Genomic DNA, 57,671 nt, shown 5'->3' on the forward strand with positions numbered 1-57,671 from the left:
TCGACAACGTCCGCGCCCAGAAGCTCTACGAGCGCTTCGGCTTCGCCCCCATCGGCTTCCGGCGCGGCTACTACCAGCCGGGGAACGTGGACGCCCTGGTGATGCGCCTGACCACAGCGCCCGACGGCGGCTTCGCCGCGGGCGCCCCATCCGGACAAGGAACCGAGATCAATGGCTGACGAACCCCTCGTCCTCGGCATCGAGACTTCCTGTGACGAGACCGGCGTCGGCATCGTCCGCGGCACCACCCTGCTGGCGGACGCCGTCGCCTCCAGCGTGGACGAGCACGCCCGCTTCGGCGGTGTCGTGCCGGAGGTGGCGTCCCGGGCGCACCTGGAGGCGATGGTCCCGACCATCGACCGCGCGCTGAAGGAGGCCGGGGTCAGCGCCAGGGACCTGGACGGCATCGCCGTCACCGCCGGTCCCGGTCTGGCCGGCGCCCTGCTCGTCGGCGTCTCGGCGGCCAAGGCGTACGCCTACGCCCTGGGCAAGCCGCTGTACGGCGTCAACCACCTCGCCTCGCACATCTGCGTCGACCAGCTGGAGCACGGCCCGCTGCCCGAGCCGACGATGGCCCTGCTGGTCTCCGGCGGCCACTCCTCGCTGCTGCTGTCCGCGGACATCACCTCCGACGTCCGGCCGATGGGCTCCACCATCGACGACGCCGCGGGCGAGGCCTTCGACAAGATCGCCCGCGTGCTGGACCTGGGCTTCCCCGGCGGTCCGGTCATCGACCGGTACGCGAAGGAGGGCGACCCGGAGGCGATCGCCTTCCCGCGCGGCCTCACCGGTCCGCGCGACCCGGCGTACGACTTCTCCTTCTCCGGCCTGAAGACCGCCGTGGCCCGCTGGGTCGAGGCCAGGCGCGCGGCCGGCGAGGAGGTCCCGGTCCGCGATGTGGCCGCCTCCTTCCAGGAGGCCGTCGTCGACGTGCTGACCCGCAAGGCCGTCCGCGCCTGCAAGGACGAGGGCGTCGACCACCTGATGATCGGCGGCGGCGTCGCCGCCAACTCCCGTCTGCGCGCGCTCGCCCAGGAGCGCTGCGACGCGGCCGGGATCCGTCTGCGCGTCCCGCGGCCCAAGCTGTGCACGGACAACGGCGCGATGGTCGCCGCGCTCGGCGCCGAGATGGTCGCCCGCGGCCGGGCCGCCTCCGACTGGGACCTGTCGGCCGACTCCTCCCTCCCGGTGACCGATCCGCACGTGCCCGGCCGGGACCACGGCCACGACCACGTGCACGAGGCCGGCGAGGAGAACCTCTACTCGTGACCGTCGCCCTGATGTGGGAGGCCCGGGCCGTCGAGGGCCGGGGCGGGGAGCTGCTGGACTGGGTGCGCGGGCAGCGGCTCGCCGCCGATCCGCTGCGCCGGGAGACGTTCCGCGCGCCCCAGGACCGGGTGCTGGTCATCACGTGGTGGGACGCGCCGTACGACGCCGAACTGCCCGAACTGCCCGAGCCGGACGACGGTCTGGTGACGCGTGCCGTGCACCGGTGGCGGTTCGAGGCGGTGGCGGACCGCTGAGGTTGCGCGGGCACCCCCGGTCTGGGCTATGATCATCACACAGCGAACGGCCGGAACACCGGCCCGGACGCAGTGCGTTGGTGGTCCAAGGAAAGACGCCCCGCTTCCTGCGGGGAGATGCAGGTGCAAGGCCTGCCCGGCGCTCCGTCGAACACCCCGCCCCCGGGACACCGGAGGCGGGGTGTTCTCGTTGAGCCGCCGGTGAGCCGCCGTTCGGCGCCGCCCCCGCTCCTCCCCGGCACGCCGCACGGCCCCCCGTGCCCTGTGCGGACCCGCCGCCCCGGACACCCGTCCCGGGCATGGTCCGGCGAATGTTTCGCCACGTGCCTCGAATGTTCCGGACATCTCTGCCGTACGAGCACCTGCGTCGAGGCGCTCCGCACGGATACGATCCGGGCCATGAGACCTCCGAAGTCCGCAGGAACGCAGACGGCGACCCTCGCCGAGATCGCCCGTGAGGCCGGGGTGTCCGCTCCGACTGTTTCGAAGGTGCTCAACGGCCGCGCCGACGTGGCCCCCGCGACCCGCACCCGCGTCGAGGAACTGCTGCGCGCCTACGGCTACCGGCGCCGGCGCGCGGAGGCGTCCCGCTCGCCCCTGATCGACCTGGTCTTCCACGAGCTGGAGAGCGCCTGGGCGATGGAGGTCATCAGAGGCGTGGAGAACGTCGCCCGGGACGCCGGGCTGAGCGTGGTCCTGTCCGAGTCGGCCGGGCGGCTCACCCCGGGCCGGACCTGGGCCGACCAGGTCGCCGCCCGCCGCCCGCACGGCGTGGTGCTGGTGCTGTCCGGGCTCGACGAGTCCCAGCGGGCGCTGCTGACCAGCCGCTCCATCCCGTTCGTGGTGATGGACCCGGCCGGCGACCCGGGCCCGGACGTGCCCTCGATCGGCGCGACCAACTGGCAGGGCGGGCTGGCCGCCACCCGTCACCTGGTCGACCTCGGTCACACCCGGATCGGCGCGATCAGCGGCCCGTCCCGCATGATGTGCAGCCGGGCCCGGGTCGACGGCTACCGGGCCGCGCTGGAGACGGCCGGTCTCCCCGTCGATCCCTCGCTCGTCGTGACCGGCGACTTCCACCACGACGCCGGCTACCGCCTGGGTTTGGAGCTGCTGCGCCGACCGGACCGGCCGACCGCCGTGTTCACGGGCAACGACCTGCAGGCCCTCGGCCTGTACGAGGCCGCACGCGAACTCGGGCTGCGCATCCCGGAGGATGTCAGCGTGGTCGGCTTCGACGACCTGCCGGTGGCCCGCTGGGTGGGGCCCCCGCTGACGACCGTCCGGCAGCCGCTGACCGAGATGGCCGAGGCCGCGGCCCGGCTGGTGCTGGAACTGGGGCGCGCGGCGGAGGAGCGGGCCGCGACCCGGGTGGAGCTGGCCACGAGCCTGGTGGTGCGGTCGAGCACGGCGGCGCCCGCCGGGAGCCGGGAGGACCGGCCGTCCTGACGGGCCCCCGGGAGAGGGCTGCACCCGGACGGGGACGGCCGTGCCGTGCGCCGACGCCCTGTTGCGACCACGAACGGGCCGGTGCCGGCCGGTGGTTCGGCCACCTCGGGTTCCGACGCCTCCCGGCGCGGCGGCGACCCGGCGCCGACGGCGCCGGCGGGAGGAACGCCTGCCCCGCACTCCGCGGCGGCCGCCGCTCCTCACGGGTTCTTCATGTCGCGGACCTATGGTCCTGTCGTGACGCGAGACACGGAGCAGGACGACGCGGGGAGACCGGCGGGCCGGCGGCGGGCGGCGCTGCGGGCCGCCGGCCTGATCACGGCGGGCGCCCTGCTGCTGGGCGTGGCGGCAGGCTGGGCGTACCGGCACCTGGACCGCAACATCACCGGCGTGGACATCGACAACGCGCTCGGCGACGACCGCCCCGCCCGGGCGGCGGCCGCCCCGTCCGCGCCCGGCTCCCCGCCGCCCGCCGGCCCCCTCACCCTCCTGCTCCTCGGCTCGGACTCGCGCGACAGCGCGGCCGACCGGGAACTGGGCGGCGGCCACAGCGGCGGAGCCCGGTCCGACACCGCGATGGTCGTCCACCTCGACGCGGGCCGGACGAGCGCCACCGTCGTCAGCATCCCGCGCGACACGCTCGTCACCCGCCCGTCCTGCCCCCTGCCCTCCGGCGGTTCCACCGCGGTGGCGCACGGGGTCATGTTCAACACCGCGTACGAGGCGGGCGGTCCGGTGTGCGCGGTGAAGACCGCCGAGTCGCTCACGGGCGTCCGCATGGACCACTACCTCGAGATCGACTTCTCCGGGTTCGCCGCACTGGTCGACGCGCTCGGCGGAGTCGACGTCACCACCGGCGAGGACATCGACGACGACAAGAGCCGGCTGCACCTGCGGGCCGGCGCCCACCACCTCGACGGCAGGCAGGCCCTCGCCCTGGCCCGCACCCGGCACGGCATAGGCGACGGCAGCGACCTGGGCCGCACAGGGCTGCAGCAGACGCTGGTGAAGGCGCTGCTGGAGCGGATGTCCGGGGCCGGGCTGCTCACCGACCCGGCCAGGCTGTACCGGGTCGCCGACGCCGCCACCGCCGGCCTCACCACCGACACCGGCCTGGACTCCCTGAGCGAGTTGACCGACCTCGCCCGCAGCCTGCGGGGCCTGACCGCCGACCGGGTGAAGACGGTGACCATGCCGGTGGTCACGGCGCCCTCCGACCCCAACCGGGTCGTCGCCGCGGAACCGGCGGCGAGCCGGCTGTGGGCGTCCCTGCGCTGAGCCGGACCCCGCCCGCCGACGGCCGCCCGCACCGCCGCGGGCGGGCACGGGACCGGTACGGGCGGCCGGCCCTGCCCGCAGCGGGCAGGGACGTGCCCCGCTGCCCGCCAGGGGGCACAGCTCAGGCGGGCTTCTTCACCGGCGCGCCCAGCAGCATCGTCGGCGCCCCCGCGACCCGCGTGAGGAACACGGTGGCCGCGTTCGGCCCCTGCGGCCTCACCTTCCGGCGCAGTTCCTCCGGCTCGACCGCCGACCCGCGCTTCTTCACGGTCAGCGTGCCCACCTCCCGCTCGCGCAGCAGCGCCTTGAGCCTCTTCACGTTGAAGGGCAGCCGGTCGGTGATCTCGTAGGCCGAGGCGTAGGGCGTGGGGCGCAGTTCGTCCGCGGTGACGTACGCGATGGTCGGGTCCAGCAGGCCCCCGCCGACCTCCTCGGCCACCTCCGCGACCAGGTGCGCGCGGATCACGGCGCCGTCCGGCTCGTACAGGTACCGCCCCACCGGCCGCACCTCCGGATCCGGCAGCCCGCGGCCGGCCAGCGTGCGCGGGCCCGGCAGCAGCGTGGCCCGCACCGCGCCCGGCGCCCCGGTCCCGAACCACAGCACCGCCTCCTTCACGTCGCCGCCGTCGGAGATCCACTCGGCCTCGGCCGCGTCCGGGACGGTCTCGTGCGGGATGCCCGGGGCGATCTTCAGGGCGGCGACCCGGGCGGCCGTGGCCGCGCGCACGGCCCAGGACAGGGGCGGCGAGTACGCCTCGGGGTCGAAGATCCGGCCGCGGCCGCCCCGCCGGGCGGGATCCACGAACACGGCGTCGAAGGACGAGGTGTCCACCTGCGTGACGTCGGCCTCCCGCACCTCGATCAGCCCGGCCAGCCCCAGCGCCTCCGCGTTCGCGCGGGCGGCCGCCGCGGTCGGCGCGTCCCGGTCGACGGCCAGCACCCGGATACCGGCCCGCGCGAGCGCGATCGCGTCGCCGCCGATCCCGCAGCACAGGTCGGCGACGGAGGTGACGCCCAGCTCCCGGAACCGGCGCGCCCGGTACGCCGCCACGGCGGCCCGAGTCGACTGCTCGACCCCGTTCGGCGTGAAGAACATGCGCCCGGCGTCCTCGTCGCCGAACTTGGCCGCCGCCCGCCGGCGCAGCCGCGCCTGGCCGAGCGCGGCCGACACCAGCTCGGCGGGGTGGTCGCGGCGCAGCCGGGTGGCGACGGCGAGTTCGTCCGCCGGGGCCGTGCCGCGCACCTCGTCGAGGAGGGCCCGGCCTTCGGGGGTGAGGAGCAGAGCGAGGTCGTTCACCGGGTCATTGTGGGCCAGTCGGTGGACGGTGCGCTTCCGGCCGCGGTGTCGGCCCGCCCGGCGGGCCGGGGCCTGGGAGGATCCGGCACCATGCGAGCAGTAGTACAAAATGACAAAAAGCGGGCGTCGGTCGCGTGGGCGGCCGTGAGCTCGACAGCCCTCGCGCTGGCTGCCGCCGCCCTCCTGGCCGGCTGCGCCGGCGACGCCGACCGGGCCGTGGGCCGCAGCGGCCCCACCCGTGCCCCGGGCCCGCAGGCCCGCAAGGCCGCCGAACACGCCCGGCTGGCCGCGGCCGCCCGCCGCTGGGGCCTGGCCCGGGTGCCCCTCGCCCCTCCGGCGCCGCCCGCGCGCAAGCCGAGGATCACCGCCCGGGACGGCTTCGAGGTGGACGGCCAGGAGGAGGAAGGCCTCCCGCCGGTCTTCACCACCGTCCCGACCCATCGGAAGATCGTGTTCCTCACCATCGACGACGGCGCCGAGAAGGACCCGGCGTTCCTGCGCATGATGAGCGAGCTGAAGATCCCGTACACGGCCTTCCTCAGCGACTACCTGGTCAAGGAGGACTACGGCTACTTCCGGCGGATGCAGGCGATGGGGGTGACGCTGAACAACCACACCCTGACCCACCCCTACCTTCCCGGCCTGTCCTACGCCGAGCAGAAGGACGAGATCTGCGGCATGCAGGCCGTCATGAAGGAGCAGTTCGGCAAGGCGCCCACCGTCTTCCGGCCGCCCTACGGCAACTACAACGGCGACACCCTGCGCGCCGCCAAGTCCTGCGGGATCAGATACGCGCCGATCTGGGCCGAAGAGGTCTTCGTGGACCACTGGGAGTACCGCGAGTGGGACCGCAGCCTGCACCCCGGCGACATCGTCCTCACGCACTTCCGCGGCCGGGACGACTGGAACGGCACGATGGTGGACGACATGCGCCGCTTCCTGGACAAGGTCACGCGCGAGGGCTACGCGGTCGCCCGCCTGGAGGACTACCTGTGAGGCGCGTGCGGTGCGCGGCGGCGGCGCTCGCCTCGGCCCTGCTCCTCACGGGCTGCGCCCAGTCCGTCGACCCCATCGAACGGCTGGGCAAGAAGGCCGCCGAAGGGGTGCGCCCGCACGCCGTCCCCGACCGCAGCTACCGCCACTGGGGCCTGCCCCGGCCGCTCGCCCGCACCCCGCTGCACCCCGCCCGGCGGCTGACCCGGCAGCCGGGGGCCCACCCGCCCCCGGTCGTCGACCGCGTCCCCACCCCCGACCGGGTCGTCTTCCTCACCTACGACGACGGCGCCGAACAGGACCCCCGCTTCGTCGCCATGGTCCGCGAACTGCGGCTCCCGGTCAGCGTGTTCCTGACCGACAGCGTCGCCGGCCCCGGCTACGGCCACTTCGCCCGGCTGCGCGCGCTCGGCGCCGGCATCGGGAACCACACCGTCGACCACCGGGCGCCGGCCGGACTGCCGTACGCCGGGCAGCGCGCCGAGATCTGCGGCCAGCAGGACCGGCTCCACGCCCGCCTCGGCGTCCGCCCCCGTCTGTTCCGCCCGCCCTACGGCTCGTACGACGCCACGACCCTGCGGGCGGCGGCCGACTGCGGCATCTCCGCGGTCGTCCTGTGGCGGGCCGCCCTCACCCCGGCGGGCCTCGCCTACACCCACGGCCCCCGTCGCCTCCGCCCCGGTGACATCGTCCTGGTGGGCCCGGACGAGTCGGCGGGGCCCTCCCTGTGGAAGCGCACGGCACGGGTGCTGCGGCGGGTGCAGGAGCAGGGGCTCACCGTGGGACGCCTCGAGGACTACCTGTAGCGGGCCGCCCGGCCGCGTCCGGGGCGGGGGGACGGGGGCGTCGGCAGCGCGGCCGGGGGGCGGGCGGACGGCGCGCGGACCCGCCGGCACGCCCCCGTGATCCGACGACGCGCCGCACCGCATTGGCACTCCGCTTGACCGAGTGCTAATCGCGGTCATAGTCTCGGCTCTGGCACTCCCCCCGGGAGAGTGCCAGAAAAAGCGACGGGCAGGTCCGGCACCCGCGACGACGGATCGACCTGGTCGCCACCTCAGACAGTTAACCCCGTGAGATCTCCGAAGGGGGAGGTCGGATCGTGACGACCGCCAGCTCCAAGGTTGCCATCAAGCCGCTCGAGGACCGCATCGTGGTCCAGCCGCTGGACGCCGAGCAGACCACGGCCTCTGGCCTGGTCATCCCGGACACCGCGAAGGAGAAGCCCCAGGAGGGCGCCGTCCTCGCCGTGGGCCCGGGCCGGTTCGAGAACGGCGAGCGCCTTCCGCTCGACGTCAAGGTCGGCGACGTCGTCCTCTACAGCAAGTACGGCGGCACCGAGGTGAAGTACAACGGCGAGGAGTACCTCGTCCTCTCGGCTCGCGACGTGCTCGCGATCATCGAGAAGTAATCGCCTCGAGCGACCCTTTGCCTTGAGCTGCGCCCCTGGCCCCCGCGACCCATCAGAAGCCGGGCGCCCGGGGCGCAGCGTCTTTTCACCCACAGATTTCGAAAGAGGGCTCCCGCTGTCATGGCGAAGATCCTGAAGTTCGACGAGGACGCCCGTCGCGCCCTCGAGCGCGGCGTCAACAAGCTGGCCGACACGGTGAAGGTGACGATCGGCCCCAAGGGCCGCAACGTCGTCATCGACAAGAAGTTCGGCGCCCCGACCATCACCAACGACGGTGTCACGATCGCCCGCGAGGTCGAGATCGAGGACCCGTACGAGAACCTCGGCGCGCAGCTGGTGAAGGAGGTGGCGACCAAGACCAACGACATCGCGGGCGACGGCACCACCACCGCCACCGTCCTCGCCCAGGCGCTCGTCCGCGAGGGCCTGAAGAACGTCGCCGCCGGCGCCTCCCCGGCCGCCCTGAAGAAGGGCATCGACGCCGCGGTCAAGGCCGTCTCCGACGAGCTGCTCTCCTCGGCCCGCCCGATCGACGAGAAGTCCGACATCGCCGCCGTCGCCGCGCTGTCCGCCCAGGACCAGCAGGTCGGCGAGCTGATCGCCGAGGCGATGGACAAGGTCGGCAAGGACGGTGTCATCACCGTCGAGGAGTCCAACACCTTCGGCCTGGAGCTGGACTTCACCGAGGGCATGGCCTTCGACAAGGGCTACCTGTCGCCGTACTTCGTGACGGACCAGGAGCGCATGGAGGCCGTCCTGGAGGACCCGTACATCCTCATCCACCAGGGCAAGATCTCCGCCATCGCGGACCTGCTGCCGCTGCTGGAGAAGGTCGTCAACGCCGGCTCCTCCAAGCCGCTGCTGATCATCGCCGAGGACGTCGAGGGCGAGGCCCTGTCGACCCTGGTCGTCAACAAGATCCGCGGCACCTTCAACGCCGTCGCGGTGAAGGCCCCGGGCTTCGGCGACCGCCGCAAGGCGATGCTGCAGGACATGGCCGTCCTCACCGGCGCCACCGTCATCTCCGAGGAGGTCGGCCTCAAGCTCGACCAGGTCGGCATCGACGTGCTCGGCTCCGCCCGCCGCGTCACCGTCACCAAGGACGACACCACGATCGTCGACGGCGCCGGCAAGTCCGAGGACGTGCAGGGCCGCGTCGCGCAGATCAAGGCCGAGATCGAGAACACCGACTCCGACTGGGACCGCGAGAAGCTCCAGGAGCGCCTCGCCAAGCTGGCCGGCGGCGTGTGCGTGATCAAGGTCGGCGCCGCCACCGAGGTGGAGCTGAAGGAGAAGAAGCACCGCCTGGAGGACGCCATCTCCGCGACCCGCGCCGCGGTCGAGGAGGGCATCGTCTCCGGCGGCGGCTCCGCCCTGGTGCACGCCTCCAAGGTCCTGGACGGCAACCTCGACAAGACCGGCGACGAGGCCACCGGTGTCTCCGTGGTCCGCAACGCCGTGGTCGAGCCGCTGCGCTGGATCGGTGAGAACGCCGGCCAGGAGGGCTACGTCATCGTCTCCAAGGTCAAGGACCTGGACAAGGGCCAGGGCTACAACGCCGCCACCGGCGAGTACGGCGACCTGATCAAGGCCGGCGTCATCGACCCGGTCAAGGTCACCCGCTCCGCCCTGGAGAACGCCGCCTCCATCGCCTCCCTGCTGCTCACGACCGAGACCCTGGTCGTCGAGAAGAAGGAAGAGGAAGAGCCGGCCGCCGCGGGCCACGGCCACGGCCACGCCCACTGAGCGAACCGCGCCCGGCGAAGGCCCGGCGCCCCGCACGGGGCGCCGGGCCTTCGCCGTGTCTACTGCTCCAGCAGGTCCAGCGCGCCCAGTTGCCGCATCAGCCCCAGCTGGTCGTGCTGCCACCACAGCTCCGCGAACCTGCCGTCGTCCGCGAAGCGGAACAGCGTCGTCCCGGTCATCGACACCCGCCGGCCGGTGGGCGCGATCCCCAGGAACTCACCCCGGTGCGTGGCGTTCCACGTCCACCGCGCACAGGCCCGGTCGCCCTGCGCGAACACGTCCTCGACCGTGAAGGCGAAGTCGAAGGCGCTCCGCCACATCCCGAACTCGCCGCGCACGCCGGCCCGTCCGACCGTGTCCCCGGGGTTCACCGGGTCATGGCTGCGAACCTCCGCGTGCAGCAGGTCGTCCAGCGGCGGCAGCTCGCCCGGGGCCGCGAGCGCCGCGAAGAACCGCCGCACGGTGTGCTCGGACAGCCGCTCGTCCCGTACCACCTCCAGATCGGTGAACGTCGGCAGCTCGTCGCAGAGCGCGACCAGTTCGCGGAAGATCCGGTCGGTCTCCGGGAGGTTCGAGTTCCGCATCGCCTCCTCGTACGACGGGAACTCCACGACCTCGACGATGTGGGACGCGTCCGAGCGGTCCTTGCCGACCACTGCGTGCGTCGCCGTCCGCTTCCCCCTGGTCTGCGCGACCCAGTCGTCCAGGAGCCGGTTCATCTCGTCCAGCCGGCTCGTCCTGCACTCGATGAGCTGTACGAAGGTCATGACGCCGCCTCCGGCCCCCCTGGTCCGGTACCGTCCCGCCCATTTTCCCACCGGGACGGCGGCGTCACCCGTCCGCTACCGCGGTCCGTACTTGCGCCCGGTCCGCGCGCTGATCCCGCCCAGCAGCCCCCGCGGAGTCACCTTCACCAGCCCCATCAGCGCCTTGTACCGGGGGTCGGGGATGGACAGCGACTTCCCGCGGGCGAGGTCGGCGAGGGCCGTCGCGACCAGCTTGTCGGCGTCGAGCCACATCCAGCCCGGGATGTTGTCCGTGCCCATGCCGGCCCGCTGGTGGAACTCGGTGCGCACGAAGCCCGGGCACAGCGCCATCAGCCGGACGCCGCTGCCGGCCAGGTCCCTCGCCGCGCCCTGGGTGAACTGCACGACCCACGCCTTGGACGCGCCGTACGTGCCGCGCGGCACGAACGCGGCCACCGAGGCGACGTTCACCACCCCGCCCCGGCCCCGCTCCCGCATCGCCCGGGACGCCGCCGACGTCAGCCGGAGCACCGCCTCGCAGTGCACCTTCAGCATCCTCAGCTCGTCCGCCATCGGCACGTCGAGGTAGCGGCCCTTGTTGCCGAAGCCGGCGTTGTTGACCAGCAGGTCGACCGGGTTCTTGCGGTCGCCGAGCCGGTCGGCCACCGCCTCGATGCCCTTGTCCTCGGCGAGGTCGGCGGTCAGCACCTCCACCTCGATGCCGTGCCGGTCGTGCAGTTCCGTCGCCTGCTCGCGCAGCCGTCCGGTGTCCCGCGCCACCAGGACCAGGTCGTGCCCGTCAGCCGCGAGCCGCCGCGCGAACGCGGCACCGATCCCCGCGGTCGATCCCGTAATCAGAGCCGTTGTCATGGCCCAAGGGTAGTGACCCGGACCGGTGCGTCCGCTGCCGGTGACGGGCCCTCAGCGCGTCCGGGCGGCGACGTGGGCGCGGGCCGCCGCCCGTGTCTCCGCGTGCAGCGCCGCACCCGCCGCGAGCAGCCGCGGCAGCAGCTCCCGCTCGGTGGTGACCGCGCGGAACTGCATCGCCGCCGTCACCCCGTGGTCCGGCCGGTGCACGATCTCGATCGGGTCGCCCGCCCGTATCTCACCCGGTTCGATCACCCGGAGGTAGGCACCCGTTGCGCCCTTCCGCGTGAATCTCCTGACCCAGCCGCGCTCGCCCAGATGGCCCTGGAACGTACGGCACGGAATGCGGCCGGAGGTCACCTCCAGGACCAGATCGGCGCCGACCCGCCAGCGCTCGCCGATCAGCGCCCCCGACACGTCCAGGCCGTGCGTCGTCAGGTTCTCGCCGAAGCAGCCGTCGGCCAGCGGCCGGCCGAGCTCGCGCTCCCAGACGTCGAGGTCCTCACGCGCGTAGGCGTACACCGCCTGGTCGTCCCCGCCGTGATGGCGCAGGTCGCACACAGTGTCCCCGGCCAGACCGCTCGCGCCGGTCCCCTTGGGCCCCGGAGCCGCCACCCATACCGGCCCGGCCACCGGCTTCTTGTCGATGCCGGTCAGCCCCTGCGGCTGGTCGGTGTACGGCACCGGCTTCGGGCGGCCCAGGTTGAGGGAGAGAAGCTTCATGCCCGCACGCTACGGGAGCCCCCTCAAAGCGTCCAGTGGATTTTCGGAAACGCCCCCAAGTCTGGCTTATGCTTGAGGGGTGATCGAGGCCCGCCATCTCCGCGTCCTGCGCGCCGTCGCCGCCACCGGTTCCTTCTCGGCGGCGGCGCGCCAGCTGGGCTGCACCCAGCCCGCCGTCAGCCAGCAGATGAAGGCCCTGGAAGCCTCGGTCGGCACCCCGCTGCTGGTCCGCACCGGCCGCGAGATGCGCCTCACCCAGGCCGGCGAGGCCCTCGTGCGGCACGCCTCCGGCATCCTCGCCGGGCTCACCGCGGCCGAGGAGGAGGTCGCCGCCATCGCCGGCCTGCGCGCGGGGCGGGTCCGGCTGGTCTCCTTCCCCAGCGGCAGCTCCACCCTGGTGCCCACCGCCCTGGCCGCCCTGCGCGCCGCCCATCCCGGCACCCGGGTCTCCCTGGAGGAGGCCGAACCGCCGAGGTCCGTCGCGCTGCTGCGGGAGGGCGACTGCGACCTGGCCCTGGCCTTCCGCTACGAGAAGGTGCGGCACGGCACGGGCGGCGGGTCCAGGGAGGCGCCGGCGGCCGCCGAGGACTGGGACGACCTCGTGGTGCGGCCCCTGCTGACGGACCGTCTGGTCGCCCTGGTGCCCGAGCGGCACCGGCTCGCGCGGGCGGAGAGCGTCGCCATCGGGGAGCTGGCCCACGAGCCCTGGATCGCGGGCTGCCCGCGCTGCCGCGGCCAGCTGGTGGAGGTGTGCGAAGGGGCCGGATTCACACCGCGCATCGACTTCGCCACCGATGACTATCCGGCGGTGGTCGGCCTGGTCGGCGCGGGGCTGGGGGTCGCCGTGCTGCCTCAGCTGGCGGTGGAGTCGGTGCGGCCGCGGGGGGTGCGGACGGTACGGCTGGAGCCGGCGGTGCGGCGGGAGATCGTCGCCCTGACGCTGCCCGACCTGGCTCAGGTGCCCGCCGTGGCGGCGACGCTGGAGCAGCTGGCCCGGGCGGCGCACGCGGCCGGGCGCGGCTAGGGGTCGCCCGCGGCGGTCACGGGCACGCGCGCGTCCCGGGTGGGGGAGAAGGTGCGAGATGTGTGCAGAAACGTTCCTTCAGGTGTTGCTCGGCTTCCGTCAGTGATCCGGGGCGGTGTCCCCGCTGGTGCTCGACGCCGACACCAAGCGGTGGCGTGCCCGCCCCATCAGCTCTTCGCGCTCGTCCTCGGTCAGGCCGCCCCAGACGCCGTACGGCTCGCGCACCGCCAGCGCGTGCGCCGCGCACTCCGCGCGGACCGGGCACCTCATGCAGACCTCTTTGGCCGAGTTCTCGCGAGCACTCCGGGCCGCCCCGCGCTCGCCCTCCGGATGGAAGAAGAGCGAGCTGTCCACCCCGCGGCAGGCTGCCAGCAGCTGCCAGTCCCACAGGTCCGCGTTCGGTCCGGGAAGGCGGGAGAAATCTGCCATTACGTGACCCCTTGTAGCCGTTCTGGGCGGATACGGTGCCAACGACCGTACGTCTCCGGTCTAAGGAGATGAAAATATGACTCATTGCGAATCTAGCTCCGGACACCGCAAAACGGGAAGAAAAGGGGCCGAATGGGGCATGGGTTGTGATGAAAAGGGAGAGTCCGCCGGGCATGTCTGCCGCGTAGCCGGTCCCTCACGTAGAGTGCCGAAAACGGCATGCAGCCCGTAACTCTTTCGAGTGACCGTCGTTGAGAGTGCGGAGGCGGTTGAAACCACAAGCGCTCGGGCAGGCGTCCGAGACGGTCGACCGCACAGGTGACGATTCCGTACCAGCCTGGAGGCTCAAGGTGACGCGCATCAGCTGCGGAGGGCGGTCATGACTTCCGTCCTCGTCTGCGACGACTCCCCGCTTGCCCGAGAAGCGCTCCGCCGCGCGGTCGCGACCGTGCCCGGTGTCGAGCGTGTGACGACGGCGGCCAACGGCGAGGAAGTCCTCCGCCGCTGGGGCGCCGACCGCTCCGATCTCATCCTGATGGACGTACGCATGCCCGGCCTGGGCGGCGTCGAGACCGTGCGCCGGCTGCTGTCCGCCGACCCGGGCGCGCGCATCATCATGCTCACCGTCGCCGAGGACCTCGACGGCGTGGCCCTCGCGGTCGCCGCGGGCGCGCGGGGCTACCTCCACAAGGACGCCTCCCGCGCGGAGCTGCGCGCCACGGTGACCCAGGCGCTCGCCGACCCCACCTGGCGTCTGGCCCCGCGCCGGCTCCGCTCGGCCGAGATGGGCGCCGCGCCCACCCTCACCGCGCGTGAGATCCAGGTGCTGGAGGGCATGAGCCACGGCCGCTCCAACGCCGAGATCGGCCGCGAGCTGTTCCTCTCCGAGGACACCGTGAAGACCCACGCCCGGCGCCTGTTCAAGAAGCTCGGCGCCTCGGACCGCGCCCACGCGGTGGCCCTCGGCTTCCGCTGGGGACTGGTCCGCTGACCTAGGGTCCCCGCTCGCCCTGCTGTGTCGAGGAGCGCGGACGGCGGTCGCGTCACGGTCGCACGTTCCGGGGTGGGCGTGGGCGGGCCATGTGGGGTGTGGGATCCGTACCGGTCGCGGGTTCGCGGTGGCGCCGTGCGCTCCTCGCCGCGAACCGATACGCGCGGCCGGCCGCCTTGTCGGTCCTTCCGAGGGCGTGGCGGTCGGGGCTGACCGGCCACTAGGGAGCTGGAGCGGGGCGCGCGGTGCGGGCGTGAGGCCGCCCTGGGCGTGCCGCACCCGGCCGACCTGCCTGACCCCATCCCGGCCGAAGGCACCCCCGGGCACCAACTGCCTCCGGCGGCGCGCGTCCGCGGGCGGCTGCGGGGCGTGTCCGGTTTCTTGGGTGGTTCTCCGGTGTCTGCCGGGCACGCGTGTCCGCGGTTGGCTGCCGGTGCGCGCTGCCCGGTCGGCCGCTTTCGGCGGGGATCCGGGTGGTGTGCGTTCGCGGGTGGCCGCCAGGGCGTGTCCGGTTTCTTGGGCGGGAGGGTCCGGTGTCTGCCGGGCACGCGGGGTCCGCGGGTGGCCGCCGGAGCGTGTCCGGGGTCCTGGTCGCGGCGCTGTTTCGGGCGTCTGCCCGGCCACGCGTGTCCGCGGGTCTCCGTCGGCGGGCGGCGCCCGGTCGGCTGTCTTCGGCGGGTCCGAGTGGTGTGTGTCCGCGGGTGGTCGCCGGGGCGTGTCCGGTCCCTTGGCCGGGGGTGGTTTCCGGCGTCTGCCGTGCACACAAGTCCGCGGGTCTCCGCCGGCGCCCGGGCGGCTGTCTTTGGCGGGTCCGGGTGGGGGTGTGCGCTCGCGGGTGGCTGCGGGGCGTGTCCGGTGTCTTGGCTGGGGGCGGTTTTCGGTGTGTGCCGGGCATGGGGTCCGCGGGTGGCCGCTGGCGCGTGCCGCCCGGTCGGCCGCCTTCGGCGAGTCCGGGTGTGTGCGTTCAGGGTGGCTGCGGGGCGTGTCTGGTCCCTTGGTCGGGGAGCTGTTTTCGGTGTCTGCCCGGCCACGCGTGTCCGCGGGTCTCCGCCGGTGCCCGGGCGGCTGTCTTGGGCGGGTCCGGGTGGGGGTGTGCGCTCGCGGGTGGCTGCGGGGCGTGTCCGGTGTCTTGGCTGGGGGCGGTTTTCGGTGTGTGCCGGGCATGGGGTCCGCGGGTGGCCGCTGGCGCGTGCTGCCCGGTCGGCTGTCTTCTGCGGGTCGGGGTGGTGTGCGTTCGCGGGTGGCTGCGGGGCGTGTCCGGTGCCTTGGGCGGGGGTGGTTTTCGGTGTGTGCCGGGCGCGGGGTCCGCGGGTGGCCGCTGGCGCGTGCCGCCCGGGCGGCTGTCTTGGGCGGGTCCGGGTGGTGTGCGTTCGCGGGTGGGTCGCCGGGGCGTGCACGCTTCGGCTTCTCGGCCGGTGGACCGGCCCTGGTGGCGTCCCTTCGCAGGCTCCCGCCCGCCCCGGCGTGCGCTGCGGGAAGTGCGCGCCCCCGGTGCGCCCGTCCGCCTCCGCTCGACCCCCGGCAGGCGATGTGCAAGGCGGCCCGCCGGACGGGCGCTGCTTGTTTCGGCGCGGATGCCGCATCCTTGAGATTGTGGAGTCTCTCGGGGACGAGTCGGTCGAGCGGAAGGGGAGGGCGCAGGGGATGAGTGCCGGCGCACCTGCTCATAACGCTTCAGTGCACAACCAAGAGCACGATGCGACGGACCGGACGGCCGCAGGGCACCATGGGCCGATGCGCGACGAGGAAGCGGGCACGGCCCAGGGGGCGATCGGTGCGCTCGTGCACCGTGCCGTCGACGGCGACGAGCAGGCCACGCACGATCTGCTCGCGCACGTGCACCCGCTGGCGCTGCGCTACTGCCGGACCCGGCTGTCCCGGCTCCCCGGCGACGCCCGTCACTTCGTGGAGGACCTCGCCCAGGAGGTCTGCGTGGCCGTCCTCCTCGCCCTGCCCCGCTACCGCGACACCGGCCGCCCCTTCGAGGCGTTCGTCTTCGCCATCGCCTCCCACAAGGTCGCCGATCTGCAGCGGGCCGCGATGCGTCACCCGGGTTCGACCGCGGTGCCGTCCGACGAGATGCCCGAACGGCCCGACGACTCCCTCGGCCCCGAGGAGCGCGCCCTGCTCAGCAGCGACGCCGAGTGGGCCAAGAAGCTGCTGGCCAACCTGCCCGAGAACCAGCGGGAGCTGCTCCTGCTGCGCATCGCCGTCGGCTTGACCGCGGAGGAGACCGGACAGATGTTGGGAATGTCACCCGGAGCGGTCCGTGTGGCCCAGCACCGGGCCCTGAGCCGCCTGCGGGCGCTCGCCGAGCAGTAACGCCCTTGCGCGCAGCCCCCGTAGCGCCTCGCTGAACGGGAGCGCGACGATTTACGTACGAACATACGAAGCCCGGAGCGGGCCCGTACCGTGGAATCAGCTGGCGACGCTTCCCGTTAGCATGGACATCCGCACCGATCAAGGCCATTTGGGGAAGGTGTCATGACTGCAAACGTCGACGGAGTGCCCGGCAAATTCGCGGCGCTCGGGCTGACCTACGACGACGTGCTGCTGCTGCCGGGCCCGTCGGACATGGCACCCGACGAGATCGACACCGCCTCGTACGTCTCCAAGAACGTCCGGGTCAACATCCCGCTGCTGTCCGCCGCCATGGACAAGGTGACCGAGTCCCGCATGGCGATCGCGATGGCCCGCCAGGGCGGTGTCGGCGTCCTGCACCGCAACCTGTCCATCGAGGACCAGGCCAACCAGGTCGACCTGGTGAAGCGGTCCGAGTCCGGCATGGTCACCGACCCCATCACCATCCACCCGGACGCCACCCTCGCGGAGGCCGACGCGCTGTGCGCCAAGTTCCGCATCAGCGGCGTCCCGGTGACCGACGGGGACAAGCGGCTCCTCGGCATCGTCACCAACCGTGACATGGCTTTCGAGAGCGACCGCAGCCGCCGCGTGCACGAGGTCATGACCCCGATGCCGCTGGTCACCGGCAAGGTCGGCATCTCCGGCCCGGAGGCCGTGGAGCTGCTGCGCAAGCACAAGATCGAGAAGCTGCCGCTGGTCGACGACGAGGGCGTCCTCAAGGGCCTGATCACCGTCAAGGACTTCGTCAAGGCGGAGAAGTACCCGAACGCCGCCAAGGACGCCGAGGGCCGCCTGCTGGTCGGCGCCGCGGTCGGCGTGGCCGGCGACGCCTTCGAGCGCGCCCAGGCGCTGATCGAGGCGGGTGTCGACTTCATCGTCGTGGACACCGCGCACGGCCACTCCCGCCTGGTCGGCGACATGGTCGCCAAGATCAAGTCCAACTCGTCGGGCGTCGACGTCATCGGCGGCAACGTCGCCACCCGGGACGGCGCCCAGGCCCTGGTGGACGCGGGCGCGGACGGCATCAAGGTCGGTGTCGGCCCCGGCTCCATCTGCACCACCCGCGTGGTCGCGGGCGTCGGCGTCCCGCAGGTCACCGCGATCTACGAGGCCGCGCTGGCCGCCAAGGACGCGGGCGTCCCGGTGATCGGCGACGGCGGCCTGCAGTACTCCGGCGACATCGCCAAGGCCCTGGTCGCGGGCGCCGACACGGTGATGCTCGGCTCCCTGCTCGCGGGCTGCGAGGAGTCCCCGGGCGAGCTGCTGTTCATCAACGGCAAGCAGTTCAAGTCGTACCGCGGCATGGGCTCGCTGGGCGCCATGCAGTCCCGCGGCGACCGCAAGTCGTTCTCGAAGGACCGCTACTTCCAGGAGGGCGTCGCCTCCGACGAGCAGCTGGTCCCCGAGGGCATCGAGGGCCAGGTGCCCTACCGTGGCCCGCTGTCCTCCGTCGTCCACCAGCTGGTCGGCGGTCTGCGCCAGTCGATGTTCTACGTCGGCGGCAAGACCGTGCCCGAGCTGCAGGAGCGCGGCCGGTTCGTGCGGATCACCTCGGCGGGTCTGAAGGAGAGCCACCCGCACGACATCCAGATGACGGTCGAGGCGCCGAACTACAGCGGCCGGAAGTAGCCCCCGGCCACCGCGTCCGCGCCCCCCGCGCGCGCGACCACGCACGGCGACGGCGGCCCCGGAACGCTCCGGGGCCGCCGTCGCCGTGCCCGTCGGCGATACTGGACAACGCTGAAACGCATCAGGGAAAGGCCAAGACGTGACTGAGATCGAGATCGGGCGCGGCAAGCGCGGCCGCCGGGCGTACGCCTTCGACGACATCGCCGTCGTCCCCAGCCGCCGTACGCGGGACCCGAAGGAGGTCTCGATCGCCTGGCAGATCGACGCCTACCGCTTCGAGCTGCCGTTCCTGGCCGCCCCCATGGACTCCGTGGTCTCCCCGGCCACCGCGATCCGCATCGGCGAGCTGGGCGGTCTCGGGGTGCTGAACCTCGAGGGCCTGTGGACGCGGTACGAGGACCCGCAGCCGCTGCTGGACGAGATCGCCGAGCTGCCCGTCGAGCGGGCGACCCGCCGGCTGCAGGAGATCTACGCGGCTCCCGTCAAGGAGGAGCTGATCGGCGCGCGCATCAAGGAGGTGCGCGACTCCGGTGTGGTCACCGCGGCCGCGCTCTCCCCGCAGCGCACCGCGCAGTTCTCCAAGGCGGTCGTGGACGCGGGCGTGGACATCTTCGTCATCCGCGGTACGACGGTCTCGGCCGAGCACGTGTCGTCCTCGCACGAGCCGCTGAACCTGAAGCAGTTCATCTACGAGCTGGACGTCCCGGTGATCGTCGGCGGCTGCGCCACGTACACCGCCGCGCTGCACCTGATGCGCACCGGCGCGGCCGGCGTCCTGGTCGGCTTCGGCGGCGGCGCCGCGCACACCACCCGCAACGTCCTCGGCATCCAGGTCCCGATGGCCACCGCGGTCGCCGACGTGGCGGCGGCCCGCCGTGACTACATGGACGAGTCCGGCGGCCGGTACGTGCACGTCATCGCGGACGGCGGGGTCGGCTGGTCCGGCGACCTGCCCAAGGCGATCGCCTGCGGCGCCGACGCGGTGATGATGGGCTCCCCGCTGGCCCGGGGCACGGACGCGCCCGGCAAGGGCCACCACTGGGGCATGGAGGCGGTCAACGAGGAACTGCCCCGCGGGAAGAAGGTCGACCTCGGCACGGTCGGCACGATCGAGGAGATCCTCACCGGCCCGTCGCACACCCCCGACGGCTCCATGAACTTCTTCGGCGCCCTGCGCCGCGCGATGGCCACGACCGGCTACAGCGAGCTGAAGGAGTTCCAGCGGGTCGAGGTGACGGTGGCGGACAGCCAGCATCGGCGCTGACCCCGTACGACGCCGAGGGCCCGGCCACCCGCGCGGTGGCCGGGCCCTTCTGCCCGTGCGGGCGCGTTACGCGGCGGCCTTCCTGGCGCCGGTGAACGCCGCGTAGGCGGCGATGGCGAAGAAGAGGAACGTCATCGGGTCGGCGTCCTTCTTCCAGGCCTCCTGGACCAGGTCGAGGTGGTCGAAGAACACCTCGGAGAAGCCTGCGTGGACGTAGTCGGCGATGATCATGGCTTCGCCGACCAGCTGGCCGGCGTAGACCGAGCCGAGCGCGAGGACGGCGCCGGCGACCGGCAGGACGGGGTTGCGGCCACCGGCCTTGCCGGCCGCGAGACCGGTCACGAAGCCGACGCCGACGGCCGCCCAGCCGATCTCGTGCTTCGTCGAGCCGATGACGACGCCGTACAGCGCGGCAGCGGCCACCGCGGCGACGAGCGCGGCGGCCAGGCCGAGGACGAGGTTGTCGCGGACCGGGGCGGCCGGGGCGGCGAAGGCGCCCGGCTGCGGCGGGTAGGGCGCCGCCGGGGCGGGCGCCGCGGCCTGGTCGGCGTACGGATTGCCGCCGGCCGGACCGGACTGCGGCTGAGGCGGCGGAGCTGACTGGCTCATGACAGGAATCCCCCCGTGCGATGCACAACTGGATGCGAGAGACGACTTCGGACCAAGGACGAACGACGACGAGCGGTGACGGACGCGCACGCGTCCGCCCGGCAAGTCCGGGGAGACTAACAGCCGGGGACGACAACGCCCCCGGCCGTTCTCCGTTCGTGACCGCCTCGTGGCCGCGGCGGCGCGGCCGCCGCGGCGCTCAGAGCCGGTGCGCCGCCCCCGTGGGCGTGGCCCCCCGCGTGTCCAGCAGCAGCTGCGCCTTCACCGAGAGCCCCTGCAGGTCGTAGGTGCGGTGCTGCTGGAGGAGGATCGTGAGGTCGGCGTCGGCGGCGGCCTCGTAGAGGGAGTCCGCGCGCGGCACCGGACGGTCCAGGACGCTCCAGGCGGGCACGTACGGGTCGTGGTAGCTGATGGCCGCGCCCAGCTCCTTCAGCCGCACGGCGATCTCCTGGGCCGGGCTGCCCTGCTGGTCGGCGAGGTCGGGCTTGTAGGTGACCCCGAGCAGCAGGACGCGCGCGCCCCGCGCGGACTTGCCGTGCTCGTTCAGCAGCGCGGCCGCGCGCTGGACGACGTACCGGGGCATGCGGTTGTTGACCTGCTGCGCCAGCTCGACCATGCGCAGGGTGCGGGTCGCGTGCCCGGTCAGGTCCTGCGGGACCGCGTGCCCGCCGACGCCCGGGCCCGGCCGGAACGCCTGGAAGCCGAAGGGCTTGGTCTCCGCGCACCGGATGACGTCCCACAGGTCCACGCCCAGCTCGTGGCAGAGGACGGCCATCTCGTTGACGAGTGCGATGTTGACGTGCCGGTAGTTGGTCTCCAGCAGCTGCACGGTCTCCGCCTCGCGCAGCCCGCGGGCGCGGACCACCTTGTCGGTGAGCCGGCCGTAGAAGGCGGCGGCCGACTCGGTGCAGGCCGGGGTGAGGCCGCCGATGACCTTGGGGGTGCTGGCGGGGATGTGGTCGCGGTTGCCGGGGTCGACGCGGCTGGGGGAGTAGGCGAGGTGGAAGTCGCGGCCGGCGCGCAGGCCCGAGCCCTTCTCCAGCAGCGGCCGCAGGAACTCCTCCGTGGTGCCCGGCAGCACGGGGGACTCCAGGATGACCGTGGTGTGCGGGCGGAGCCGTTCGGCCAGGGTGCGGGCCGCCGCCCCGACCTGGCCGAGGTCGTGACCGCCGTCGGCGCCGCGCGGGGTGGGCGCGCAGATCACGGCGGTGCGCACCCGGCCGAGCTGGGCCGGGTCGGTGCCGGGCCGGAAGCCGGCGAAGTGCATCCGGCGCAGCTCGGCGGGGCTGAGCGAGCCGGCCTCGGGGCCGGTGGCGTAGCCGACGGTGGGGATGCCGGCGGCGACGGCGGCCTGGGCGAGCGGCAAGCCGTAGGGGCCGAGTCCGATGACGGCGAGGTCTGCGGGCATGGCGTGGGCCGTCCTTCCCAGTAGCCGAAGCGGGACAGGTGGGCAACCGCTGTGGACAAGACGAGCGAGTGCCCTGCCAGACTAGGTACACATATGACCGTTATGTGTGATTGTGTTTGTGTGTCTTGCAGGGATGTGCGCGAGTTGTCCACAGGTGCTCGGCGTGTGGTGGCTGAAGCCGGACGGGGCGGTCACAATCTGGGCATGAGGAGGGGATGAACGGGGCTTCGCCCACCGGGTGCGGCCGACGCGGGCACGGCGACAGCGGGAGGCAGCGGTGAGGACAGCGACTCTGGGGCCGGCGCAGCGCGCCGGGGCACTGGCGGCGATGGCGGAGCGCGAGCTGGACGTGCTGGTGGTCGGCGGCGGAGTGGTCGGCGCCGGCACCGCACTCGACGCGGTCACCCGCGGCCTCTCCACCGGCCTGGTCGAAGCACGCGACTGGGCGTCCGGCACCTCCAGCCGGTCCAGCAAACTCATCCACGGCGGCCTGCGCTATCTGGAGATGCTCGACTTCGCCCTCGTCCGCGAGGCCCTCAAGGAGCGCGGCCTGCTGCTGGAGCGGCTCGCCCCCCACCTGGTCAAACCGGTGCCGTTCCTCTACCCGCTGCAGCACCGGGGCTGGGAGCGGCTGTACGCCGGCTCGGGCGTCGCGCTCTACGACGCGATGTCCATGGCCCGCGGCCACGGCCGGGGCCTGCCCGTGCACCGGCACCTGACCCGCCGTCACGCCCTGCGCGTCGCCCCCTGCCTGAAGAAGGACGCCCTGGTAGGCGCCCTGCAGTACTACGACGCCCAGATGGACGACGCCCGCTTCGTCGCCACCCTGGTGCGCACCGCGGCGTCGTACGGCGCACAGGTCGCCAACCGGGCGCGCGTGACCGGTTTCCTGCGCGAGGGCGAGCGGGTCGTCGGCGCCCGGGTGCGGGACGTGGAGGGCGGCGGGGAGTACGAGATCCGGGCCCGGCAGATCGTCAACGCCACCGGGGTGTGGACGGACGACACGCAGGCCATGGTGGGGGAACGCGGCCGCTTCCACGTCCGCGCCTCGAAGGGCATCCACCTGGTCGTGCCCAAGGACCGCGTCCACTCCACCACCGGCCTGATCCTGCGCACCGAGAAGTCCGTCCTCTTCGTCATACCCTGGGGGCGGCACTGGATCATCGGCACCACCGACACCGCGTGGGACCTCGACAAGGCCCACCCGGCCGCGTCCAGCGCCGACATCGACTACCTGCTGGAGCACGTCAACTCGGTGCTCGCCGTGCCGCTCACCCGCGACGACGTGGAGGGCGTGTACGCCGGGCTGCGGCCGCTGCTGGCCGGAGAGTCCGACGCCACGAGCAAGCTGTCGCGCGAGCACACGGTCGCCCACCCGGTGCCGGGTCTGGTGGTCGTGGCGGGCGGCAAGTACACCACCTACCGGGTGATGGCGAAGGACGCGGTCGACGAGGCGGTGCACGGCCTCGACATGCGCGTCGCCGACTGCGTGACGGAGGAGACCGCGCTGCTCGGCGCGGAGGGCTACCAGGCGATGTGGAACGCGCGGGCGCGGACAGCCGCCCGGACCGGACTCCACGTGGTCCGTGTCGAACACCTGCTGAACCGGTACGGCTCCCTGGCCGAGGAGGTCCTGGACCTCGTCGCCGCCGACCCCGCGCTCGGCGAACCGCTGCAGGCCGCCGACGACTACCTGCGCGCCGAGGTGGTCTACGCCGCCTCGCACGAGGGCGCCCGGCACCTGGACGACGTGCTCACCCGCCGCACCCGCATCTCCTTCGAGACCTTCGACCGGGGCACGCGCAGCGCCCGGGAGGCGGCCGAGCTGATGGCGCCGGTCCTCGGCTGGGACGAGGACCAGATCGAGCGCGAGGTCCGGCACTACGAGAAGCGGGTGGAGGCGGAGCGCGAGTCCCAGCTCCAGCCCGACGACCAGACGGCCGACGCGGCCCGGCTGGGAGCGCCGGACATCGTGCCGCTGTAGGCCGTCGCGGAGCGTGGTGGACCCCGGTCGGCAGAGTGCTGGTGGCGCCCGTGACCGCGGTGAACACCGTGGTGAGCTGCGGGCGCCGCAGGCCACCGCGGGTCGCCGCAGGCCACCGCGGGTCGCCGCAGGCCACCGCGGGTCTCCGCGGCAGCCGCGGGCCTGCGGTCCCGGTGCCGGTTCACTCGGACGAGTGACCCTCGGGTGGGATCTGCGACCGGGGCCCGGCCGTTCTACCGGGTGCGGGGGCAGAACTCGGCGGCGAGCAGGGCCGGTTCGAGGCGGGGGTCTGCGATCGCGTCCGTGTTCACCCGGAAGGTGAGGACACGGCGGCCGTCGGCGGTGGCTGCGCTGCGCACGTAGCTCCCGGATATCCGGCCGTTGTGCCCCCACACGGTGGTGCCGCACGGCAGCTTCACCGGAAACAGGCCCATGCCGTACAAGCCGTGTGCGGCACGGGTGTCGAGCATCTCGCGCAGCCAGTGCGGGGGCAGCAGCCGGCCGCCGAGCAGGGCCGCGTAGAAGCGGTCCAGATCGGCCAGCGTGGTCACCAGCTCACCCGCCGCCCCGGCCACGCGGGGGTCGAGTTCGGTGACGTCGGAACCGTCGGCGGCGTAGGCGCGGCCGTGCGGTGAGGGCAGCGACCTGCGGGACCCGGGAAAGGAGGTGCCCGTCAGACCCAGCGGAGCGATGATGCGGCGCTCGGCCTCCTCGGCGTAGGAGCGACCGGTGACCTGACGGACGACCAGGCCGAGCACGACGTAGTTGGTGTTGGAGTAGGAAGGCCGACCAGGCCGCCCGGGGCTGCCGGGGCGGCCCGCAGGCCGCGGAGGGAGGGCGAGGGCGATGCGCACGGCCTGAAGGGGTGTCACGGGCACGGTGCCCCGCGTGACTTCCGTGAAGTCGGCCAGCCCGCTGGTGTGGGTGAGCAGGGCCCGCAGGGTGATGCGCCGGCCGTCGACCCCGCGCCCGCGGAGCAGGCCCGGCAGATGCCGCTCCACGGTGTCGGACAGGGAGAGCCGGTGCTCCGCGGCCAGTTGGAGCACGACCGTCGCGACGAGGGTCTTGGTGACGCTGCCGGCGCGGAAGCGGTCGGCGCGGCCGATGCCCCGTCCGGCCGCCGCGTACCGCACCCGGCCGTCCGCGTCTTGGACCAGGAGGGCCGCGGCGGGCGCCCCGCCGTCGGCGACCAGGAGCGGCAGGACCGCCTCCGAGGCGGCGGCCGTCGAGGTGTCGCCGGATGCCGCCGGGGTGAGCAGCAGCGCCAGCGACACCGGTATGGACAGGAGTGTCCGAAGCGTCGGCATCCCGGTTCCTCCCTTCTTACGACCCATCATCCCGGTAAGGGAGGACGGCTCGTCCACGGCGGCCGCCGGGGTGCGCGGGGCGGGTCCGCGCCAGAGGCACCCTGGGCGACGGGCACTTGCCGGGTGAGAGACAATGGAGGCTCTGTCAGGGCGGGTTGTATGAGGGGACGCATGTCGGAGGCGGAGCGGGCGGGGACATCTCGTCAGGAGACTCGTCAGGACAAGAGCGAGCGGCGTCTCCTCGCCGGGCGGTACCGGCTGGGAGACGTGCTGGGCCGCGGCGGCATGGGCACGGTCTGGCGCGCCGAGGACGAGACCCTGGGCCGGACGGTCGCCGTCAAGGAGCTGCGGTTCCCGTCGAACATCGACGAGGAGGAGAAGCGGCGCCTGATCACGCGCACCCTGCGCGAGGCCAAGGCGATCGCCCGGATCCGCAACAACAGCGCGGTGACGGTCTACGACGTGGTCGACGAGGACGACCGGCCGTGGATCGTGATGGAGCTGGTCGAGGGCAAGTCCCTCGCCGAGGTCATCCGCGAGGACGGCCTGTTGAAGCCGAAGCGCGCCGCCGAGGTGGGGCTCGCCATCCTCGACGTGCTGCGCTCCGCGCACCGCGAGGGCATCCTGCACCGGGACGTGAAGCCGTCCAACGTGCTGATCGCCGAGGACGGCCGGGTGGTGCTCACCGACTTCGGCATCGCGCAGGTCGAGGGCGACCCGTCCATCACCTCCACCGGCATGCTCGTCGGCGCGCCCTCCTACATCTCCCCGGAGCGCGCCCGCGGCCACAAGCCCGGGCCCGCGGCCGACCTGTGGTCGCTCGGCGGCCTGCTCTACGCGGCGGTCGAAGGAGTGCCGCCCTACGACAAGGGTTCGGCGATCGCCACGCTGACCGCGGTGATGACCGAGCCCCTGGAGGAGCCGAAGCACGCGGGGCCGCTGCGGGACGTCATCTACGGCCTGCTGAACAAGGACCCGGCCAAGCGGCTCGACGACGCCGGGGCCCGGGCCATGCTCAACGCGGTGATCAACGCGCCCGAGCCGGAGGCGATGGACGCCACGCGGGTGGTTCCGCTGCCGGCGCAGCCGGACGCGCCCGAAGGCAAGCGGGGCGAGGAGACCGCGGACAAGCTGCGCGGCGCGCTGCGCTCGGTCCGCAAGGCGGCCGGAGCGGCCACCGCGGCGGCCGCGGCGCGGCCGAAGAGCGCGAGCGGGACGGCGTCGCCGGGAACCGGCGGGGTGGAGCCCGCCGCCGCGGGACCGGGGAGCGGAGCACCGGCCGGGAAGCCGGCGGACGCGGCCTCCCGCCCCGGCGCCGGTCCTGCCTCCGGTACGGAGAAGCCGCGTTCCGGCTGGCCCGTGGTGCCGCCGCCGGACCTGGACCTGCCGCCCCGGCCGGTGCCGAAGGCGCCGCTGACCGACGTGGTGCCGAAGCGCACCCTGGTGGTCATCGCCGTGGTGGCCGTCCTCGCCGTGCTCGGCACCGTGCTGGCCCTCGTGCTGGACGGCGACGACGGCAAGGGCGGCAGGAAGGACGGCGCCGGGCCCGCGGCCAGCGCCGGCGCCCGTGCGTCCGGCGGTCAGGACAAGGAGACCGGCGGCGGCCCGGACGCCGGCACCCGGACCGACGGGGCGAGCTCGCCGGCCCCCGGCACCGGTGCCGGCGCCTCGGCCGACGACGACGCGAGCCGGTCCGCCGACGGCTCCGGCGACTCCGACGACTCGGGCGACTCGGGTTCGTCCGGTTCCGGGAAGGGCGGGCGCGCCCCGGCGGTCTCGACCCACAAGGGCAGCCAGGGGTACTCCATCGGACTGCCCAAGGGGTGGTCGTACCGGTCCACCGACAGCGCCGGAGACCGCTACACCGGGCCGGACGGGCAGAAGCTGCTCGTCGCCTGGACCGGCACGCCCAAGGGCGACCCGGTGGCGGACTGGAGGAACCAGGAGCGCTCCATGGTGCGCCCCCAGTACCGGAAGATCCGCATCGAGAAGGTGGACTACCGCGGCTGGAACACGGCCGACTGGGAGTTCACCTACGTCGACGGCGGCACCAGGTTCCACACCATCGACCGGGGCTTCGTGGTGAACGACCGCCTCGGCCACGCGCTGATGTACACCGCGAAGGACGCCGACTGGAACGGCGACCTGCGCAAGGACACGTGGAAGACGCTGACGGAGTCCTTCCGGCCCACGTCGTAGCCGCCGGCCGCCGGTTCGGTCCGTGAGAATCCGTCATCCGCTCAATGCGGGTTGCCTCCGGCACGTATCGTGAGGGGTCGCGGACCGTACGCAGCCGCATGCGTGTGCGAAACGTGCCGTGAGGCGAACGGGTGTGACCGACGGGCGACCGGGGGAGGCCAAGTGGACGACTACGCGGGTCGGGTGCTCGCCGGCCGCTACCGCCTGCCGCTGCCGCCGTCCGAGGAGTACGAACTCACCGAGTCCCGCGCCTTCGACACCTACAGCGGGCAGGAAGTGCTCGTCCGTCAGGTTCCGCTGCCGGAGGTCGTCGAGGCGGAGGTGCTCGACGCGGAGGGCCTGCCCGAAGGCTTCACCGCACGCGAGCGGGGGTCCCGCCGGGCGCCGGAGGCCGGGGCCGCCACCCGGCAGCCGTCCGACCCGGCGGTGCGGCGGGCCGTCGAGGCCGTGCAGGCTGCGGCCCGCGTCCCCGACCACCCGCGTCTGGACCAGGTCTTCGACGTGTTCGCCGAGGGCGGGTCGCTGTGGATTGTGAGCGAGCTGGTGGCCGCGCGCCCGCTGGCCGCCCTGCTCGCGGAGAACCCGCTGACGCCCTACCGGGCGGCCGAGGTCGCCTCCGACGTGCTGATGGCGCTCCGGGTGCTGCACGCCCACGGCTGGGTGCATCGCAACGTCACCGCCCGTACGGTCCTCGTCTGCGACGACGGCCGCGTGATGCTGACCGGGCTCGCGGTCGGCGCGGCGGAGGAGGCGCTGTGCGGATACGACCCGGTGCCGGCTCCGGACGGGCCGGGGGAGGGCCCTGCGGGCGAGCCGGGCGCCGGACGCGGACCGGGTGGCCCGCAGGGGCCCGGCGCGGCCCCCGGCGGGGCTCTGGGGACCGGCCGTGACGCGGGCGTTCCCGAGGCGGCCGACGGGCCCGGCCCGGCCGGCGGTCCGGCCGCCGACGTCGATCCCGACATCGATCCCGACATCGATCCCGACGTCGATCCGGAGGCCGCGCGCCGGGCTGCCATCCAGGCGCGCGCGGCCGGCGGCCTGCCGGACCCCGCGGCCGGGCCGGGGCAGCAGTGGGCCCTGGAGAGCGGCACGGACGTGCGGGCCGCCCGCGCCGGGGCGATCGCCGCGTACCGCGCGGGCGCCCGCGCCGCCGCCCGGGTGCAGGAGACCCGGCAGAGCAGTCGCGCCGCCCTGCCCGGAGCCCGTCCGCCCGCCGGGGGCGACGCCGGTGCGGGCCCGGCCGACGGCGCGGCGCGGCCGCCGTATCCCGCTCAGGAGGGCACTGCGCCCCCGCCCGGCCGGATAGCCGACCCCTACGGGGTGCGCGGCGCCCCGTGGCACGGCGCGGCGCCGCGCACCGGGACCGGCGGCACCGCCCCGGCCCCGGGCGGCGGACCGCACCCGGAGCTGCCCCCGGGGCGCCCGCGACCGGCGTCCGGACCGGTGCAGGAGTACGGCGCGGACGACGGGCGGGGACACGGGCCGGGCGGGGCGCACGGCCTGCGGGACGAGCCGGTGCCCCCTTCCGGGCGGTTCGCCGGGACCCCCGCCGGCCCGGCGGGCCGCTGGGACGAGGACGGCGCCGTACGGCGCGGGCCCGGCACCGCGCTGGCCGCCGAGCGGGCGCGCCAGGTGCGGATGACCGTCGTGGGACCGGTGACCGAGCGGTGGGCGCCGGAGCAGGCCGGTCCCGTGCACGAGAACTGGCAGCTGGCGGCGCCGATCGGCCCGGCCACCGACCTCTGGGCGCTGGGCGCGCTGCTGTTCCGGGCCGTGCAGGGGCACGCGCCGTACCCGGAGGAGTCGACGGCCGAGCTGGTCCAGCTGGTGTGCGCCGAACCGCCCGCCTTCGCCGAGGAGTGCGGCCCGCTGCGTCCGGTCGTGGAGTCGCTGCTGCGTCAGGACCCCACCGAGCGGCCGGACGTGGAGGAGCTGAGCGGCTGGCTGCGGTCGCTGGTGCGCTCCGCGCCCGAGCCGGACGCCGGCGCCCATGTGATCCCCGTGCCGCCCGCCGACCCGAGCCGGCTGCCGATCGTCCGGCGCCGCGGCGAACTGGTGCGCCGGCGCCGCTCCGGTCTGCCCGCGGCCTCCGCGCACGGCCAGCACAAGCGGGAGGGCGCCCGTTCCCCGCGCAGCCTCGGCCGCACCCTGCTGCTGCTGATACTGCTCCTGCTGGCCGGCGCGATCGCGTACGCGATGCTGTTCATGCCGAAGCAGGGCGGCCCCGGACAGCGGGGAGCGGACGACCGTGCGGGCGCCGCCGGGCAGACGAGCCCCGCGCCGTCGCACACCCGGCAGCCCTCCGCCACGCAGGGCGTACCGGACGGCGGCGCCTCCGCGCCCGCGGCCGAGACGCAGACCGGCGGCGACCCCGCCGTCCCCGGCGGTTTCACCCTGCGCAAGGACCCCGACGGCTTCCAGGTCGCCGTCGCCAAGGGCTGGGTCCGCACCCCGCGCAACGGCAGCGGCCAAGTGGTGTACGCGCACGGGAGCTTCGAGCTGATCGTCGTGCCGGGGAGGGACGGCGCCTCCTCGTACGGCGGCGATCCGATGGTCTACCAGCGCGAGAAGGAGCGCGAACTCCAGCCGTACCGGGACTCCAGCTGGTCCACCGCGACCGGCCTGCGCACCACCGAGGTCGGCGGACGGACCATGGCCGAGGGGCAGTTCACCTGGACCGACGGGCGGGGGCGGGACCGGTACGTGCGGAACATGGCACTGCTGCTGAACGGCCGTTACCACATCGTGCAGGTGCGCGGTCCGGAGGCCGAGAGGGACGAGGTGACGCGGCTGTACGAGCAGGCCGTGGCGACGTACCGCTACACCGGTTGAGCGCCGCGTGCGCCGTCCGGGGCACCGCCGTTCGGTTCCCGTTCTCGCGCGGAAATGACCATCGTCACAGTGCGGTTTCCTTGGCACCCCGCTGGTTCCCTGGACGCGGGCCGGTCCTTAGTCTGACCTTGTCAAGAGCATTGCGGGGCAACGTGAATCAGATGCAGGGCCTGCTCATCGCGGGCCGCTACCGGCTCGCCGACTCCATCGGCAGCGGCGGCATGGGCCGGGTGTGGCGCGCCCACGACGAGGTGCTGCACCGGAAGGTCGCCGTCAAGGAACTGACCGCGGCGCTCTACGTCTCCGACAGCGACCGGGCCGTCCTGCTGGCGCGGACCCGGGCCGAGGCCCGCGCCGCCGCGCGCATCAACCACTCCGCCGTCGTCACCGTGCACGACGTCCTCGAACACGACGGCCGCCCCTGGATCGTGATGGAGCTGGTCGAGGGCGACTCGCTGGCCGACACGATCAAGGAGCGGGGCCGCGTCGAGCCGACGGAGGCCGCGCGGATCGGCCTGTGGGTGCTGCGGGCGCTGCGCGCCGCGCACTCCGCCGGGGTGCTGCACCGGGACGTCAAGCCCGGCAACGTCCTCCTCGGCGCGGACGGCCGGGTGCTGCTCACCGACTTCGGGATCGCCCAGATCGAGGGCGACTCCACCATCACCCGGACCGGAGAGGTCGTCGGCTCGGTCGACTTCCTCGCCCCCGAGCGGGTCCGCGGCCACGACCCCGGCCCGTCCTCGGACCTGTGGGCGCTCGGCGCGACGCTGTACGCGGCCGTCGAGGGCCGCTCGCCGTTCCGGCGCACCTCGCCGCTCAGCACCATGCAGGCGGTCGTCGAGGAGGAGGCCGAGGAGCCCCGCCACGCCGGTCCGCTCGGGCCGGTCATCGCCGCGCTGCTGCGCAAGGACCCGGCGCAGCGGCCGGGCGCGGAGGAGGCGGAGCGGATGCTCGCCGAGGCCGCGGAGGGCCGCGCGCCGCACCCGGCCCCGGCGTGCGCCCCGCCCCAGGGCCCGGGCGCGCACCCGGCCGGCGGCCACGGCGCGGGCCACGCCGGCCCGGCCGCCGTAGCCGGGTACGCGGGCCCGCCCGCGCAGGCCGGGTACGGCGGTCACGGCACGGCAGCGGTCGGCGCCGGGCACGGCGCGGGCTTCGCACGGTCCGCGACCGGGCCGACGGCGGTGGCGCCCACCGCGGGCGTGCCGACCGCGCCGCAGGCGGCCCCCGGGGCGCCCGCCGGACGGCCCCGCCCCCGGCGGCGGCTGCGCACGCTCGCGCTGGTCGTCGCCTTCGCGGCGCTGCTCGGCGGTGGCGCGGCGGTCGCGGTCCAGCAGTGGACCGGGACGGCGCAGGACGGCGGGACGAGCGGCGGTGTGCACCCGACGCCGACCGGGAGCAGCAGCCCCACCACCGGGTCCGCGGGCACGGTCCCCGACGACTGGGAGACCCACCAGGACCCGCTGGGGTTCAGCCTGTCCCTGCCGCCGGGCTGGAAGCGCAAGGTGTACGGCATCGACGGCGATCTGAAGCAGATCGACTACACGCCCGACGACGGCAAGCACTTCGTCCGCATCGCCATCGACAGTTCACCGGACTTCGCCGACGCGCACCTGCACCAGCGGGACCTGGAGCAGCAGTTGCAGCGGCTGGTCGACTACCGCCGCGTGACCATGAAGGAGAACACCTACCGCGACCGCAAGGGTTCCGTGTGGGAGTACACCTGGACCGCGTTGAAGCAGGACCCGCCCTACGCCCCCGGACCGCGCCGCGCGATCGAGGAGACGTACCTGTCGCGCCAGGGCACCGAGTACGCCATCTACATGTCCTCCCCGGCCGGCGACTGGCCGGCGACCAGCAGGCAGTTCACCTGGGTGCTGCAGAGCTGGCGGGAGCCGGACGCGGGCTGAACCGGCGGGATCCCGCCGCGCGTCGGGCCGGACGCGCGCCGGACGCGAGCCGGGCAGGACCGGACGCGCGCCGGACGCGGGCCGAGCGCGGACCGGGCGCGGGCCGAGCGCGGACGGGCGCGGGGCGGAACCGCGGGAGCCCGGACCGCCGGAGAGCCCGAAGCGGGCCGAATTTGGCGCGAGCGCGGCCGGAGTCGGCCGAAACAGGCGGGATGCGGCACCGGCTTGGCCGGTCGGCGCCCCGGAGGGCGTGCCCGCGGTGCGGCATGATGGGGCGCATGGGGACCGAGGGAGCCGGATTCCGGCTGATCGCGGGCCGTTACCGCCTGGAGGAACGCGTCGGGCGCGGCGGCATGGGCGTCGTGTGGCGGGCGACCGACCAGATGCTGGGCCGGCTGGTGGCGGTCAAGGAGCTGCTCCCGGACGACGCGCTCACGGACGACGACGCACGCCGCCTCCGTGACCGCACCTTCCGCGAGGCCCGCGCGGTCTGCCAGTTGCGGCACCCGCACATCATCGTCGTGCACGACGTGGTGGAGCAGGACGAACGTCCCTACCTGGTGATGGAGTTGATCGACGGCGGGTCGCTCGCCGACCGGATCGCCCGGCACGGCCCCGTCGACACCGCCGAGGCCGCCCGGATCGGCGTCGCCCTGCTGAGCGCGGTGCGCACCGCGCACGAGGCGGGGGTGCTGCACCGCGACATCAAGCCCGCGAACGTCCTGATCGAGTCCGGCACCGACCGGGTGGTGCTCACCGACTTCGGGATCGCGCAGGTCGCGGGCGCCACCACGCTCACCGAGACCGGCTCCTTCGTCGGCTCGCCCGAATACACCGCGCCGGAGCGGATGTCCGGGCTGCGCACCGGGCCGGAGTCCGACCTGTGGTCGGTGGGCGCGCTGCTGTGCACGGTGCTCAGCGGCGAGTCGCCGTTCCACCGGGACTCCCTCGGCGGCATCCTGCACGCCGTCGTCGCCGACGACATCCGCCCGCCGGCCGAGGCCGACCCGCTGCTGCCCGTCGTACGGGGGCTGCTGGAACGCGACCCGGACCGGCGGCTGGGCGCGGCGGACGCCGAACGGATGCTGCGGGCCTACCTGGAGACGGGCCGGACACCGGCCGCGCCGGGCGGCCCCGGCACGGCGGGCGGCGCGCACGGCATCGGGCGCATCCACCGGATCGGGGCCGGCCGCGCGCCGAAGGCCCCCGCGCCGTACACGCCGACCCAGCGGGACGTCCCGCGCTCGGCCCCGCCCGGGCCGCCCGCCGTGCCGCCCCCCGCCCGGTCCTCCCCGCGCGGGGTGCTGATCGCGGCGCTGCTCGTCGCCGCGCTCGCCGGGGCGGGCGTGTCGGCCGCGGCGCTGCTGCTGCACCGGGACGGGGGCGGGGGCGGCGGCCGGCCGGGCGGGACGGCGACGTCCCCGGCGACACGCACCGGTACGGGGGGCGCGGGGAACGCGTCCCCCTCCCCGACGGCGACCGGGACGCGGCCGGCCCCTGCGCCCACCGCGCCCCGCCCGACCGCCTCCGCCTCCCCCACCGCGCCCTCCGGTTACCGCACGGCCCGGGACCCGGCCGGCTTCTCCCTCGCCGTGCCGGAGGGCTTCACCCGCAGCCGGCAGGACCAGCGGGTCTTCTACCTCTCGCCGGGCGGCGCCTTCCGCCTGGGCGTGCGGATCGGCGAACCCCCGCTGGGCGGCCCGCAGGAGGCGATGCACCGGTCGGCCGCCGGCGGCCCCTCGACCAATCCCGGTTACCACGACGGCCGGGTCACCCCCGCCACGCACCGCGGGCACCCGGCCGCGCTGTGGGAGTTCACCTGGGACGGCTTCAGCGCGGCGGAGGGCCCGCGGCACACCTTCGACCTGTGCTGGGAGGAGGCCGGCCGGCTGTACGACGTGTGGGTCTCCGCGCCGGTCGGCAAGGTACGGGAGGCGCGGGAGTACTTCGACGTGGCGGTCGACACCTTCTCGGTCACGGGTGTGTGACCGGTTCGCCCCCGCTGTGGCTGGGGCGCCGGGCGCACGGTAGAGATGAGGCATGCGCACCGACGGGGGAGCCGGCCACGAGGCCGACGACACGACGAGTTTCCTTCTGCAGCCGCCGAATCCGCGGCCGCCCGCGCGGACCCGCCCGGCGCCGTCCCCCGCGGACGGGTCGCCGGGCGAGCAGTCCCCCGCGGCGCCCTCCCCGGCGGGTGGAGCACCCGGCGGGCAGCCTCACCCGGTGCCCACGCAGGCGGGTGGAGCACCCGGCGGGCAGCCTCACCCGGTGCCCACGCAGGCCGATGGGGCTCCGGGGGGACGGGCCCACCCGGTGGCGGTCCCGCCCGGCGGGGAGTCGGGAGGGCAGGAAGCGTCCCCGGCCGACGGGTCGCCCGGTGGGCGGGACCACGCCGGGCCGGCCCCGGAGGGCGGCGCGCCGGGTACGGCGTCGGGCGGCGGGGCCGTGGGCGCGGGGACGGGTGGAGGGCGGCTCGTCGCCGGCCGGTACCGGCTGCTCGCCAAGCTGGGGCACGGCGGCATGGGCACCGTGTGGCGGGCCCGGGACGAGTGGGTGGACCGCGAGGTCGCGGTGAAGGAGCCCCGCGTCCCGGACCACCTCTCCGAGACCGAACGGGCCAACGCCTTCGAGCGCATGCGCCGCGAGGCCCGCGCTGCGGCCCGCCTGGACCACCCCGCGGTCGTGCGCGTGCACGACGTCGCGGTCGTCGACGGCCGGCCGTGGATCGTGATGGAGCTGGTGCACGGCCCCTCCCTCGGCAGCGTGCTGCGGGACGGCACGCTGGACGCGCGCGAGGCGGCCCGGATCGGCCTCCAGGTGCTCGGCGCGCTGGAGGCGGCGCACGCCGCGGGCGTCCTGCACCGGGACGTGAAACCCGACAACATCCTGCTGGGCCGGCACGACCGGGTCGTGCTCACCGACTTCGGCATCGCGCAGATCGAGGGCGACCCGCGGCTCACGGACACCGGCGGCTTCGTCGGCTCGCCCGAGTTCATCGCCCCGGAGCGGGTGCTCGGGCAGCGGCCCGGCCCGGCGAGCGACCTGTGGTCCCTGGGCGTGGTCCTCTACACGGCCACGGAGGGCGTGTCGCCGTTCCGCCGCAGCAACACCCCGGCCACCCTCCAGTCCGTCCTCAACGCCACCCCGGCCCCGCCCGCGTCCGCGACCGGCCCGCTGGCCGCGGTCGTCGACGGCCTGCTGCGCAAGGACCCCGCGCACCGCCCGGCGGCGGACCGGGTCCGCGCCCTGCTGCAGGAGGCGGCGAACCCCCCGGCGCCCCCCGCACCCGCACCCGCACCCGTAGCGCCGGTCGCACCCGCACCCGCCGGACCCGCACCCGCACCCGCCGTACCCCCGCCGGCGCCCGCCGCGTCCGCGCCCTCCTCGCCCCAGGGCGCCCGCCCCCGCCGCCGGGGCCGCCTCGCCCTGCTGGGCGCCGGCGTGGCGGCGCTCGCGGCGGCCGTGACGGCGTACGCCGTGCTCGCCGACCCGTTCGCGGGCCCGCTGCCCGACGGCTGGGCGAAGCGGCGGGAGGCGAGGCTGGGCGCCACCCTCGCCGTCCCCGAGGGCTACCAGGTCGTCCGGCCGGACAAGGACGACAGGGACCGGAACTGGGTGACGTACTGGGACTGGAGCGGCAGCGTCTGGATCCGCCTGCACCTGGACCGCAGGGCGGAGGACTCCCTGAACCGGATCAGGTCCAGCGCCCGGGCCCAGATGTACGACGACAACGAGAAGTTCAAGAGCCAGGGCGACTACGACCTGCGCATGGGCAGGGCCACCCGGACGGTCCCGGACGCGGACACCACCTACCACGGCCGGCAGGCCGCCGCGAACACGGTCGTCCATCCGACCGTCGACCTGCCCACCCGCCCCCGCGAACTGCGGATCTTCTACTACCGCACCAAGGCCGGGGACATGTACGAACTGGCCGTCGGCTACCCGGGCAAGGGCGACTTCACCGCCCGCGGCCGTGCGGTGGCGAGGGCGGCGATCGCCAACCTGGAGATCACCGAGCCCTGAGGGCGCGGTACCGGCCCGGAGTGATCCCGAACTCCCGGCTGAACGCGTGCGAGAGGGCGTACGGGCTGCCGTACCCCGTCTCCCGCGCCACCGCGGCGAGCGGCGCGTCCGTCTCGCGCAGCCGGGTCGCCGCCAGGGTCAGCCGCCACCAGGTGAGGTACGCCATCGGGGGCCGGCCGACCAGGGCGGTGAAGCGGCGGGCGAGGGTGGCGCGGGAGACGCCCGCCTCGGCGGCCAGCCGGCCGGCCGTCCAGGGGGCCGCCGGATCGGAGTGCAGGGCGCGCAGGGCGGCCGTGGTCACCGGGTCGCTGAGCACCGCGGGCCAGGCGCCGGTCGCCGCCTCCGCCATCCAGGCCCGGACCAGGTAGACCAGCAGGAGGTCCAGCAGGCTCGGCAGGGCGAGGCAGCCGCCCGGGCGGTGTCCGTCCAGTTCGCGGGCCAGCAGGTCGACGGCGGCGCGCAGTTCGGCGTGGCCGCCGGCCCGGTGCGGCAGATGCACCACCTGCGGCAGCTCCGCCATCAGCGGATGGGTGCGGCTGCGGTCGAGACGGTACTTGCCGCACAGCAGTTCCACCCCGTGCCCGGGTCCCGGACGCCGTACGTCCGTGTCCCGCACCTCCGCGAAGGGCACCGCCCGCCGCACCTCGTCGGGGCTCGCCGCCGCGTGCGCCAGCACGTGCCCGGCGCCGTGCGGGAGCAGCACCACGTCCCCCGGACCGAGGGCCACCGGGTCGCCGCCCCCGTCCGGCACGAGCACGCAGGCGCCGCTCAGCACCACGTGGAAGCCCGCGCCCTCGTACGGAGCCAGCCGGACGCACCAGGCGCCGCCCACCCGGAGCCGGCTGGAGGAGGGGCTGCCCACCCGGACCGCGGAGATCGCATCGCTCACCACATCCATGAGACGTCAGCGTATGCGAACGAGCAGGAAAAGCATTGGGATGCTCAACTCCGGTTCCTAGGCTGCCGATATGACCGATGACCGCGTACAGAGTTTCCTGATCGGTGACGTCGAGGTGCTCCGCATCGTCGAGTGGCAGGGGCCGTACGTGCCCGCGGCCACCCTGGTCCCGGAGTGCGGCCCGGAGGTGTGGGACGCCCACGAGGCGCAGCTCGTCCCCGACCACCGGGAAGAGGGCGGCGACCGGGCCGTGGTGGCGCTCCAGACCTGGGTGCTGCGCTCCGGCGGGCGGACCGTACTGGTCGACACGGGGGTCGGCGACGGCCGGGAGCGGCCCGGCAATCCGCTCTTCCACCGGCGGCAGGGCGACTTCCTGCGCCGGCTGGAGCGGGCGGGGATCCGCCCCCGGGACGTCGACGTCGTCGTCAACACCCATCTGCACGCCGACCACGTCGGCTGGAACACCGTGGACGCCGGCGGTGAGTGGGCGCCGGCGTTCCCCCGCGCCCGCTATCTCCTGCCGGCCGCCGACGACCGCCACTTCGGGCCGGCGGGCGGCTACGCGGGCGGCGCGCGCCCCCTCGACCGGCTGGTCTACGAGGACAGCGTCGCGCCCGTGCACCGGGCCGGACTGGCCGAGCTCTGGGACAGCACCTACCGGATCGACGAGCACCTGGTGCTGGAATCCGCCCCCGGGCACACCCCCGGCTCCTCGGTCCTGCACGTCGCCTCGCGCGGTGAACGGGCGGTTTTCGTCGGGGACTTGGTGCACAGCCCGGTGCAGATCCTGCGGCCCGAGTGCAACAGCTGCTTCTGCCTCGACCCGGCGCAGGCCGCCCGGACCCGGTGGCGCGTCCTGGAACGCGCCGCCGAGGAGCGGGCGTTGGTGGTCCCGGCGCACTTCGGCGGGGCCGGTGCGGTGGAGGTGCGCGCGGCGGCGCACGGTTTCCGCCTGCACCGGTGGGCCGTCTGACCGCCCGCTTCGACAACGGCGTGGTGTGCGGGGTACTCATGTGGCATGACCCAAGACGGCGAACACCCGCCCGGCGCACGTCTGATCGGCGGCCGGTACCGGCTGACCGGACGCCTCGGGTCCGGGCCGACCGGAACCGTGTGGCACGCCCGCGACGAACAGGGCCTGGGCCCGGTCGCCGTCAAGGAGCCGCTGCTGCCCGGCGATCCGGCCGCCGACGAGGAGAGCCGGCGCATCGCCCACCGGCTCTACCGGGAGGCCCGCGCCGCCACCCGGGTGCGGCACCCCTCCGCCGTGACGGTCCACGACGTCGTCGCCGAGGACGGAGTGCCGTGGATCGTCATGGAACTGGTGGCGGGCGAGTCCCTGCGCGAGGTGCTGCGGCGCGGGCCGCTGCCGCCCGCCGAGGCGGCCCGCGTCGGGCTCGCGGTGCTCGGCGCGCTGCGCGCCGCCCACGCCGTCGGCATCGTGCACCGGGACGTCAAACCGGCCAACGTGCTGCTGGAGACCGGCACCGGGAGGGTCGTCCTCACCGACTTCGCCATCGGCGACGGGCACGCGGAGGAGTCGCCGGCCGGGTTCGTCGCCCCCGAGCGGGCGGCGGGCCCCGGCGCCGGCCCGGCCTCCGACCTGTGGTCCCTGGGCGCGCTGCTGCGCGCCGCCCTGGGCGATGCGGACCCCGGCCCGCTGGGCCCGCTGCTGGACCGGCTGCACGCCGCCGATCCGGCGGCTCGGCCGGACGCAGCGGAGGTCGCCGCCGTACTCCGCGACTACCTGGGCCTGGCCCCGGAACCGGAACCGGAACCGGAACCGGCGCCGGCGCCGGGGCCCGCCGCGGGCCCGGGATCCGGGCCGGGACCGGAACCCGCGGCGGCACGGCCTGAACCGGAACCAGCGCCCCCGCCCGGCGGCCCGGCACCGGAGCCGGCCCCCCGCCGCGCCCGCACCCCCCTCACCGCCCTGGGCCTCCTCCTCGCGAGAAAGTCCGGAGCCGACTGACCACCGTCTCGTCCACGCCCTGATCAGCCACTTCACCGCCAGTGACCACTGGCGGGGTGCGGGCGGCCGGTGAATCCTCGTTACCGACGGGTACACAAAGTGCCCGCCGCGGCATACCCTGCGCGTCATGACGGACACGCAGGCCCCGGAGACCGCCGGCACCAACCCGCATGCGCCCGCCCCCGCAGGCGTCCGCACGGCCGCCGACGTGGTCACCCCGGAGCTGGTGGCCCGGCTCACCAAGGGCGTCGCCGGCTCCGGCCGCACCGCCGGCCACACCCCCTTCACCGGTGAGAAGCTGGCCGACCTGCCCGAGTCCACCCCCGAGGACGTCCGGGGGGCCTTCGAGGCGGCCCGCGCGGCGCAGGCCGCGTGGGCGAGGACCCCGGTGCGGCGGCGGGCCGCCGTTCTGCTGCGCTTCCACGACCTGCTGCTGGAGCGGCAGGCCGAGGTCCTCGACCTGGTCCAGCTGGAGACCGGCAAGGCCCGCCTGCACGCGCACGAGGAGGTGCAGGCCGTCGCCGTCGCGGCCCGCCACTACGGCCGCCGGGCCGCGACGTATCTCCGGCCCAGGCGGCACGCGGGCGCCGTGCCGGGCCTCACCAGGACCGTCGAACTGCGCCACCCCCGCGGGGTCGTGGGCCAGATCGCCCCCTGGAACTACCCGCTGGAGCTGTCCGTCGGCGACGCCCTGCCCGCCTTCGCCGCCGGCAACGCCGTGGTGATGAAGCCGGACACGGAGACCTGCCTCACCGCCCTGTGGGCGCGCGACCTGCTCATCGAGGCCGGGCTGCCCGACGGCGTCTTCCAGGTCGTCCTCGGCGAGGGGCCGGTCGTCGGCCCCGAGCTGGTCGCCCACGCCGACTACGTCTCCTTCACCGGCTCCACCCGCACCGGCCGCGAGGTCGCCGTCGGCGCCGCCGCCCGCCTGATCGGCGCCTCCCTCGAACTCGGCGGCAAGAACGCCATGCTGGTGCTGGACGACGCCGACGTCGAGAAGGCCGCCGCCGGCGCCGTCCGCGCCTGCTTCTCCTCCGCCGGCCAGCTGTGCATCTCCATCGAGCGGCTCTACGTCCACGAGTCGATCGCCGACGCCTTCCTGGAGCGCTTCACCTCCCGCACCCGGGCCATGCGGCTCGGCGCCTTCCTCGCCTACGGCGCCGACATGGGCTCGCTGGCCGGGGAACGGCAGCTGAAGACCGTCGAACGGCATGTGCAGGATGCCGTCGCCAAGGGCGCGAGGGTGCTTGCGGGCGGGGTGGCCCGCCCCGACGTGGGCCCCTTCTTCTTCGAGCCCACCGTCCTCGACGGCGTCGACGACTCCATGGCCGTGTGCGGGGAGGAGACCTTCGGCCCGGTCGTCTCCGTCCACCGCTTCACCACCGACGACGAGGCGGTCGAGCGCGCCAACGCCACACCGTACGGCCTCAACGCGTCCGTCTGGACGGGCAGCGCCCGCCGCGGCCTGGACATCGCCGCCCGCCTGCGCACCGGCACGGTCAACGTCAACGAGGGGTACGCCCCCGCCTACGGCAGCGTCCAGTCCCCGATGGGCGGCATGAAGGACTCCGGCCTGGGCCGCCGCCACGGCTCCGAGGGCATCCTCAAGTACACGGAGGCCCAGACGGTGGCCCACCAGCGGCTGCTGCCGATGGCGCCCTCCCTGGGCATGACCGACGAGAAGTACGCCGCTCTCATGACCACGAGCCTCAAGCTGATGAAGGCCCTCCGGTTCAGCTGACGAAGACCTTCCGGTTCAGCTGATGGAGGCCTTCCGGTTCAGGTGACCGGCTGAGGGGCGCGGGCCGCGATCCCCGTGCGGCCGCGCCGCGTGAGCGCGGCAGACCCACCGACGACCCGCAGGCGACACCCGACGAGGAGGCCCCCGTGCCGCAGGACGCTTACGACTACGACGTCATCGTGGTCGGATCGGGATTCGGCGGCTCGGTGGCGGCCCTCCGCCTCACCGAGAAGGGCTACCGGGTGGGCGTCCTGGAAGCCGGCCGCCGCTTCACCCGCGCCACCCTCCCGAAGACCTCCTGGGACCTGAAGAACTACCTCTGGGCCCCGCGACTGGGCCTGTACGGCATCCAGCGCATCCACCTGCTGGGCGACGTCATGGTGCTGGCCGGCGCGGGGGTCGGCGGCGGCTCGCTCAACTACGCCAACACCCTGTACGTGCCGCCGAAGGCCTTCTTCGACGACCCCCAGTGGCGTGACATCACCGACTGGCAGGAGGAGCTGCGGCCGTACTACGACCAGGCCCGGCGCATGCTCGGCGTCCGGCTCAACCCCACCATGACCGCCTCCGACGTCCATCTGCGGGCGGCGGCCCGGCGTCTGGGCTTCGGCGACACCTTCCACCTCGCTCCGGTCGGCGTGTTCTTCGGCGACGGCGAGGACGCCGACGGGAAGGCGAAGGCGGCGCCGGGCGAACGGGTGGCGGACCCGTACTTCGGCGGCGCCGGCCCCGACCGGAACGCCTGCAAGGAGTGCGGCGAGTGCATGACCGGCTGCCGGCACGGCGCGAAGAACACCCTCAACGAGAACTACCTGTACCTCGCCGAGAAGGCGGGCGCCGTGGTCCACCCCATGACGACGGTCGTGTCCGTCACCGACGACTCACGGGGCGGCTACGCGGTCACGACCCTGCCGACCGACCGGCGGAAGAAGGGCGGGGGCCGTGTCCTCACCGCCCGCAGGGTCGTCCTCGCGGCCGGCACCTACGGCACCCAGACGCTGCTGCACCGCATGAAGGCAGGCGGCCTGCTGCCCCTGCTGTCCCCCAGGCTCGGCCATCTGACCCGCACCAACTCCGAGGCGCTGGTCGGCGCGCAGACCGACGACCGCCGCTACCGCAGGGCGACCGGCGCGCCGAGGGCCGACTTCACCCGGGGCGTCGCCATCACCTCCTCGGTCCACCCCGACGAGAACACCCACATCGAGCCCGTCCGCTACGGCAGGGGCTCCAACGCGATGGGCAGCCTGTCGATCCTCCAGGTGCCGTACGCGGAGGGCTCCTCGCGCGTCCTCGCCTGGCTGGCGAACGCCGCCCGGCACCCGCTGCTGGTCGCCCGCTCGCTGTCCAACCGGCGCTGGTCGGAGCGGACCATCATCGGCCTGGTCATGCAGTCCCTGGACAACTCGCTGACCACGTACCTGAAGCCCGGCGGGCTCGGCAAGGGGCTGCTCACCGCCCGGCAGGGGCACGGCTCGCCCAACCCCAAGCAGATCAGGGCCGCGACCGAGGCGGCCTCCGCGCTCGCCGCCGAGATAGGCGGCTTCGCCGGCAGCAACGTCGGCGAGCTGATGGGCACCCCGCTCACCGCGCACTTCCTCGGCGGCTGCCCCATCGGCGACTCCCCGGACACCGGCGTGATCGACCCGTACCACCGCCTCTACGGCCACCCCGGCATCTCGGTGGTGGACGGCGCCGCGGTCTCCGCGAACCTGGGCGTGAACCCCTCGCTGACGATCACCGCCCAGGCCGAGCGGGCGATGTCGTTCTGGCCGAACAAGGGCGAGGAGGACCCGCGGCCGGCGCAGCAAGCCGCGTACCGGCGGCTCCAGCCGGTGGAGCCGAAGGCCCCGGCGGTCCCGGCGGACGCGTTCGGCGCGCTGCGGCTGCCGTTCCTCGGGATGCCGGCGGTGCCGCCGGAGAAGTGACCGGAACGGCGGGAGGGACCTGCGTCCCCCTCCGAAGGCAGGTCCCCCCGGCCGTCGCCGATACGGGAAGTTCGATCAGGGAGACGAGCGAAGGGTTGCTCCGGGCGCCCGGACATTCCCTGTGACGTGCGTCACGGAGCCGGGGCCCCGGGGCGGGCGGCGACATCGCGGACGGCGACATCGCGGGCGGTGACATCGCAGACGGCGCCCGTCGCGGCGGCGCCGGGTGTCCTCGGGGGGCCGGGGCGGACCGCGTCGGCGTGCGGCGGGCGCGAACGTCCGGCGGCCGGCCCCGGGCGTCCCCGGAGCCGGCCGTTCTCTCGGGTGACCGGGCCGCTGTCCCCTGCCGTCCGGTCACATCCCTGGAGCGAGGTCCCACGGCTACGGCACGACCCGTACGCCTCATCGCTCCAGCGAGCCACGCGTGGTTTCGTCGGGCCCGCCCCTGGCTGGCACGGACACCTCCCTCAACGACGCGGGACGCGGCCGGTCACGCGCCGTACGGGTGACAGCGGCGCCGGAGTCAGACGCGGCCCCGGCACAGCTCCAGCAGCGTCATCGCGAGGGCCGTGCCCGGCCTGCCCAGGGCCTGCCGGTAGCGGTCGAGGATCTCCATCTCCCGCGAGAGGTGCAGCCGCCGCCCGCCGGAGGCGATCCGGGTCTGCTGCACGACGGTGGAGACGGCCATCCGCTCCTGGACGAGGCCGATGATCCGGTCGTCGAGCGCGTCGATGCGCTCACGGGCGTCGGCGATGGTCTGTTCCGGTGTGGCGGTGGTCATGCGGGGCTCCTGGTGAAGAGGGTCGGAGTGCCCCGGGACGACGGAACCCGGACAACGACAGGCGCCCCGGGCCTTGTCGGCCCGGGGCGCCTGGTAAGTCGCTCGGCGTTCGCTCAAGCAGGACGACCATGGCAGCCGGCGGGCCGGGTGCCATAGGTAAAGACGAAGGTCGCGAGCGAGAGCATGGCGCCAGTATGCCACGGCCCCGTGCCGCGGAAGCCCTCCCGCCCGCCCCGTTAGACTCGGTAGCACAGGCCCCCGCCCGACCACCAGAAGGCACACCGTGTCATCAGCGACTCCCCCTGCCGCCACGCCCGACACCGTCCTGGTCGTCGACTTCGGCGCGCAGTACGCCCAGCTCATCGCCCGTCGCGTCCGCGAGGCGCGGGTCTACAGCGAGATCGTGCCGAGCACCATGCCGGTCCGGGAGATGCTCGCCAAGCGGCCCGCGGCGATCATCCTCTCCGGAGGCCCCTCGTCCGTGTACGAGGAGGGCGCCCCCCGCCTGGACCGCGAGATCTTCGAGGCCGGCGTCCCCGTCTTCGGCATGTGCTACGGCTTCCAGCTGATGGCGCAGACCCTCGGCGGCACCGTCGACAACACCGGGGCGCGCGAGTACGGCCGCACCGATCTGCACGTCTCCAAGAGCTCCTCCACCCTCTTCGAGGGCACCCCGGCCGAGCAGCACGTGTGGATGTCGCACGGCGACGCCTGCTCCGCCGCCCCCGAGGGCTTCACCGTGACCGCGTCCACGGACGTCGTCCCGGTCGCCGCCTTCGAGAACGACGAGAAGAAGCTCTACGGCGTGCAGTACCACCCGGAGGTCATGCACTCCACGCACGGCCAGCAGGTGCTGGAGCACTTCCTGTACCGCGGTGCCGGGCTCAAGCCGAGCTGGACCACCGGCAACGTCATCGAGGAGCAGGTCGCCGCGATCCGCGAGCAGGTCGGCGACAAGCGCGCGATCTGCGGCCTGTCCGGCGGCGTCGACTCCGCCGTGGCCGCCGCCCTGGTCCAGAAGGCCATCGGCTCCCAGCTGACCTGCGTGTACGTCGACCACGGCCTGATGCGCAAGGGCGAGACCGAGCAGGTCGAGAAGGACTTCGTCGCGGCCACCGGCGTCCAGCTGAAGGTCGTCGACGCCGAGGAGCGCTTCCTCAAGGCGCTCGCCGGGGTCACCGACCCCGAGGAGAAGCGGAAGATCATCGGCCGCGAGTTCATCCGCGTCTTCGAGCAGGCGCAGGCCGAGATCATCGCGGACGAGGGCCCGGCCGTGGAGTTCCTCGTCCAGGGCACCCTGTACCCGGACGTCGTGGAGTCCGGCGGCGGCACCGGCACCGCGAACATCAAGTCGCACCACAACGTCGGCGGCCTCCCCGAGGACCTCGAGTTCAAGCTGATCGAGCCGCTGCGCAAGCTGTTCAAGGACGAGGTCCGCATGGTCGGCCAGGAGCTGGGCCTGCCGGAGGAGATCGTCCAGCGCCAGCCGTTCCCCGGCCCCGGCCTCGGCATCCGCATCGTCGGCGAGGTCACCAAGGAGCGCCTGGACCTGCTGCGCGAAGCCGACGCCATCGCCCGCGAGGAGCTGACCGCGGCCGGCCTGGACCGCGACATCTGGCAGTGCCCGGTGGTGCTGCTCGCCGACGTCCGCAGCGTGGGCGTCCAGGGCGACGGCCGCACCTACGGCCACCCGATCGTGCTGCGCCCGGTGTCCAGCGAGGACGCCATGACCGCCGACTGGTCCCGGCTGCCGTACGACGTCCTCGCCCGCATCTCCACCCGGATCACCAACGAGGTCCGGGACGTCAACCGGGTCGTGCTCGACGTGACGTCGAAGCCCCCGGGGACGATCGAGTGGGAGTAGGCCCTAGGTGCGCCTGAGCGTGCGCACGGGCTCACCGGGCTTCCAGACCTCGCAGACGAGATACGTCTCGTCCTCGACGTAGGTCCGCACGACCTCGGTCAGCTCGGTGCGGAAGAGGTGGAACGGCTGCGGCGGTTCCACCTCTTTCACGTACGCCCCCTTCACGGCCGTGTCGACGACCTCGAAGGCCCGTCCGCCGATCCGGACGTCCCCGTCGCCGACGTCGGCGCCCGGATTGGCCTGCAGCGAAAGCGCGGATCGCGCAGCAGGTCGCGGGCCTTGAGGGAGCCCGGCATCATGCCGAGATACAGCTCTCCGCCCAGGAAGCGGACCTCCAGGCCGGAGGTGCGCGGGGAGCCGTCCCTGCGCAGGGTGGCGAGGACGTGGTGCCGGTGGGCGCCGAAACGCTCCTCGGCGATCGCCGCCAGGCCGGGGGCGGCGGTGGTGAAGTCAGCCCAGTTCATGTGCGTCAGTCTCGCGCTCAATCCCGACAAGTGCTGTCGTGTTTTCTCGGCGGGTGACGGCGAAGGCGCTCCGGCCGCCCCGGCCGCCCCGGCCGCCCCGGCCGCATCGGCCACGGGCAGGCCGTCGGCACCCGGGAACTGCTCGGCGCGGACCGGGCGGCCCCGGGCCGACCGCCGGCCGTCGCGGCAGGACGTCAGCCGAACCGGACCTGCTCGGCCGCGGCAACCGGACCTGCTCGGCGCGGCAAACCGGACCTGCTCGGCGCGGCGAACCGGACCTGCTCGGCCGACCGGCCGGGGCAGGCGCTCACGAAACCGCAGCTCGGTGCGCACCCCGCCGCGGTGCGGCTCGCCCGGGGTCAACACGGCGGTCCCCGCTTCACCCGCGCCGATCCGGCCGGTCCGCCCCGGACGCGGCCGGATGTAGGGCACAATTCGCTTCTGTCACGGGGGAGTTGCCCAACCGTCGGGGCCGCCGGGGATACAGCGGGCACCGGCGGCCGGATCGGCAGGTCGTGGGGAAGGCGGGCGTCGGGCGTGGCGGTGCAGGAGGCCAGAGGGGACACGGGCGCCGAAGGCGCCCACGCGGGCGGATGCACCTGCGGGGACTGCCCGCACGGCGCCCGGGAGGGACACCGGCGGGCCGTGGCCGCGTTCCTGCGCCGCCGGGATGCGTTCGCGGCCGGCCAGGGGCTCCCGGCGGCCGTGGCGCACTCGGCGTCCGCGTCGCGCCAGTGGGTCTCCGAGGAACTGACCCAGCGGGCCGAGGCCGTCGCCGAACGCGGCCGGGCCGAGGGCGCCGCCCGACTCGCCCGGCTGTGGCTGCGCACGGTGTGCGCGGTGTGGGGCGCGGTCGCCGTGCTGCTGCTCACCGAGGCCCTGACCGCCATCGGCGCCGGCTGGACCGCCGCCCGCACCGCCGCCCTGCTCGCCGCGCTCGCCGTCGCCGCCGCGCTGACCGCCGCCTGCGTCCTCCACCGGGCGCGCGGCGGAGCGCTCGCACCGGTGATCGGCGAGGACAACCGCATGTCCACCTCTCGTGCCGTCGCCGCCTCCTGGGTGCTGTTCGTCGGCTACGCCGTCCTGCTGCTCGCCGCCCGCCTGGCCGCCGCCTCCGACCCCGGCGAACGCGACGCCCTCGTCTCCGGGCTCGGCCTCGCGCGCGGCGCGGGCGCGGTGACCGTCCTCGCCGTGGTGTGCGGCATCGCCGTCCTGGTCCGCCGGGTGGTGGGCCTGCGCATCCTCGCCCAGCGGCTGCAGAAGGTGCCGGCGCACCGGCCGCGCGCCGCCGACCTGCTCACCGACGACTCCGGCCGCGGCGCCTTCGCCGACATCCAGTACGTCGCCATCAACGCCGTCGCCCTGCTGTTCGCCGCCGTACGGCTGGCCCGCCGCCCCGACCGGCTGCCCGACCTGCCCTGGGGGCTCGCCGCGGTCGTGCTCGTCTCGGCGGCGACCTACCTGGCCGGCAAGTACGCCGAGGGCGGCCGGCCGCTGATCCTCTCCGTGGTCCGCGCCCGGGAACCCGGCGACCTGGACGGCCCGATCCGCACCGGCGACGACATCGAGATCCGCGGCACCGGCTTCGTCCCGCCCGGCGCGCACAGCGCCGACCGGCTCTCGCGGACGGTCGTCCGCATCGGCGCGGTCGACGTCCACGTGCCGCTGGTCCCCGTCACGGGCGGTTTCCGCAATCCCACGGACACGGTCCTGACCGTGCCCGTTCCGGCCGAGGTCGAGCCCGGTTCGGTGGAGGTGCAGGTCGTGACCGCGGCCGGGGTGACGACCAACCGGTACACCGTCCAGGTGACGGAGTGACCGGCCCGTCCCCGGACGCTCCGGCGTCCCGCCCCACGCACCGGCCGCGCCCCCGGCGGGTGAGTCCGCCACCGGCGTCCTGGCTGCGGTGACCCGGGGGAGGGGGAAGGCCGCGGCGCACCGCGTCTGCCACCGGCCGGCCCGATCGCCGCCCGGGACCGCCCCGGCCCGCACGACCCGCACGACCACCGGATGCGGTCGCCCCCGGCGGGCTGCGCACGTGCCCGGCGAGCCGGCCCGCGGCTACCCCGCCGGCCGCTCCGTGTATCCCGACCGCTGTCAGGAAGCCCCGAAATCCGGAAAATCGTCCGAGGACGGTTGAACGCGCTCCCTTCGTCGTACGTATCGTCACAGAGGGGTGGCACGGTGGGCGAAAGGCTGGCAGCGATGACGCACATGCGGACGGACACGCACATCACCGGGCTGGACAGGCCGCGCACCTGGCGGGACGCCGCCGGCTCCTACGCCCTGCTGCCGCTGCGCGTCTTCCTCGGCATCACCTTCGCCTACGCCGCCGTGGACAAGCTCACCGACGGCGCCTTCATGAAGTCCGGCGGCACCGGCTCGATCGGTGAGACCCTGGACGCCGCCCGCGACTCCGCCGCCGTCCCCGCGCTGGTCGACCTGGCCCTGCAGAGCCCGGTCGGCTTCGGTTACGCCATCGCCCTCGGTGAGCTGGCCGTCGGCCTCGGCATCCTGCTCGGCCTGTTCGGCCGGCTGGCCGCCCTCGGCGGCGCGCTGATCTCGCTCAGCCTCTGGCTGACGGTGAGCTGGGCGACCACCCCCTACTACTACGGCAACGACCTCGCCTACCTGATGGCCTGGCTCCCCCTGGTCCTCGCCGGCACCCCTTACTTCTCCCTGGACGCGGCGTGGCGGAACCGGCGGCAGCGGAGCGGCGGCCTCCGCTAGCCGCCCCCGGCGCCGCCCCGCCCGCGTATCCCCCGGGTCAGGGCGGCGGTCACACCGGCCAGGCACAGGCCGCCCACCACCAACGGCACCACCGCGAACCACGGCGTGTCCCACAGGCCGCCCGCGTCCCCCGCATAGAGGGCGCCGGTGGCGGCGAGGAAGAGCCCGGCGACCAGCTTCCCGGGCTGGAACTCATGACGCAGCACGGCTGACCTCCACCTGTCCCACTCCGACGCCGAGCGTCAGATCCAGCGTCCCGGCGTCCCCGGCGCCCGAGACCGGCGCCAGCGTCACCTCCTTGTGCCTGCCCGGCCGCACGTCCACGTCCTTCCCGCTGTCCCCGGGCAACCGGATGTCACCCACCCCCACATCGATGCTCATCCGCACGGCCGTGTCCGCCGGCACGATCACCTTCAGCTGTCCCGCGCCCACATGGGCGTCCGTCGCCACCGTCCGCCCCGCGGCCGGGCGCACCCTGGTCAGGTCGAGGGTGCCCCGCCCGGTGCCGAGGTCGTACCCGGGGTGCACCTGGGCCACCGCGGCCGGCCTCCAGGACGTCTCCCGCCAGTGGCTGGTGATGTCCCGGGGCAGGGCCGCCGCCCCTGCCAGCAGGGCGGACGTGACCAGCGCCAGGAACACCGTGCCCGCACCGGTCCGGCCCAGGAACGCACTGAGCGCGATGCCGAGGCCCAGCACCGCCAGCGCGCACGCCAGACCGGTCTGCAGGCCGGCGCCCAGCGGTTGACGGTCCCAGGCGAACCCGGTGCCCAGGCCGCCCGCCAGCAGGGCCAGCAGGAACACCCAGCCGCCTATCCAGCGGGGGCCGCGCATTCTCGGGTGCGCCGGGCGGGGCGGCGGCACGGCTCCCTGATGCACCCAGGGATAGGCCACGCCGACGTCGGCCACCGAGAGGAGGTCCCGCTCCCGGGCGTCGCCGGGCCCCCACAGATAGCCCGTGCCGCCGACATGGGTGCCGTCCTTGACGATCGGGTCCCGCCACCAGGACGGGTAGCTGGTGACGACCGGCGGCGCCTGCGCCTCCGGCGGGGCGTCGGCGGCGGCCTGCGCGGCCAGGGGATCGGCGTCGGGGGCGCCGCGGTGCCGCGACCAGTACCCCGCGCCGGCGAGCAGCAGCGACAGCACCACGGCGAACGTCAGCACCGCGCCGTTCTGCAGCATCGTGAGGAAGATCCCGCAGCCGACGAGGGCGAACAGCACGGCGGCCAGCGCCTGGCCGTCGACCCGGCCCGTGAACAGCTTGCGGAGCTCGTTCTCCTCCTCGTCCCCGTACGGCACCAGGAGCCACGCGAAGCCGTAGAAGAGGAGGCCGAGGCCGCCCGTCGCCGACAGCACGGCCAGCGTGATCCGGAAGATCACCGGGTCCAGGTCGGTCTGCCGTCCCAGTCCCGCGCACACGCCCGCGATCATCTTGTGCCCGCGGTCGCGGCGGAACCGCTCGGGGACCGCGGCGGCGCCCGGCCGCTCCCGCTCGCCGGTTCCGGCGCCGCCGCCGGACCGGGCGCCGGTGCGCGTGCCGGCGCCGGCCGCTCCCGTCCGTCCCGCCGCGGCGGGCGCGGCATCCGCCGGTCCGGCGCCCGGGGCCGGGCGCGGGCCGGGGCCGGGTCCCGGACCCGTCGCGGCGTGCTCGTGATCGCTCATGTGTCCATGGTGACGGCCCGGCCACCGCGACGGCAGTCGGGACGACCCTGGCCCGACCCTGAAATCGGCCCTGAGACGGGGCGGGGAAGCGTTCGACCGGCGCGGACCCCGGACGGAACGCCCACCCGGCCGGCACCGGGCGAAGATCAGGGGCGTCTCGGGGACCGACCCTGATGCCCCGCCCCGCCCGCCGTGTGACCATCGTTGCCATGCCGGAAGCCGCAAGCCTGCCCCTCGACGACCCGCGGCCGCCGCGCAAGCTCTACCGCAGCAGTGACGGACGCTGGCTCGGCGGAGTGGCGCGGGGCCTCGCCGGGCATCTCGGGCTGCCCGTCGTCTGGGTGCGGCTCGTCTTCGTCGGCCTGTTCCTCGCCGACGGACTCGGAGCGCTGCTGTACGCGGCGTTCTGGTTCTTCGTCCCGCTCGGCATCGGCGGCGTCGGCGAGCAGAAGCCCTCGCTCGTGGGGACGGAGACCGCGCCGGACGGCCGCCGCAGGATCGTGGCCCGCAAGCCGGACCGGGGGCAGATGGTCGCACTGCTCCTCATGGTCATCGTGTCCATGGTCTTCGTGGGCAGCGTCGACCTGGGCAGCGCGGCCAAGGCGTACCTGCTGCCCGCCGTGCTGGTCGCGGCGGGCGTCGCCCTCGTCTGGCGCCAGGCGGACAACGCCCGCCGGGCCCGCTGGGTCGAGGTCGGCAGCCGGCGCCGCACCCTCACCCTGCTGCGCGCGGCCGGCGGCGTCCTGCTCGTCACCACCGGTGTCTCCGCCGTCTTCGTGCTGCAGGGCTCGGCCGCCCACCTCGGTGCGGTCCTGCAGGCCGCACTCGCCGTCCTGGTGGGCATCACCCTGCTCGCCGGCCCCTACCTGGTCCGCATGACCCAGGACCTGTCCGAGGAGCGCCTGATGCGGATCCGCGCCCAGGAGCGCGCCGAGGTCGCCGCCCACGTCCACGACTCCGTGCTGCACACCCTCACCCTGATCCAGCGCAACGCCGACAACGCGAACGAGGTGCGCCGCCTGGCCCGCGCCCAGGAGCGCGACCTGCGCACCTGGCTGTACAAGCCGGAGGGCACCGGCAAGGACGAGGCCGACGAACCGGACACGGTCGCCGAGGCGGTGCGGCGCAACGCCGCCGAGGTGGAGGACAAGCACGGCGTGCCCATCGAGGTCGTCATAGTCGGCGACTGCCCGCTGGACGAGAGGACCGGGGCGCAGATGCAGGCCGCGCGCGAGGCGATGGTGAACGCCGCCAAGTACGGTGGCGACGGCGGCGCCGTGCAGGTCTACGCCGAAGTCGAGGGGAGGACGGTCTTCGTGTCCGTGCGCGACCGCGGCCCCGGGTTCGACCCGGACGCGATACCCGCCGACCGCATGGGCGTCAGAGAATCGATCATCGGCCGCATGGAGCGGCACGGCGGCACGGCCCGGCTGCGGGCGGTTCCGGACGGCGGCACCGAGGTCGAGCTGGAGATGGAGAGGGCGGAGAAGACGTCATGAGCGACGCGACCGAGGCGAACGGCACGGCTGGAGCGGCGGAGGCGGCCGAGGCCGGCGGGTCCGGCGCGGGAGGGCGGTACGTACGGGTGGTGCTCGTGGACGACCACCGCATGTTCCGCACCGGCGTCCGGGCGGAGATCGGCCGGACCGCCGAGACCGGGGTCGAGGTGGTCGGCGAGGCCGCGGACGTCGACCAGGCGGTCTCGGTCATCACCGCCACCCGGCCCGAGGTGGTCCTCCTCGACGTCCACCTGCCGGGCGGCGGCGGCGTCGAGGTCCTGCGCCGGTGCGCGGCGTTGACGGCCGACCCCGAGCGGCCCGTCCGCTTCCTCGCGCTGTCCGTCTCGGACGCGGCGGAGGACGTGATCGGCGTCATCCGCGGCGGCGCCCGCGGCTATGTCACCAAGACCATCACCGGCACCGATCTGGTCGAGTCGATATTCCGCGTCCAGGAGGGCGACGCCGTCTTCTCCCCGCGGCTGGCCGGGTTCGTCCTGGACGCCTTCGCCTCCACCGACGCACCTCCGGTCGACGAGGACCTGGACCGCCTCACCCAGCGCGAACGCGAGGTGCTGCGCCTGATCGCCCGTGGCTACGCCTACAAGGAGATCGCCAAGCAGCTGTTCATCTCGGTGAAGACGGTGGAGTCCCATGTCTCGGCCGTCCTGCGCAAGCTCCAGCTCTCCAACCGGCACGAGCTGACCCGCTGGGCGACCGCCCGCCGACTGGTCTGACCCGGGCGGGTCCCCGTCCGGGCGGGCCGGCCGCCGCGTCCGCTCCCGGCGGCCTGCCGTCGGCGCGGCCGGCTGCGGAGCGTCCCGTCCGACAGGGCCGGTCCCTGCGGGCCGTCCCCCACCCGCCCCCCCCACCCGCCCACGCGGGCACCACCGGCCGTCCCGCTCCTCAGACCACCCTCGTCGCCCCCGCGAACGGCATCTGGTCGACGGGGGCCAAGCGGACCGGGGCCGACGGGTTCGGGGCGTGGATCATGCGGCCGCCGCCCACATAGATGCCGACGTGGCTGACCCCGGAGTAGAAGAACACCAGGTCGCCCGGGCGGAGTTCGGAGCGGGAGACCCGTCGTCCCGCGGCGATCTGGGCGTAGGTGGTGCGGGGCAGGGAGATGCCCGCGGAGCGGTAGGCGGCCTGGACCAGGCCCGAGCAGTCGAAGGCGTTCGGCCCGGTCGCGCCCCACACATAAGGGCTGCCGAGCTTGGCGTAGGCGTAGGCGACGGCCGCCGCGGCGCGCGCGGTGGGCGCCGCGGCGGACCCGGCCCGCTCCAGCGGCTCCCGCGGGTCCGCGGCCGACCGGGAGACGTGCCCGCCCGCGCCTCCGGCGTCGGCGCCGGTGGCATGCGCCCGCTGGTCAGGCGTCAGCCTTGCCAGCAGCCGGCGGGCCTCGTCCAGCTTGCCGGTGACGGTCCTCTTGTGCCGTCTCAGCTCCGCCTGCCGCGACCGCAGCGAGGTCAGCTCGATGCGCGCGGCGCCGCGCAGCCGCTCGATCTCCCGCAGCCGTTCGCGTACCCGCGCCACGGCGGCGGCCTGCCGGTCACCGGCCCGCTCCGCGAGCGCGGCGTCGTCCAGGTACCGGTCGGGGGTGCTGGACAGAGCCGCCTGCCACGCCGGGTCGATGCCGCCGTCCCGGTACTGCGCCGTCGCGAACGAGCCGAGCGCGTCCCGAGCGGAGTTCAGCTTCTCCTGCTCGCGGGCGGCCCGGTCCTGCAACGCGCCCAGCCGCCGCCGCCCCGCGTCCGCTTCCTCCTTCGCCCCGTTGTACCTCTCGGTGGCGGCCTCGGCCTCCCGGTACAGGCGGTCCACCCTGGCCTTCACCTGCCCCGGCGTGAGCCGGGGATCGGCGTGTGCCGTCGCGTCCAGACCCGTCGCGGTGGCCGCGCCCGCCAGGGCGAGCGTGGCGGCCGTCCGGGCGGTGTGGCCGCTGAGCGAGCGATGCAGGGGCTTGCGGTGCGCTGCCACCTGGAGTGTCACGTCCTTCCGTACGACTCGCGCGACCGACGGGAGCCGGTCGCCTGGGGGAGGACGCTAGGGCGGAAGGTGACGAGTCGGTAACGCGGTGTTCGGAACTGGTGGTGACGGACCGGGGTGTGCCCTCATGTGATCGAACCGGTGGCTGCGACCCGTCGCCTTCACGCGCGTGATGATCGAAGCGCGGGAAATGTGACAGGGGAGGGCAGTGAGGTGCTAAGAAGCGCAGGTGTGCACGATCCGCCGGACCGTCCGGGACGGCGGGCGGGCCACCGGGCGGGCCCGGTGGCGGGAGACCGGCACGCTCCTGGCTAGGCTCCGGGCCCATGGACGTACTCATCCATCTCTTCGTCGGCCTGCACATCGTCGGCATCGCCGCGCTGCTCGGCGGTTTCCTCACCCAGATGAAGGCGATGGGCCAGGGAACGGCCCGGTTCGTGCCGGGCATGCTGCACGGCGCGCTGACCATGCTGGTCACCGGGGTGGCCCTCGTCGGCCTCGACCAGGCCGGCGGCCACCACCTCGACAACATCAAGATCGGCGTCAAGCTGGCCCTGCTGATCGTGATCCTCGGGCTGGTCTACGTGAAGCGGGACGAGGAGCGGATCAGCAAGGGCCAGTTCGGGCTGGTCGGCCTGCTGACCACGGCGAACGTCTTCATCGCCGTGCTCTGGACCTGATCCGCGGCGCTGCGGGTCAGCCCGGCCGGACCACGGTGCGGACGGCCGACCCGCCCGCCCAGGAGACCGGCTCCTCGCGGACGTACTCGCCCGGCCTGGGGGCGTGGATCATCATGCCGTCGCCGGTGCACAGCCCGACGTGGCTGCGGTCGTCGTGGAAGAAGACGAGATCACCGGGGCGGGCGTCCGCCGCCGGAACCGCGACGCCGGCGCCGGCCTGGTCGCGGGCGGTGCGCGGCAGGGTGACCCCGGCCGACTTCCAGGCGGCCTGGGTGAGGCCCGAGCAGTCGTAGGAGCCGGGACCGGCCGCGCCCCACACGCACGGCTTGCCGAGCTGGGCCCGCGCGAAGGCGACGGCCTTGCTCGCCTTGGACGTGTCCGCACCGGACGGCGCGGGGCCCTGCACGACCCGCTGCGACAGCAGTGCGCGCGCGTGGGCCAGCTTCTTCTGCACCGTGGCCTTGGCCGCCTTGGGATCCCTCCCGGCGCCCGTCCGCAGCGGTCCGGCCGCCGGCCCCGGGGCGGGCGCCGCACGGCCACCCTCCCGGACGTGCGGCGGTACGACGGCCGGGCCCACGGGCCCTGCCGCGGCACCCGCGCCTCGGACGGGCGCCACCACGTCCGGGCCCCCGGCGTCCGCAGCGGCGAGCACGGGATCGGCGCCCCAGGCGGGCGGTGCGACGGCCGCGTTCCCGGTGGCGGCCACGGCGTCAGCGTGCCAGGCGACCGCCACGGCATCCGCGTCTCGGACGGGCGCAAGGACGCCAGGGCCTGCGGCGCTCGGGGCCACCGGCATCGGGCCGGCGCCCCAGGCGGGCGGCACCGCGTCCGGGGCCCCGGCGTTCGGAGCGGCCGGCACGGCGTCCCCGCTCCACGCGGCCGGCACGGCGTCCCCGCTCCACGCGGCCGGCACGGCGTCCCCGCTCCACGTGGTCGGCGCCGCGTCCCCGCTCCACGCTGCCGGTGCGGAACCCAGCCCGTGGGCCTGCGGCACAGGACCCGTGTCCCCAGCGGGCGGTATTACGGCGTCCGGGCCGGCGGCGTTCGGAGCGGCCAGCACGGCGGCGCCACTGTCCCACGCGGCCGGCACGGCGACCCCGCCCCGCGCCGGCGTCACGGCGGCGCCCCTGTCCCAGGCGGCCGGCGCGGCGCCCGCGGCAAGGCCGCTGACGGCACCGCGCTGAGCGGGGACGATCCCCGGCTGGGCGGTGACTGCGCCCGCGGTGCGGCCGGGGACGGTGCCGCGCCGGCCGGGGACGGCGATCCGCTGGGCGGATGCGCCGCGGTGCTGGGCCGCGCGGCGGGCTACCTCTTCACGGAGCCGCTGCAGGCTGTCGGTGCGTCGCCGCGCCGCGTCGGCGGTCCGCTCCTTGCCCGCGCCGGGCGCCTCCGCAGCCGATCCCGCCCGGCGGTAGAGATCGTCGATCTTCCGCTCGACCTCCTCCGGGCTGGGCGTGCCGTGACCGGCCTCGGCGGCGGCCTCGGCCGTCTGGGAGAGGACGGCGACGGAGGTGAGGGCGGCGGTGGCGAGAGCGGGGGTGCGGATGCCCGCCCCCTGCGTCCCGCCGGGGCGCGGCTTGCGGTGCGACGCCAACGGAGGCGACTCCTTCCATGCTGCCGCCTACCGGGTTAGCTGTCGGGTTCGGGCGGACGGAAGGGTTGCCCTACGGCGTCGTCCCGGGCGGGAGTCGGCCGATTCACCCCAGGATCGGTGGGTCCCCGGTTCCGGGCGCCGCGCAGGGGGTGCGCCGGACTCGGCGGAGGCCGCGCGGCCCGGCGAGGTTCGCCGGAGAGGGGTCGTGCGGCCTGACGGCAACCTAGCCAACTCGTGTGTCTTCTGTGAAGGTTGGTGTGCGGTTTGTCCGATACATTGCCGTGACCTGAGGGCGGAATCACACCCCCGTCACCAGGACCGTCCGCCGGGCGAGGGAGGACCGGGCGCGCCGGCGCGGGTCCGGCCCGTGCGTGAAGGGGCCGTCTTCCGGGGACCGCGGCCGGTTGTCGGTGGGGCACCCTAGACTCGGAGAGCGATGAGCAGCCTCTTTGACGACAGCTTCCTGGCGGACCTCCAGCCCCCTCGCGGGCGCGACGAGGAGCCCCCGCCGCCGCCCGAGGACGATCACTCTCCGGAGCCGCTTCCGGACGATCTGTTCGGCGGGAAGTTCGACGCGCCGCCTGACCGGGACGCGTACTACCGCGACGGCGCCCCGCGCCCGGCGATCGACTCGGCGGCACTGCTGGAGGGGCTGAACGACAACCAGCGCGCCGCGGTCGTGCACGCCGGGTCCCCGCTGCTCATCGTCGCCGGCGCCGGCTCCGGCAAGACCCGCGTGCTCACCCACCGCATCGCCTACCTGCTCGCCGAGCGGAACGTCCACCCGGGCCAGATCCTCGCGATCACCTTCACCAACAAGGCCGCGGGGGAGATGAAGGAGCGCGTCGAGCAGCTCGTCGGCCCGCGCGCCAACGCCATGTGGGTGATGACCTTCCACAGCGCGTGCGTGCGCATCCTGCGCCGGGAGAGCAAGAAGCTCGGCTTCACGTCGTCGTTCTCCATCTACGACGCCGCCGACAGCAAGCGTCTGATGGCCCTGGTCTGCCGGGATCTGGATCTCGACCCCAAGCGCTTCCCGCCCAAGTCCTTCAGCGCCAAGATCAGCAACCTGAAGAACGAGCTGATCGACGAGGAGGACTTCGCCGCCCAGGCCGCCGACGGCTTCGAGAAGACCCTGGCGCAGGCCTACGCGCTGTACCAGTCGCGGCTGCGCGAGGCGAACGCCCTCGACTTCGACGACCTGATCATGACGACGGTCAACCTGCTGCGCGCCTTCCCGGACGTCGCCGAGCACTACCGCCGCCGCTTCCGGCACGTCCTGGTGGACGAGTACCAGGACACCAACCACGCCCAGTACGCGCTGGTGCGGGAACTGGTCGGCACCGGGGAGCGCGACGAGGACGTCCCGCCCGGCGAGGACGACCTGCCGCCCGCGGAGCTGTGCGTGGTCGGTGACGCCGACCAGTCGATCTACGCCTTCCGCGGCGCCACGATCCGGAACATCCTCCAGTTCGAGGAGGACTACCCGGACGCGACGACGATCCTGCTGGAGCAGAACTACCGGTCCACGCAGACCATCCTGTCCGCCGCCAACGCGGTCATCGAGCGCAACGAGTCCCGCCGCCCGAAGAACCTGTGGACCAACGCCGGCCAGGGCTCCCGGATCGTCGGCTACGTCGCCGACACCGAGCACGACGAGGCCCAGTTCGTCGCCGAGGAGATAGACCGCCTGGTCGACGCGGGCGAGGCGCGCGCGGGAGACGTCGCCGTCTTCTACCGCACCAACGCGCAGTCCCGCGTCTTCGAAGAGGTCTTCATCCGCGTCGGCCTGCCCTACAAGGTCGTCGGCGGCGTCCGGTTCTACGAGCGCAAGGAGGTCCGGGACGTCCTGGCCTACCTCCGCGTCCTCGCCAA

The 57,671-nt window shown here is 74.4% G+C and carries 44 protein-coding genes, 3 pseudogenes and 1 riboswitch (2 of these 48 only partly in view); of the genes and pseudogenes, 31 read left to right on the forward strand and 16 right to left on the reverse strand.

Going from position 1 to position 57,671, the window contains the following annotated elements; all coding sequences use genetic code 11:
* The 5 genes from rimI to ABZ261_RS17130 form a co-directional block, all read left to right on the forward strand.
* Positions 1 to 179, forward strand: the end of a protein-coding gene (gene rimI, locus ABZ261_RS17110) for a ribosomal protein S18-alanine N-acetyltransferase (protein ID WP_356859843.1). 352 nt of this gene lie to the left of the window's left edge; the window shows 179 of its 531 coding nt (coding positions 353-531); the start codon falls outside the window, past its left edge; the stop codon is at positions 177 to 179.
* On the forward strand, positions 172 to 1,269 hold the full coding sequence (gene tsaD, locus ABZ261_RS17115) for a tRNA (adenosine(37)-N6)-threonylcarbamoyltransferase complex transferase subunit TsaD (RefSeq protein WP_356859845.1): 1,098 nt from the start codon (positions 172 to 174) through the stop codon (positions 1,267 to 1,269). The genes rimI and tsaD overlap by 8 nt, the downstream gene beginning before the upstream one ends.
* Positions 1,266 to 1,523, forward strand: a complete 258-nt coding sequence (locus ABZ261_RS17120) for a hypothetical protein (protein ID WP_356859847.1) — start codon at positions 1,266 to 1,268, stop codon at positions 1,521 to 1,523. The genes tsaD and ABZ261_RS17120 overlap by 4 nt, the downstream gene beginning before the upstream one ends.
* Positions 1,524 to 1,922: 399 nt before the next feature.
* The gene (locus ABZ261_RS17125) at positions 1,923 to 2,972 is read left to right on the forward strand and encodes a LacI family DNA-binding transcriptional regulator (RefSeq protein ID WP_356859849.1); all 1,050 of its coding nucleotides are present in this window, start codon (positions 1,923 to 1,925) and stop codon (positions 2,970 to 2,972) included.
* 213 nt (positions 2,973 to 3,185) lie between these two features.
* Positions 3,186 to 4,250: an LCP family protein gene (locus tag ABZ261_RS17130; RefSeq protein ID WP_356859851.1), complete on the forward strand. Its 1,065-nt coding sequence runs from the start codon at positions 3,186 to 3,188 to the stop codon at positions 4,248 to 4,250.
* 121 nt (positions 4,251 to 4,371) lie between these two features.
* Here the strand turns inward: ABZ261_RS17130 and ABZ261_RS17135 are convergent, their stop codons facing one another.
* On the reverse strand, positions 4,372 to 5,547 hold the full coding sequence (locus ABZ261_RS17135; protein WP_356859853.1) for a class I SAM-dependent methyltransferase: 1,176 nt from the start codon (positions 5,545 to 5,547) through the stop codon (positions 4,372 to 4,374).
* Positions 5,548 to 5,637: 90 nt separating this feature from the next.
* Here ABZ261_RS17135 and ABZ261_RS17140 point away from each other — a divergent pair, with 90 nt between their 5' ends.
* The 4 genes from ABZ261_RS17140 (at position 5,638) to groL (ending at position 9,697) form a co-directional block, all read left to right on the forward strand.
* Complete coding sequence (locus ABZ261_RS17140) at positions 5,638 to 6,543, forward strand: polysaccharide deacetylase family protein (RefSeq protein ID WP_356859855.1); 906 nt, start codon at positions 5,638 to 5,640, stop codon at positions 6,541 to 6,543.
* The gene (locus ABZ261_RS17145; RefSeq protein WP_356859857.1) at positions 6,540 to 7,346 is read left to right on the forward strand and encodes a polysaccharide deacetylase family protein; all 807 of its coding nucleotides are present in this window, start codon (positions 6,540 to 6,542) and stop codon (positions 7,344 to 7,346) included. The genes ABZ261_RS17140 and ABZ261_RS17145 overlap by 4 nt, the downstream gene beginning before the upstream one ends.
* A gap of 296 nt (positions 7,347 to 7,642) precedes the next feature.
* A complete protein-coding gene (gene groES / locus ABZ261_RS17150) occupies positions 7,643 to 7,951 on the forward strand; it encodes a co-chaperone GroES (protein WP_039652762.1) in 309 nt (102 codons plus the stop codon).
* A 120-nt stretch (positions 7,952 to 8,071) separates the two neighbouring features.
* Entirely contained in the window at positions 8,072 to 9,697 is a 1,626-nt protein-coding gene (groL, locus tag ABZ261_RS17155; RefSeq protein WP_356859859.1) for a chaperonin GroEL, read from the forward strand.
* Positions 9,698 to 9,756: 59 nt separating this feature from the next.
* Here the strand turns inward: groL and ABZ261_RS17160 are convergent, their stop codons facing one another.
* From ABZ261_RS17160 to ABZ261_RS17170, 3 genes are all read right to left on the reverse strand, one after another.
* A complete protein-coding gene (locus ABZ261_RS17160) occupies positions 9,757 to 10,464 on the reverse strand; it encodes an ester cyclase (protein WP_356859861.1) in 708 nt (235 codons plus the stop codon).
* A 75-nt stretch (positions 10,465 to 10,539) separates the two neighbouring features.
* On the reverse strand, positions 10,540 to 11,313 hold the full coding sequence (locus ABZ261_RS17165) for an SDR family oxidoreductase (RefSeq protein ID WP_356859863.1): 774 nt from the start codon (positions 11,311 to 11,313) through the stop codon (positions 10,540 to 10,542).
* A gap of 51 nt (positions 11,314 to 11,364) precedes the next feature.
* Positions 11,365 to 12,033, reverse strand: a complete 669-nt coding sequence (locus tag ABZ261_RS17170) for an MOSC domain-containing protein (protein WP_356859865.1) — start codon at positions 12,031 to 12,033, stop codon at positions 11,365 to 11,367.
* Positions 12,034 to 12,112: 79 nt separating this feature from the next.
* Between ABZ261_RS17170 and ABZ261_RS17175 the strand changes: the two genes are divergently transcribed.
* Positions 12,113 to 13,057 (forward strand): LysR family transcriptional regulator, encoded by a 945-nt coding sequence (locus tag ABZ261_RS17175; protein ID WP_356859867.1) that lies wholly within the window; start codon positions 12,113 to 12,115, stop codon positions 13,055 to 13,057.
* Between the two features lie 99 nt (positions 13,058 to 13,156).
* Here the strand turns inward: ABZ261_RS17175 and ABZ261_RS17180 are convergent, their stop codons facing one another.
* Positions 13,157 to 13,486, reverse strand: coding sequence for a WhiB family transcriptional regulator (locus ABZ261_RS17180; RefSeq protein WP_356859869.1), 330 nt, complete (start codon positions 13,484 to 13,486; stop codon positions 13,157 to 13,159).
* Between the two features lie 379 nt (positions 13,487 to 13,865).
* Here ABZ261_RS17180 and ABZ261_RS17185 point away from each other — a divergent pair, with 379 nt between their 5' ends.
* The 4 genes from ABZ261_RS17185 to ABZ261_RS17200 all read left to right on the forward strand — a co-directional run bounded on the left by ABZ261_RS17185 (position 13,866) and on the right by ABZ261_RS17200 (position 19,734).
* The gene (locus ABZ261_RS17185; RefSeq protein ID WP_003948568.1) at positions 13,866 to 14,477 is read left to right on the forward strand and encodes a response regulator transcription factor; all 612 of its coding nucleotides are present in this window, start codon (positions 13,866 to 13,868) and stop codon (positions 14,475 to 14,477) included.
* A gap of 1,734 nt (positions 14,478 to 16,211) precedes the next feature.
* A complete protein-coding gene (locus ABZ261_RS17190; protein WP_356859871.1) occupies positions 16,212 to 16,799 on the forward strand; it encodes a sigma-70 family RNA polymerase sigma factor in 588 nt (195 codons plus the stop codon).
* Between the two features lie 162 nt (positions 16,800 to 16,961).
* A complete protein-coding gene (gene guaB / locus ABZ261_RS17195; protein WP_356859873.1) occupies positions 16,962 to 18,470 on the forward strand; it encodes an IMP dehydrogenase in 1,509 nt (502 codons plus the stop codon).
* Positions 18,471 to 18,609: 139 nt separating this feature from the next.
* Entirely contained in the window at positions 18,610 to 19,734 is a 1,125-nt protein-coding gene (locus ABZ261_RS17200) for a GuaB3 family IMP dehydrogenase-related protein (RefSeq protein ID WP_356859875.1), read from the forward strand.
* Between the two features lie 66 nt (positions 19,735 to 19,800).
* Here ABZ261_RS17200 and ABZ261_RS17205 read toward each other — a convergent pair whose 3' ends face one another.
* Together ABZ261_RS17205 and ABZ261_RS17210 are read right to left on the reverse strand one after the other, a co-directional pair.
* Positions 19,801 to 20,343 (reverse strand): hypothetical protein, encoded by a 543-nt coding sequence (locus ABZ261_RS17205; protein WP_356859877.1) that lies wholly within the window; start codon positions 20,341 to 20,343, stop codon positions 19,801 to 19,803.
* A gap of 199 nt (positions 20,344 to 20,542) precedes the next feature.
* The gene (locus tag ABZ261_RS17210; protein ID WP_356859879.1) at positions 20,543 to 21,751 is read right to left on the reverse strand and encodes a nucleotide sugar dehydrogenase; all 1,209 of its coding nucleotides are present in this window, start codon (positions 21,749 to 21,751) and stop codon (positions 20,543 to 20,545) included.
* Between the two features lie 277 nt (positions 21,752 to 22,028).
* On the opposite strand from ABZ261_RS17210, the gene ABZ261_RS17215 reads away from it, so the two are divergent.
* On the forward strand, positions 22,029 to 23,735 hold the full coding sequence (locus tag ABZ261_RS17215) for a glycerol-3-phosphate dehydrogenase/oxidase (RefSeq protein ID WP_356859881.1): 1,707 nt from the start codon (positions 22,029 to 22,031) through the stop codon (positions 23,733 to 23,735).
* A gap of 233 nt (positions 23,736 to 23,968) precedes the next feature.
* Here ABZ261_RS17215 and ABZ261_RS17220 read toward each other — a convergent pair whose 3' ends face one another.
* Positions 23,969 to 25,042: a serine hydrolase domain-containing protein gene (locus ABZ261_RS17220; protein ID WP_356859883.1), complete on the reverse strand. Its 1,074-nt coding sequence runs from the start codon at positions 25,040 to 25,042 to the stop codon at positions 23,969 to 23,971.
* 171 nt (positions 25,043 to 25,213) lie between these two features.
* Between ABZ261_RS17220 and ABZ261_RS17225 the strand changes: the two genes are divergently transcribed.
* The 5 genes from ABZ261_RS17225 to ABZ261_RS17245 all read left to right on the forward strand — a co-directional run bounded on the left by ABZ261_RS17225 (position 25,214) and on the right by ABZ261_RS17245 (position 36,006).
* A complete protein-coding gene (locus tag ABZ261_RS17225) occupies positions 25,214 to 27,241 on the forward strand; it encodes a protein kinase (RefSeq protein WP_356859885.1) in 2,028 nt (675 codons plus the stop codon).
* A 162-nt stretch (positions 27,242 to 27,403) separates the two neighbouring features.
* Positions 27,404 to 30,073: a protein kinase gene (locus tag ABZ261_RS17230; RefSeq protein ID WP_356859887.1), complete on the forward strand. Its 2,670-nt coding sequence runs from the start codon at positions 27,404 to 27,406 to the stop codon at positions 30,071 to 30,073.
* A gap of 161 nt (positions 30,074 to 30,234) precedes the next feature.
* Entirely contained in the window at positions 30,235 to 31,980 is a 1,746-nt protein-coding gene (locus ABZ261_RS17235) for a serine/threonine-protein kinase (RefSeq protein ID WP_356859951.1), read from the forward strand.
* A gap of 278 nt (positions 31,981 to 32,258) precedes the next feature.
* Positions 32,259 to 33,968, forward strand: a complete 1,710-nt coding sequence (locus tag ABZ261_RS17240) for a serine/threonine-protein kinase (protein ID WP_356859889.1) — start codon at positions 32,259 to 32,261, stop codon at positions 33,966 to 33,968.
* Positions 33,969 to 34,428: 460 nt separating this feature from the next.
* The gene (locus ABZ261_RS17245) at positions 34,429 to 36,006 is read left to right on the forward strand and encodes a serine/threonine-protein kinase (protein ID WP_356859891.1); all 1,578 of its coding nucleotides are present in this window, start codon (positions 34,429 to 34,431) and stop codon (positions 36,004 to 36,006) included.
* On the opposite strand, the gene ABZ261_RS17250 is transcribed toward ABZ261_RS17245, so the two are convergent.
* Entirely contained in the window at positions 35,993 to 36,904 is a 912-nt protein-coding gene (locus ABZ261_RS17250; RefSeq protein ID WP_356859893.1) for an AraC family transcriptional regulator, read from the reverse strand. The genes ABZ261_RS17245 and ABZ261_RS17250 overlap by 14 nt on opposite strands.
* A 70-nt stretch (positions 36,905 to 36,974) precedes the next feature.
* Between ABZ261_RS17250 and ABZ261_RS17255 the strand changes: the two genes are divergently transcribed.
* From ABZ261_RS17255 to ABZ261_RS17270, 4 genes are all read left to right on the forward strand, one after another.
* Complete coding sequence (locus tag ABZ261_RS17255) at positions 36,975 to 37,877, forward strand: MBL fold metallo-hydrolase (RefSeq protein WP_356859895.1); 903 nt, start codon at positions 36,975 to 36,977, stop codon at positions 37,875 to 37,877.
* A gap of 45 nt (positions 37,878 to 37,922) precedes the next feature.
* Positions 37,923 to 38,876, forward strand: a complete 954-nt coding sequence (locus ABZ261_RS17260) for a serine/threonine-protein kinase (protein ID WP_356859897.1) — start codon at positions 37,923 to 37,925, stop codon at positions 38,874 to 38,876.
* A gap of 127 nt (positions 38,877 to 39,003) precedes the next feature.
* Positions 39,004 to 40,617: a succinic semialdehyde dehydrogenase gene (locus ABZ261_RS17265; RefSeq protein ID WP_356859899.1), complete on the forward strand. Its 1,614-nt coding sequence runs from the start codon at positions 39,004 to 39,006 to the stop codon at positions 40,615 to 40,617.
* A gap of 146 nt (positions 40,618 to 40,763) precedes the next feature.
* Positions 40,764 to 42,542 carry a GMC family oxidoreductase gene (locus ABZ261_RS17270; protein ID WP_356859901.1) on the forward strand — a complete coding sequence of 593 codons (1,779 nt, stop codon included), beginning with the start codon at positions 40,764 to 40,766 and terminating at the stop codon, positions 42,540 to 42,542.
* 523 nt (positions 42,543 to 43,065) lie between these two features.
* Here ABZ261_RS17270 and ABZ261_RS17275 read toward each other — a convergent pair.
* Positions 43,066 to 43,323, reverse strand: coding sequence for a chorismate mutase (locus ABZ261_RS17275; protein WP_356859903.1), 258 nt, complete (start codon positions 43,321 to 43,323; stop codon positions 43,066 to 43,068).
* A 283-nt stretch (positions 43,324 to 43,606) separates the two neighbouring features.
* On the opposite strand from ABZ261_RS17275, the gene guaA reads away from it, so the two are divergent.
* A complete protein-coding gene (gene guaA, locus ABZ261_RS17280) occupies positions 43,607 to 45,187 on the forward strand; it encodes a glutamine-hydrolyzing GMP synthase (protein WP_356859905.1) in 1,581 nt (526 codons plus the stop codon).
* A gap of 3 nt (positions 45,188 to 45,190) precedes the next feature.
* Here guaA and ABZ261_RS17285 read toward each other — a convergent pair.
* A pseudogene (locus ABZ261_RS17285) lies at positions 45,191 to 45,651 on the reverse strand (pyridoxamine 5'-phosphate oxidase family protein).
* A 537-nt stretch (positions 45,652 to 46,188) separates the two neighbouring features.
* On the opposite strand from ABZ261_RS17285, the gene ABZ261_RS17290 reads away from it, so the two are divergent.
* Complete coding sequence (locus tag ABZ261_RS17290) at positions 46,189 to 47,469, forward strand: hypothetical protein (protein WP_356859907.1); 1,281 nt, start codon at positions 46,189 to 46,191, stop codon at positions 47,467 to 47,469.
* Between the two features lie 387 nt (positions 47,470 to 47,856).
* On the forward strand, positions 47,857 to 48,381 hold the full coding sequence (locus ABZ261_RS17295; protein ID WP_356859909.1) for a DoxX family membrane protein: 525 nt from the start codon (positions 47,857 to 47,859) through the stop codon (positions 48,379 to 48,381).
* Here the strand turns inward: ABZ261_RS17295 and ABZ261_RS17300 are convergent.
* Positions 48,378 to 48,587, reverse strand: a complete 210-nt coding sequence (locus ABZ261_RS17300; RefSeq protein WP_356859911.1) for a hypothetical protein — start codon at positions 48,585 to 48,587, stop codon at positions 48,378 to 48,380. The two genes, ABZ261_RS17295 and ABZ261_RS17300, sit on opposite strands and share 4 nt — an antisense overlap.
* The gene (locus ABZ261_RS17305; protein ID WP_356859913.1) at positions 48,574 to 50,040 is read right to left on the reverse strand and encodes a PspC domain-containing protein; all 1,467 of its coding nucleotides are present in this window, start codon (positions 50,038 to 50,040) and stop codon (positions 48,574 to 48,576) included. The genes ABZ261_RS17300 and ABZ261_RS17305 overlap by 14 nt, the downstream gene beginning before the upstream one ends.
* Positions 50,041 to 50,213: 173 nt before the next feature.
* Here ABZ261_RS17305 and ABZ261_RS17310 point away from each other — a divergent pair, with 173 nt between their 5' ends.
* Both ABZ261_RS17310 and ABZ261_RS17315 read left to right on the forward strand, forming a co-directional pair.
* A complete protein-coding gene (locus ABZ261_RS17310) occupies positions 50,214 to 51,539 on the forward strand; it encodes a PspC domain-containing protein (protein WP_356859915.1) in 1,326 nt (441 codons plus the stop codon).
* Positions 51,536 to 52,273 carry a response regulator transcription factor gene (locus tag ABZ261_RS17315; protein ID WP_356859917.1) on the forward strand — a complete coding sequence of 246 codons (738 nt, stop codon included), beginning with the start codon at positions 51,536 to 51,538 and terminating at the stop codon, positions 52,271 to 52,273. The genes ABZ261_RS17310 and ABZ261_RS17315 overlap by 4 nt, the downstream gene beginning before the upstream one ends.
* 169 nt (positions 52,274 to 52,442) lie before the next feature.
* On the opposite strand, the gene ABZ261_RS17320 is transcribed toward ABZ261_RS17315, so the two are convergent.
* Positions 52,443 to 53,513 (reverse strand): NlpC/P60 family protein, encoded by a 1,071-nt coding sequence (locus tag ABZ261_RS17320; RefSeq protein WP_356859953.1) that lies wholly within the window; start codon positions 53,511 to 53,513, stop codon positions 52,443 to 52,445.
* A gap of 335 nt (positions 53,514 to 53,848) precedes the next feature.
* On the opposite strand from ABZ261_RS17320, the gene ABZ261_RS17325 reads away from it, so the two are divergent.
* On the forward strand, positions 53,849 to 54,202 hold the full coding sequence (locus ABZ261_RS17325; RefSeq protein WP_356859919.1) for a hypothetical protein: 354 nt from the start codon (positions 53,849 to 53,851) through the stop codon (positions 54,200 to 54,202).
* Between the two features lie 16 nt (positions 54,203 to 54,218).
* Here the strand turns inward: ABZ261_RS17325 and ABZ261_RS17330 are convergent.
* Positions 54,219 to 54,680: pseudogene (locus ABZ261_RS17330) on the reverse strand (C40 family peptidase); the annotation flags it as partial.
* 795 nt (positions 54,681 to 55,475) lie between these two features.
* Positions 55,476 to 55,796, reverse strand: a pseudogene (locus tag ABZ261_RS17335) (glycoside hydrolase); the annotation flags it as partial.
* Positions 55,797 to 55,804: 8 nt separating this feature from the next.
* Positions 55,805 to 55,972: riboswitch (cyclic di-AMP (ydaO/yuaA leader) on the reverse strand.
* Between the two features lie 260 nt (positions 55,973 to 56,232).
* On the opposite strand from ABZ261_RS17335, the gene pcrA reads away from it, so the two are divergent.
* On the forward strand, positions 56,233 to 57,671 hold the 5' portion of the coding sequence (pcrA, locus tag ABZ261_RS17340; protein ID WP_356859921.1) for a DNA helicase PcrA. Its footprint extends 1,066 nt past the window's final position; the window shows 1,439 of its 2,505 coding nt (coding positions 1-1,439); it begins with the start codon at positions 56,233 to 56,235; its stop codon lies beyond the right edge, outside the window.

This window comes from Streptomyces sp. NPDC006193, from assembly GCF_040613915.1.
Lineage (GTDB): Bacteria > Actinomycetota > Actinomycetes > Streptomycetales > Streptomycetaceae > Streptomyces.

Bases quoted from the DNA above. Each gene is read 5' to 3' on its own strand.
- ABZ261_RS17185 (WP_003948568.1), top strand. From the start codon at position 13,866: ATGACTTCCGTCCTCGTCTGCGACGACTCCCCGCTTGCCCGAGAAGCG.
- ABZ261_RS17295 (WP_356859909.1), top strand. From the start codon at position 47,857: ATGACGCACATGCGGACGGACACGCACATCACCGGGCTGGACAGGCCG.
- ABZ261_RS17250 (WP_356859893.1), bottom strand. From the start codon at position 36,904: ATGGATGTGGTGAGCGATGCGATCTCCGCGGTCCGGGTGGGCAGCCCC.
- ABZ261_RS17125 (WP_356859849.1), top strand. From the start codon at position 1,923: ATGAGACCTCCGAAGTCCGCAGGAACGCAGACGGCGACCCTCGCCGAG.
- tsaD (WP_356859845.1), top strand. From the start codon at position 172: ATGGCTGACGAACCCCTCGTCCTCGGCATCGAGACTTCCTGTGACGAG.
- ABZ261_RS17315 (WP_356859917.1), top strand. From the start codon at position 51,536: ATGAGCGACGCGACCGAGGCGAACGGCACGGCTGGAGCGGCGGAGGCG.
- guaB (WP_356859873.1), top strand. From the start codon at position 16,962: ATGACTGCAAACGTCGACGGAGTGCCCGGCAAATTCGCGGCGCTCGGG.
- ABZ261_RS17190 (WP_356859871.1), top strand. From the start codon at position 16,212: ATGCGCGACGAGGAAGCGGGCACGGCCCAGGGGGCGATCGGTGCGCTC.
- ABZ261_RS17210 (WP_356859879.1), bottom strand. From the start codon at position 21,751: ATGCCCGCAGACCTCGCCGTCATCGGACTCGGCCCCTACGGCTTGCCG.
- ABZ261_RS17170 (WP_356859865.1), bottom strand. From the start codon at position 12,033: ATGAAGCTTCTCTCCCTCAACCTGGGCCGCCCGAAGCCGGTGCCGTAC.
- ABZ261_RS17140 (WP_356859855.1), top strand. From the start codon at position 5,638: ATGCGAGCAGTAGTACAAAATGACAAAAAGCGGGCGTCGGTCGCGTGG.
- ABZ261_RS17240 (WP_356859889.1), top strand. From the start codon at position 32,259: ATGGGGACCGAGGGAGCCGGATTCCGGCTGATCGCGGGCCGTTACCGC.
- ABZ261_RS17205 (WP_356859877.1), bottom strand. From the start codon at position 20,343: ATGAGCCAGTCAGCTCCGCCGCCTCAGCCGCAGTCCGGTCCGGCCGGC.
- ABZ261_RS17325 (WP_356859919.1), top strand. From the start codon at position 53,849: ATGGACGTACTCATCCATCTCTTCGTCGGCCTGCACATCGTCGGCATC.
- ABZ261_RS17265 (WP_356859899.1), top strand. From the start codon at position 39,004: ATGACGGACACGCAGGCCCCGGAGACCGCCGGCACCAACCCGCATGCG.
- ABZ261_RS17180 (WP_356859869.1), bottom strand. From the start codon at position 13,486: ATGGCAGATTTCTCCCGCCTTCCCGGACCGAACGCGGACCTGTGGGAC.
- ABZ261_RS17130 (WP_356859851.1), top strand. From the start codon at position 3,186: ATGTCGCGGACCTATGGTCCTGTCGTGACGCGAGACACGGAGCAGGAC.
- ABZ261_RS17305 (WP_356859913.1), bottom strand. From the start codon at position 50,040: ATGAGCGATCACGAGCACGCCGCGACGGGTCCGGGACCCGGCCCCGGC.
- ABZ261_RS17235 (WP_356859951.1), top strand. From the start codon at position 30,235: ATGCAGGGCCTGCTCATCGCGGGCCGCTACCGGCTCGCCGACTCCATC.
- ABZ261_RS17165 (WP_356859863.1), bottom strand. From the start codon at position 11,313: ATGACAACGGCTCTGATTACGGGATCGACCGCGGGGATCGGTGCCGCG.
- ABZ261_RS17310 (WP_356859915.1), top strand. From the start codon at position 50,214: ATGCCCCGCCCCGCCCGCCGTGTGACCATCGTTGCCATGCCGGAAGCC.
- groL (WP_356859859.1), top strand. From the start codon at position 8,072: ATGGCGAAGATCCTGAAGTTCGACGAGGACGCCCGTCGCGCCCTCGAG.
- ABZ261_RS17225 (WP_356859885.1), top strand. From the start codon at position 25,214: ATGTCGGAGGCGGAGCGGGCGGGGACATCTCGTCAGGAGACTCGTCAG.
- ABZ261_RS17255 (WP_356859895.1), top strand. From the start codon at position 36,975: ATGACCGATGACCGCGTACAGAGTTTCCTGATCGGTGACGTCGAGGTG.
- ABZ261_RS17220 (WP_356859883.1), bottom strand. From the start codon at position 25,042: ATGCCGACGCTTCGGACACTCCTGTCCATACCGGTGTCGCTGGCGCTG.
- ABZ261_RS17275 (WP_356859903.1), bottom strand. From the start codon at position 43,323: ATGACCACCGCCACACCGGAACAGACCATCGCCGACGCCCGTGAGCGC.
- ABZ261_RS17260 (WP_356859897.1), top strand. From the start codon at position 37,923: ATGACCCAAGACGGCGAACACCCGCCCGGCGCACGTCTGATCGGCGGC.
- ABZ261_RS17160 (WP_356859861.1), bottom strand. From the start codon at position 10,464: ATGACCTTCGTACAGCTCATCGAGTGCAGGACGAGCCGGCTGGACGAG.